The 56,034-nt window shown below is 72.4% G+C and carries 49 protein-coding genes (2 of these 49 only partly in view); 32 read left to right on the top strand and 17 right to left on the bottom strand.

Annotated features, from left to right (window positions below):
• The 8 genes from LPC08_RS16760 to LPC08_RS16725 form a co-directional block, all read left to right on the top strand.
• Nucleotides 1-919, top strand: the 3' portion of a protein-coding gene (locus tag LPC08_RS16760) for a Bug family tripartite tricarboxylate transporter substrate binding protein (RefSeq protein ID WP_230449374.1). The gene continues 80 nt to the left of window position 1, outside the view; the window shows 919 of its 999 coding nt (coding positions 81-999); its start codon lies off the left edge, out of view; the stop codon is at nucleotides 917-919.
• Nucleotides 916-2,073 (top strand): mandelate racemase/muconate lactonizing enzyme family protein, encoded by a 1,158-nt coding sequence (locus LPC08_RS16755; protein WP_230449373.1) that lies wholly within the window; start codon nucleotides 916-918, stop codon nucleotides 2,071-2,073. The genes LPC08_RS16760 and LPC08_RS16755 overlap by 4 nt, the downstream gene beginning before the upstream one ends.
• A gap of 5 nt (nucleotides 2,074-2,078) precedes the next feature.
• A complete protein-coding gene (locus tag LPC08_RS16750; RefSeq protein WP_230449372.1) occupies nucleotides 2,079-2,705 on the top strand; it encodes an acetyltransferase in 627 nt (208 codons plus the stop codon).
• A 66-nt stretch (nucleotides 2,706-2,771) separates the two neighbouring features.
• On the top strand, nucleotides 2,772-3,035 hold the full coding sequence (locus LPC08_RS16745) for a DksA/TraR family C4-type zinc finger protein (protein ID WP_230449371.1): 264 nt from the start codon (nucleotides 2,772-2,774) through the stop codon (nucleotides 3,033-3,035).
• A gap of 97 nt (nucleotides 3,036-3,132) precedes the next feature.
• Nucleotides 3,133-3,960, top strand: a complete 828-nt coding sequence (locus tag LPC08_RS16740) for a creatininase family protein (protein WP_230449370.1) — start codon at nucleotides 3,133-3,135, stop codon at nucleotides 3,958-3,960.
• A gap of 438 nt (nucleotides 3,961-4,398) precedes the next feature.
• Nucleotides 4,399-5,292, top strand: coding sequence for a YicC/YloC family endoribonuclease (locus tag LPC08_RS16735; protein ID WP_230449369.1), 894 nt, complete (start codon nucleotides 4,399-4,401; stop codon nucleotides 5,290-5,292).
• Nucleotides 5,289-6,014, top strand: coding sequence for a guanylate kinase (gene gmk, locus LPC08_RS16730; RefSeq protein ID WP_230449368.1), 726 nt, complete (start codon nucleotides 5,289-5,291; stop codon nucleotides 6,012-6,014). The genes LPC08_RS16735 and gmk overlap by 4 nt, the downstream gene beginning before the upstream one ends.
• A 94-nt stretch (nucleotides 6,015-6,108) precedes the next feature.
• Nucleotides 6,109-7,038 carry an AEC family transporter gene (locus LPC08_RS16725; RefSeq protein WP_230449367.1) on the top strand — a complete coding sequence of 310 codons (930 nt, stop codon included), beginning with the start codon at nucleotides 6,109-6,111 and terminating at the stop codon, nucleotides 7,036-7,038.
• A 63-nt stretch (nucleotides 7,039-7,101) separates the two neighbouring features.
• Here LPC08_RS16725 and LPC08_RS16720 read toward each other — a convergent pair whose 3' ends face one another.
• Nucleotides 7,102-7,377 (bottom strand): usg protein, encoded by a 276-nt coding sequence (locus tag LPC08_RS16720; RefSeq protein ID WP_230449366.1) that lies wholly within the window; start codon nucleotides 7,375-7,377, stop codon nucleotides 7,102-7,104.
• A 271-nt stretch (nucleotides 7,378-7,648) separates the two neighbouring features.
• Here LPC08_RS16720 and groES point away from each other — a divergent pair, with 271 nt between their 5' ends.
• The 3 genes from groES (at nucleotide 7,649) to LPC08_RS16705 (ending at nucleotide 9,962) form a co-directional block, all read left to right on the top strand.
• Complete coding sequence (gene groES / locus LPC08_RS16715; protein WP_230449365.1) at nucleotides 7,649-7,963, top strand: co-chaperone GroES; 315 nt, start codon at nucleotides 7,649-7,651, stop codon at nucleotides 7,961-7,963.
• A gap of 47 nt (nucleotides 7,964-8,010) precedes the next feature.
• Nucleotides 8,011-9,648 carry a chaperonin GroEL gene (gene groL, locus LPC08_RS16710; protein ID WP_230449364.1) on the top strand — a complete coding sequence of 546 codons (1,638 nt, stop codon included), beginning with the start codon at nucleotides 8,011-8,013 and terminating at the stop codon, nucleotides 9,646-9,648.
• 95 nt (nucleotides 9,649-9,743) lie between these two features.
• A complete protein-coding gene (locus LPC08_RS16705; RefSeq protein WP_230449363.1) occupies nucleotides 9,744-9,962 on the top strand; it encodes a cold-shock protein in 219 nt (72 codons plus the stop codon).
• Between the two features lie 428 nt (nucleotides 9,963-10,390).
• Here LPC08_RS16705 and LPC08_RS16700 read toward each other — a convergent pair whose 3' ends face one another.
• The 3 genes from LPC08_RS16700 to LPC08_RS16690 form a co-directional block, all read right to left on the bottom strand.
• Complete coding sequence (locus LPC08_RS16700) at nucleotides 10,391-10,894, bottom strand: hypothetical protein (protein ID WP_230449362.1); 504 nt, start codon at nucleotides 10,892-10,894, stop codon at nucleotides 10,391-10,393.
• Between the two features lie 102 nt (nucleotides 10,895-10,996).
• Complete coding sequence (locus tag LPC08_RS16695) at nucleotides 10,997-11,443, bottom strand: tellurite resistance TerB family protein (protein WP_230449361.1); 447 nt, start codon at nucleotides 11,441-11,443, stop codon at nucleotides 10,997-10,999.
• Between the two features lie 138 nt (nucleotides 11,444-11,581).
• On the bottom strand, nucleotides 11,582-14,362 hold the full coding sequence (locus tag LPC08_RS16690; protein WP_230449360.1) for an ATP-dependent DNA helicase: 2,781 nt from the start codon (nucleotides 14,360-14,362) through the stop codon (nucleotides 11,582-11,584).
• A gap of 157 nt (nucleotides 14,363-14,519) precedes the next feature.
• Here LPC08_RS16690 and LPC08_RS16685 point away from each other — a divergent pair, with 157 nt between their 5' ends.
• Nucleotides 14,520-15,179 carry a hypothetical protein gene (locus LPC08_RS16685; protein ID WP_230449359.1) on the top strand — a complete coding sequence of 220 codons (660 nt, stop codon included), beginning with the start codon at nucleotides 14,520-14,522 and terminating at the stop codon, nucleotides 15,177-15,179.
• 308 nt (nucleotides 15,180-15,487) lie between these two features.
• Entirely contained in the window at nucleotides 15,488-17,554 is a 2,067-nt protein-coding gene (locus LPC08_RS26095) for a hybrid sensor histidine kinase/response regulator (protein ID WP_255702279.1), read from the top strand.
• A 442-nt stretch (nucleotides 17,555-17,996) separates the two neighbouring features.
• On the opposite strand, the gene LPC08_RS16665 is transcribed toward LPC08_RS26095, so the two are convergent.
• Nucleotides 17,997-18,815 carry a lytic transglycosylase domain-containing protein gene (locus tag LPC08_RS16665; RefSeq protein WP_230449358.1) on the bottom strand — a complete coding sequence of 273 codons (819 nt, stop codon included), beginning with the start codon at nucleotides 18,813-18,815 and terminating at the stop codon, nucleotides 17,997-17,999.
• Nucleotides 18,816-18,936: 121 nt separating this feature from the next.
• Nucleotides 18,937-19,095, bottom strand: coding sequence for a hypothetical protein (locus LPC08_RS16660; RefSeq protein ID WP_230449357.1), 159 nt, complete (start codon nucleotides 19,093-19,095; stop codon nucleotides 18,937-18,939).
• Nucleotides 19,096-19,275: 180 nt separating this feature from the next.
• Between LPC08_RS16660 and LPC08_RS16655 the strand changes: the two genes are divergently transcribed.
• The 4 genes from LPC08_RS16655 to surE all read left to right on the top strand — a co-directional run bounded on the left by LPC08_RS16655 (nucleotide 19,276) and on the right by surE (nucleotide 24,748).
• Nucleotides 19,276-20,985 carry a lysine--tRNA ligase gene (locus LPC08_RS16655; RefSeq protein WP_230449356.1) on the top strand — a complete coding sequence of 570 codons (1,710 nt, stop codon included), beginning with the start codon at nucleotides 19,276-19,278 and terminating at the stop codon, nucleotides 20,983-20,985.
• Nucleotides 20,985-22,919 carry a lysylphosphatidylglycerol synthase domain-containing protein gene (locus LPC08_RS16650; protein WP_230449355.1) on the top strand — a complete coding sequence of 645 codons (1,935 nt, stop codon included), beginning with the start codon at nucleotides 20,985-20,987 and terminating at the stop codon, nucleotides 22,917-22,919. Before LPC08_RS16655 ends, LPC08_RS16650 begins: the two co-directional genes overlap by 1 nt.
• A gap of 252 nt (nucleotides 22,920-23,171) precedes the next feature.
• The gene (locus LPC08_RS16645) at nucleotides 23,172-23,963 is read left to right on the top strand and encodes an HpcH/HpaI aldolase family protein (RefSeq protein ID WP_230449354.1); all 792 of its coding nucleotides are present in this window, start codon (nucleotides 23,172-23,174) and stop codon (nucleotides 23,961-23,963) included.
• A complete protein-coding gene (gene surE / locus LPC08_RS16640) occupies nucleotides 23,963-24,748 on the top strand; it encodes a 5'/3'-nucleotidase SurE (protein ID WP_230449353.1) in 786 nt (261 codons plus the stop codon). The genes LPC08_RS16645 and surE overlap by 1 nt, the downstream gene beginning before the upstream one ends.
• 552 nt (nucleotides 24,749-25,300) lie before the next feature.
• Here surE and LPC08_RS16635 read toward each other — a convergent pair.
• Entirely contained in the window at nucleotides 25,301-25,723 is a 423-nt protein-coding gene (locus LPC08_RS16635; RefSeq protein WP_370643256.1) for a MarR family winged helix-turn-helix transcriptional regulator, read from the bottom strand.
• 285 nt (nucleotides 25,724-26,008) lie between these two features.
• Between LPC08_RS16635 and LPC08_RS16630 the strand changes: the two genes are divergently transcribed.
• Nucleotides 26,009-26,881 (top strand): alpha/beta fold hydrolase, encoded by an 873-nt coding sequence (locus LPC08_RS16630; protein ID WP_230449351.1) that lies wholly within the window; start codon nucleotides 26,009-26,011, stop codon nucleotides 26,879-26,881.
• A 174-nt stretch (nucleotides 26,882-27,055) separates the two neighbouring features.
• On the opposite strand, the gene LPC08_RS16625 is transcribed toward LPC08_RS16630, so the two are convergent.
• Both LPC08_RS16625 and LPC08_RS16620 read right to left on the bottom strand, forming a co-directional pair.
• Nucleotides 27,056-27,778, bottom strand: a complete 723-nt coding sequence (locus LPC08_RS16625; protein ID WP_230449350.1) for a class I SAM-dependent methyltransferase — start codon at nucleotides 27,776-27,778, stop codon at nucleotides 27,056-27,058.
• A gap of 129 nt (nucleotides 27,779-27,907) precedes the next feature.
• Nucleotides 27,908-28,909 (bottom strand): asparaginase, encoded by a 1,002-nt coding sequence (locus tag LPC08_RS16620; protein WP_230449349.1) that lies wholly within the window; start codon nucleotides 28,907-28,909, stop codon nucleotides 27,908-27,910.
• A gap of 193 nt (nucleotides 28,910-29,102) precedes the next feature.
• On the opposite strand from LPC08_RS16620, the gene LPC08_RS16615 reads away from it, so the two are divergent.
• Entirely contained in the window at nucleotides 29,103-34,514 is a 5,412-nt protein-coding gene (locus LPC08_RS16615) for a cadherin-like domain-containing protein (protein ID WP_230449348.1), read from the top strand.
• Between the two features lie 176 nt (nucleotides 34,515-34,690).
• Here LPC08_RS16615 and LPC08_RS16610 read toward each other — a convergent pair whose 3' ends face one another.
• Entirely contained in the window at nucleotides 34,691-36,061 is a 1,371-nt protein-coding gene (locus tag LPC08_RS16610; RefSeq protein ID WP_230449347.1) for a DNA recombination protein RmuC, read from the bottom strand.
• Between the two features lie 200 nt (nucleotides 36,062-36,261).
• Here LPC08_RS16610 and LPC08_RS16605 point away from each other — a divergent pair, with 200 nt between their 5' ends.
• Both LPC08_RS16605 and LPC08_RS16600 read left to right on the top strand, forming a co-directional pair.
• Nucleotides 36,262-36,528, top strand: coding sequence for a DUF3297 family protein (locus LPC08_RS16605; RefSeq protein ID WP_230449346.1), 267 nt, complete (start codon nucleotides 36,262-36,264; stop codon nucleotides 36,526-36,528).
• Between the two features lie 484 nt (nucleotides 36,529-37,012).
• Nucleotides 37,013-37,423, top strand: a complete 411-nt coding sequence (locus tag LPC08_RS16600) for an H-NS histone family protein (protein ID WP_230449345.1) — start codon at nucleotides 37,013-37,015, stop codon at nucleotides 37,421-37,423.
• A gap of 259 nt (nucleotides 37,424-37,682) precedes the next feature.
• Here LPC08_RS16600 and LPC08_RS16595 read toward each other — a convergent pair whose 3' ends face one another.
• The 3 genes from LPC08_RS16595 to LPC08_RS16585 form a co-directional block, all read right to left on the bottom strand.
• The gene (locus LPC08_RS16595; RefSeq protein WP_230449344.1) at nucleotides 37,683-38,150 is read right to left on the bottom strand and encodes an META domain-containing protein; all 468 of its coding nucleotides are present in this window, start codon (nucleotides 38,148-38,150) and stop codon (nucleotides 37,683-37,685) included.
• 402 nt (nucleotides 38,151-38,552) lie between these two features.
• Nucleotides 38,553-40,139 (bottom strand): bifunctional phosphoribosylaminoimidazolecarboxamide formyltransferase/IMP cyclohydrolase, encoded by a 1,587-nt coding sequence (purH, locus tag LPC08_RS16590; protein WP_230449343.1) that lies wholly within the window; start codon nucleotides 40,137-40,139, stop codon nucleotides 38,553-38,555.
• Nucleotides 40,140-40,267: 128 nt separating this feature from the next.
• The gene (locus LPC08_RS16585; protein ID WP_230449342.1) at nucleotides 40,268-41,014 is read right to left on the bottom strand and encodes a GntR family transcriptional regulator; all 747 of its coding nucleotides are present in this window, start codon (nucleotides 41,012-41,014) and stop codon (nucleotides 40,268-40,270) included.
• A 117-nt stretch (nucleotides 41,015-41,131) separates the two neighbouring features.
• On the opposite strand from LPC08_RS16585, the gene LPC08_RS16580 reads away from it, so the two are divergent.
• Genes LPC08_RS16580 through LPC08_RS16560 form a run of 5 tightly spaced genes read left to right on the top strand, consistent with a single transcriptional unit; the run spans nucleotide 41,132 to nucleotide 47,276 of the window.
• Nucleotides 41,132-42,097 (top strand): Bug family tripartite tricarboxylate transporter substrate binding protein, encoded by a 966-nt coding sequence (locus LPC08_RS16580; protein WP_230449341.1) that lies wholly within the window; start codon nucleotides 41,132-41,134, stop codon nucleotides 42,095-42,097.
• 20 nt (nucleotides 42,098-42,117) lie between these two features.
• Nucleotides 42,118-43,074 (top strand): 2-hydroxyacid dehydrogenase, encoded by a 957-nt coding sequence (locus tag LPC08_RS16575; RefSeq protein ID WP_230449340.1) that lies wholly within the window; start codon nucleotides 42,118-42,120, stop codon nucleotides 43,072-43,074.
• A gap of 30 nt (nucleotides 43,075-43,104) precedes the next feature.
• On the top strand, nucleotides 43,105-44,685 hold the full coding sequence (locus LPC08_RS16570) for an aldehyde dehydrogenase (NADP(+)) (protein WP_230449339.1): 1,581 nt from the start codon (nucleotides 43,105-43,107) through the stop codon (nucleotides 44,683-44,685).
• A gap of 51 nt (nucleotides 44,686-44,736) precedes the next feature.
• Nucleotides 44,737-46,536 carry an L-arabinonate dehydratase gene (gene araD, locus LPC08_RS16565; protein ID WP_230449338.1) on the top strand — a complete coding sequence of 600 codons (1,800 nt, stop codon included), beginning with the start codon at nucleotides 44,737-44,739 and terminating at the stop codon, nucleotides 46,534-46,536.
• A gap of 20 nt (nucleotides 46,537-46,556) precedes the next feature.
• Entirely contained in the window at nucleotides 46,557-47,276 is a 720-nt protein-coding gene (locus LPC08_RS16560; RefSeq protein ID WP_230449337.1) for a ribonuclease activity regulator RraA, read from the top strand.
• Between the two features lie 16 nt (nucleotides 47,277-47,292).
• On the opposite strand, the gene LPC08_RS16555 is transcribed toward LPC08_RS16560, so the two are convergent.
• Entirely contained in the window at nucleotides 47,293-47,622 is a 330-nt protein-coding gene (locus tag LPC08_RS16555) for a hypothetical protein (RefSeq protein WP_230449336.1), read from the bottom strand.
• A 191-nt stretch (nucleotides 47,623-47,813) separates the two neighbouring features.
• On the opposite strand from LPC08_RS16555, the gene LPC08_RS16550 reads away from it, so the two are divergent.
• Both LPC08_RS16550 and LPC08_RS16545 read left to right on the top strand, forming a co-directional pair.
• Complete coding sequence (locus LPC08_RS16550) at nucleotides 47,814-48,224, top strand: DUF3775 domain-containing protein (protein ID WP_230449335.1); 411 nt, start codon at nucleotides 47,814-47,816, stop codon at nucleotides 48,222-48,224.
• A gap of 119 nt (nucleotides 48,225-48,343) precedes the next feature.
• Nucleotides 48,344-49,429 carry an alpha/beta fold hydrolase gene (locus LPC08_RS16545; protein WP_230449334.1) on the top strand — a complete coding sequence of 362 codons (1,086 nt, stop codon included), beginning with the start codon at nucleotides 48,344-48,346 and terminating at the stop codon, nucleotides 49,427-49,429.
• A 55-nt stretch (nucleotides 49,430-49,484) separates the two neighbouring features.
• Here LPC08_RS16545 and LPC08_RS16540 read toward each other — a convergent pair whose 3' ends face one another.
• Both LPC08_RS16540 and LPC08_RS16535 read right to left on the bottom strand, forming a co-directional pair.
• A complete protein-coding gene (locus tag LPC08_RS16540; protein WP_230449333.1) occupies nucleotides 49,485-50,246 on the bottom strand; it encodes a DUF1194 domain-containing protein in 762 nt (253 codons plus the stop codon).
• Nucleotides 50,247-50,315: 69 nt separating this feature from the next.
• A complete protein-coding gene (locus LPC08_RS16535; RefSeq protein WP_230449332.1) occupies nucleotides 50,316-51,005 on the bottom strand; it encodes a phosphoribosyltransferase in 690 nt (229 codons plus the stop codon).
• Between the two features lie 194 nt (nucleotides 51,006-51,199).
• Between LPC08_RS16535 and LPC08_RS16530 the strand changes: the two genes are divergently transcribed.
• The 3 genes from LPC08_RS16530 to LPC08_RS16520 are packed head-to-tail and all read left to right on the top strand — an operon-like array spanning nucleotide 51,200 to nucleotide 54,748.
• Nucleotides 51,200-52,795: an ABC transporter substrate-binding protein gene (locus LPC08_RS16530; protein ID WP_230449331.1), complete on the top strand. Its 1,596-nt coding sequence runs from the start codon at nucleotides 51,200-51,202 to the stop codon at nucleotides 52,793-52,795.
• A 22-nt stretch (nucleotides 52,796-52,817) separates the two neighbouring features.
• A complete protein-coding gene (locus tag LPC08_RS16525; RefSeq protein WP_230449330.1) occupies nucleotides 52,818-53,828 on the top strand; it encodes an ABC transporter permease in 1,011 nt (336 codons plus the stop codon).
• Nucleotides 53,825-54,748 carry an ABC transporter permease gene (locus tag LPC08_RS16520; protein ID WP_230449329.1) on the top strand — a complete coding sequence of 308 codons (924 nt, stop codon included), beginning with the start codon at nucleotides 53,825-53,827 and terminating at the stop codon, nucleotides 54,746-54,748. The genes LPC08_RS16525 and LPC08_RS16520 overlap by 4 nt, the downstream gene beginning before the upstream one ends.
• Here LPC08_RS16520 and LPC08_RS16515 read toward each other — a convergent pair.
• Nucleotides 54,745-55,542: a bestrophin-like domain gene (locus LPC08_RS16515; RefSeq protein WP_230449328.1), complete on the bottom strand. Its 798-nt coding sequence runs from the start codon at nucleotides 55,540-55,542 to the stop codon at nucleotides 54,745-54,747. The two genes, LPC08_RS16520 and LPC08_RS16515, sit on opposite strands and share 4 nt — an antisense overlap.
• A 214-nt stretch (nucleotides 55,543-55,756) precedes the next feature.
• Here LPC08_RS16515 and LPC08_RS16510 point away from each other — a divergent pair, with 214 nt between their 5' ends.
• Nucleotides 55,757-56,034: the start of an ABC transporter ATP-binding protein gene (locus LPC08_RS16510; RefSeq protein ID WP_230449327.1), read on the top strand. 1,444 nt of this gene lie beyond the right edge of the window; 278 of the gene's 1,722 nt are visible here — the first part of the coding sequence; its start codon is at nucleotides 55,757-55,759; the stop codon falls past the right edge of the window.

Below are 56,034 nucleotides of genomic sequence, written 5' to 3'. Positions count from 1 at the left end.
CGCGCGGGCGCAGTCGGACTGGCCGACGCGCCCCATCCGCCTGATCGCCCCGGACGCGCCGGGCAGCGGCAACGACACCACCGCCCGGCTCCTCGCGCCCTATCTGGAGGCGGTGCTCGGCCAGCCCATCGTGGTGGAGAATCGCGGCGGGGCCGGCGGGCGGATCGGGGTGGAGGCGGCCTGGCGCGCGGCGCCGGACGGCTACACGCTGCTGATCGGCAATGCCGGGTCCAACGGCATCAACGCGGCGATCTACCGCGACCTGCCCTACGACCTCGCCAGCGCCTTCGAGCCGATCACCCAGCTCGTCGAGGGTCCCAACGTGCTGGCGGTCAACCCGCGCCTGCTGCCCGCGCGGGACGTGGCGGAGCTGGTCGGGCTGCTGAAGCGCCGGCCGGGTGGCTTCAACTACGCCTCGGGCGGCGTCGGCTCCTCGGCACACCTGTCGATGGAGCTGTTCAAGCTGCGCGCCGGGGTGGACGTGCTGCACATCCCCTATCGCGGCACCCCGGCCATGGCCCAGGGCATCATCTCCGGCGACGCGCCGATCGCCATCGCCAACCTGGTGAACCTCATGCCCTACATCCAGCGCGGCGAGATGGTGGCGCTGGCCGTCACCAGCCGCGACCGCTGGCCGGAGCTGCCCGCCGTGCCCAGCCTGCACGAGGCGGGCTTCCCGGGCTTCGAGACGCTTGCCTGGAACGGGTTGCTCGCGCCGCCCGGCACGCCCCCCTTCATCGTCGAGCGCGTCCACGACGCGGCGGTGCGCGTGGCGGCGGAGCCGCTGGTGCAGGACCGGGTGCGGCTGATCGGCGGGAAGCTCGTCGCCGGCACGCCGCGCGCCTTCGGCGAGCGCATCCACGCCGACATCGCGCAGTGGAAGGACGTCGTGTCCCGGGCCGGGATCACCGCGGAATGAGCCGGATCGAGGGGATCTCCTTCCTCGGCGTCAACGTCACGCCGCGCACCAACTGGTGCTTCCTGCTGGTGCGCGACGCGGAGGGCCGGACGGGCCTGGGCGAATGCACCCTCTCCAACCACGAGGCGCTGCTGGAGGCGGCCGTGGCCGCGCTCGCCGCCCGGGTGGCCGGGCAGGACTGGCGGGCGCGCAACCGCCTCGCCCGTGTGTTGCCGCACGCGCCCGGGGGGCTGGTGTCGCAGACGGTGCTGAGCGCCTTCGAGCAGGCGCTGTGGGACCTGGCGGGGCAGGCGGACGGGCAGCCGATCCACGCGATGCTGGGCGGGGCCTTCCGCGATCCCGTGCCGCTCTACGCGAACATCAACCGCGGCGCCTCGCCGCGCAGCCCGGAGGGCTTCCGGGCCGCCGCGCTGCGCGCCCAGGGGGCCGGCTTCGCCGCGATGAAGCTCGCGCCCTTCGACCCCTTCGTGTGGGAGGACGCCACGGGCCCGGAGGCGCGCGCCGCCTATGCCGAGGGGCTCGCCCGAATCGCGGCGGTGCGCGAGGCCATCGGGCCGGAGGTGGAGCTGATGGTGGACGCCCACTGGCGCTTCTCGGCCGGGGGTGCTGCGGCGCTGATCCGCGACGTGGCGGAGTTCCGCCTGCACTGGCTGGAATGCCCCGTGGCCGAGGCGAACCACGCGGAGATCCGCCGCCTGCGCGGCATGGCCAACGACAGGGGGATGCGGCTGGCGGGGGCGGAATCGCTCTGCGGCCTCGCCGCCTATCGCGCGCTGATCGAGGCGGGCGGCTACGACGTGCTGATGCCGGACATCAAGCATTGCGGCGGCCATGCGGAGATGCTGCGGATCGCGGCGCTCGCGCAGACGGCGGGGGTGGAGCTGGCGCCGCACAACCCGACCGGCCCCATTTGCCACGCCCATTCCCTGCATGCCTGCGCCGCCATCCCCAATGCCGGGCGGCTGGAGGTGCAGTTCGGCGAGACGGAGCGCTTCTTCACCCTGGTCGCCGGCGGCGAGTCGCTGCGCTTCCGCGACGGGGCGGGCGCGCTGCCCCCTGGCCCCGGGCTGGGCGTGGCGCTGGAGGAGGCGGAGGCCGCGGCGACGCCCTGGCAGCCCATGCCCGTGCCGTGGCTGGACCCGCGTCTCGGCTGAGGCGGATGCGCACGGTCCTGGTGGGCGCCGGCGGGCACGCGGCGGCGCTGATCGAGGCGATCCGTGCCGCGGGCCTGCTGGAGCCGGTCGGCTGCCTCGATCGCGCGGCCGGGGCCGGCGCCGCGGCGGCGGTGCTGGGCGTGCTGGTGCTGGGCGACGAATCCCGGCTGGACTCCCTGCGCGCGGAGGGGGTGGAGGCGGTGGTGGTGGCGCTGGGCCACGGCGCCGACCGCATGCGCTGGCTGCGCCGGGCGCGGGCGCTGGGCTATGCCCTGCCGGTGGTGATGCACCCCTCGGCGATCCTCTCGCCCAGCGCGGCGATCGGGGCCGGGACGGTGGTGCTGCCGCGCGCGGTGCTGGGCGCCCGGGCGGTGGTGGGAGAGGGGGCGATCCTCAACACGGGCTGCATCGTCGAGCATGACGGCATCCTGGGTGACGGCGTCCACATCGCCTGCGGTGCCATCCTCTCCGGCGGGGTGCGGGTGGGGGAGGGGACGCTGATCGGCCTCGGCGCCGTGCTGCGCCCGCTGGTGCGGGTGGGTGCCGGCGCCACGGTCGGGGCCGGCGCGGCGGTGGTGGAGGACGTGCCGGACGGCACGACGGTGGGCGGCGTGCCGGCGCGGGCGCTGTAGCGGCCGTCTGGCAACGGCCCCGGCGCGGCCCCATCTAGTTGTCCTTGCAGGCGGAGTGGGCTGGACATGGCGACCGGCTGGGCCCCGGACGGGGCCGTGCAGGATCAGATCGACGACACCGTCACCGACGGGGTGCTGCGCGCGCGCGCCCATCTGCCGACCGGCGCGGGGCGCACCCATTGCGTGGAGTGCGATGAGGAGATCCCCCCGGCGCGCCGCCAGGCGCTGCCCGGGGTGCGGACCTGCATCGGGTGCCAGGCAGCCCTGGACCGCCGCCCGGTGCAGATCGGCTTCAACCGCCGGGGCAGCAAGGACAGCCAGCTCAAGTAGCCGCCACCCGGAAGCGCGGGGGACGATCGCGCCCCGCCCCCTGGATCATCCCTCCGGACTGTGCCCCCATCCCCTCCTCAACAGCAGGGACTGGGGCATGAGCATCGAGGTGGAATGGGCGAAGCACACCGCGCCGGAGATCCGCGCCGTCGCCGCGCGGCCCGATGCGCTGGCCGTGCTGCCGATCGGCTCGCTGGAGCAGCACGGGCCCCATTTGCCCGTCATCACCGACACGGCCAGCGCTGCCGCCGCCGCGATCCGCGGGGCGCGGCTGGTGGCAGGGGAGATGCCGGTGCTGGTGCTGCCCGGCCTCTGGACGGGGATGAGCGAGCACCACCTGCCCTTCGGCGGCACGATCAGCCTGGATTTCGACGGGCTGCGCGGCGTGCTGCGCGGCATCGTCCGCTCGCTGCGCGCCATCGGCTTCGCCCGGCTGCTGGTGGTGAACGGCCATGGTGGCAACGTCGATCCGCTGGCCGTCATCGCGCGCGAGCTGGCGCACGAGTACGGCCTGCCCGTCGTGGCCTGCACCCCCTGGTTCCTGATCCGCGACGGCATCCCCGCCATCGCCGAGACCAAGGTGACGCCCGCCCATGCCTGCGAGGGCGAGACCTCTGTCATGATGGCGGTCGCCCCGGAGCTGGTGCGGGCCGACAAGCTGGAGGAGGCGGTGCGCCAGGCCCCGGCGCCGGTGCCGGCCTATCCCGGCTTCAGCCGCTTCTGGAGCTTCTCCGAACGCGCGCCTGTCACCGGCACCTGGGGCGACCCGCGTCCCTCCACCGCCGAGAAGGGCGAGCGCTTCCTGGCGCTCCAGGCCGAGGCGCTGGCCGCCGCGATGCGTGAGACGGCCCTGTGGCGCCGGCCGGACCCCGTCTGGTCCCCGGGGCGCGGGCAGGGGAACACGGCCGGCCACGCCGAGGACTGATCGCGAGGCGGGGGCATCCGGCCCCCCGGGGGGAAGGCTCCGCCTTGCCCCCCGATACCCCCCATCCGCCAGGACCCTGCGGGCCCTGGACCCGAGGGGTGCTGCCGCGGGACAGCCTGACATGGGGTCGAGGCGTCGAGGAGCCATGCTCCTCGGCGGGTACGGCCTCCGCATTCGCTGACGCCTTTGAAGCTTTTTCAGAGTCCCGCTTGTCCGCGCTCCGTCTGGGATCAGCCCGGAGGCTGACGACAGCCGCACAGCACCAAACTCCCAGCGGGGACCGGGGCCCGCTTGTGGCCCCGGCAGGGGAGGGTCCGGGACGGGGATCGACGCACGGCGTCGATGCCGCAGGCCGGCGTCCCCTCCCGGCCCACCGCCGCACCACCCATGCGCCGCCGCCGCTTGCGCCCTGCCGCCGCGCGCGTCATGGGACGACGCATGTCACTCACCTCGATGACCGGCTTCGCCCGGGTGGACGGGACGCTTCCGGACGGCTCCGCCTTCGCCTGGGAGCTGCGCAGCGTGAACGGGCGCGGGCTGGACGTACGGTTGCGCCTGCCGGGCGGGCTGGAGGCGCTGGAGACGCCGCTGAAGGAGGCGGCGCAGGGCCGGCTCGGGCGCGGCAACGTCAACGCCACCCTGACCGTGAAGCGCGAGGACCGGCCGCTGCGTCTGACCCCCGACCCGGAGGCGCTGGAGCGCGCGCTGCGCCTGGCGCTGGAGGTGGCGGCGCGCATCCCCGGCGCCCCCGCCCCGCGGGCGGAGGCGGTGCTCTCCTTGCCCGGCGTGCTGCGGACGGAGACGGCCGAGCCGGATGAGACGGCCGATGCCGCGCGCCGGCAGGCGGTGACGGCGGGCTTCGCGGCGGCGCTGGACTCGCTGGTCGCGGCGCGGCGCTCGGAGGGGGCGAAGCTGCACGCCATCCTCGCCACCCTGCTGGACGAGATCGCCGCCCTGCGCGACGCCGCCGCCGCCGAGGCCGCCCGCCAGCCGGAGGCCCAACGCCAGCGCCTGACCGCCGTGCTGGCCGAGCTGCTGGAGGGCGAGCGGCGCGTGCCGGAGGACCGGCTGGCCGCCGAGGTCGCGCTGCTCGCCAGCCGCTCCGACGTGCGGGAGGAGCTGGACCGGCTGGGCGCCCATGTCGAAGCGGCGCGTGCCCTGCTGCGCGAGGGCGTCCCGGTGGGGCGCAAGCTGGAGTTCCTCACCCAGGAATTCGGGCGGGAGGCGAACACGCTGGGGGCCAAGTCCGCCTCGCTGGCGCTGACGCGTCTCTCGCTGGACCTCAAGGCCGCGATCGAGCGGCTGCGCGAGCAGGCGGCGAACGTCGAATGAGCGATCCCGGACCCGAGGCCCCGATCCGCCGCCTGCGCCGCGGGCTGTGCCTGGCGCTGGTGGCGCCGTCGGGGGCGGGCAAGAGCTCCGTCTCCCGCGCCGTGCTGGCGCAGGAGCCGGAGATGACCCTCTCGATCAGCGTCACCACCCGGAGCCCCCGGCCCGGCGAGGTGGACGGCATGCACTACCACTTCATCGACGACATCCGCTTCGAGCAGCTGGTGCGCGACGGCGCCCTGCTGGAGAGCGCGGGCGTCTACGGCCGCCGCTACGGCAGCCCGCGCGGGCCGGTGCTGGAGGCGCTGGCCGCCGGGCGGGACGTGATGTTCGACGTGGACTGGCAGGGCCACCGCCAGTTGCGCGACCGGCTGCCGGGGGATGTGGTGGGCATCTTCCTGCTGCCGCCCAACCTCACCGAGCTGGAGCGGCGTCTCCGCGCCCGTGGCCAGGACAGCGACGCGGAAATCGGCAAGCGCCTGGCCGCGGCGCGCGAGGACCTGTCGCACTGGTTCGACTTCGGCCACGTGCTGGTCAACGAGGTCTTCGAGGAGACGGTGTCCACCGTCCGCGGCATCCTGGCCGCCGAGCGCAACCGCCGGGAACGCAATCCCTGGCTGCCACGCTTCGTCGACGCCCTGGCCGCCGAGGCGCCGCCCGGCCCCGGGCCTGGCACGCCGGTTGCCGGGCGGTCCCCGGCCGAGGGACCGCCCGCCGGGGGCTGAGGCCGGGGCGGAGGCGGAGCGACAACAGGGGGCGGCACCGGCGCGGAACGCCCCGGGCCGTCCCGCCGGGGTTCAGGAGGCGGCCGCCGCCCGCATGCTTTCCGTCTTTCAGATCATCCTGCCGGTCTTCGCCATCATCCTGCTGGGCTACGGCGCCCGGCGGACCGGCCGCATCAGCCCGGATGGCGTGCGCGGCATCAACGACTTCGTGTTCCTGCTGGCCCTGCCAGCCCTGCTGTTCGAGGGGGCGGCGACGAACGTCTCCAGCGCGGCGACGCTGGGCGTGGCGGTGGCCTATTTCGCCGCCATCCTGCCCGCCTATGCCGTCGCCCTGCTGCTGGCGCGGCGGCTGCGCCGGCTGCGGCTGGCGGATGCGGGGCTCTTCGCGCTGGATGCCACCTACAGCAATCTCGCCATGGTCGGCATCCCGATCATCCTCGCCGCCTACGGGCCGGACGGGCTGCGCAGCCTGCTGACCATCCTGGCCTTCCACTCCCTGATCATGCTGCCGGTGGCGACCCTGGTGGCGGAGATGGGGGTCACCGAACGCGTCCGCCCCTGGCCGATCCTCCGCTCCACGACCCTTGCCATGGTGACGAACCCGATCATCCTGGCGGTGGTCGCGGGGACGATCTGGGCGCAACTGCTGCCGCCTCCGCCCGAATTCCTCACCCGGTTGCTGCACATGCTGGGCGCCGCGGGTCCCCCGGCGGCACTGTTCTGCCTGGGGGCGAGCCTGACCGGCTTCGACGTGCGCCGCGACTGGCCGGACGCCCTGCTCGGCACGGTGCTGAAGCTGTTGGCCCTGCCGGTCGCGGTCTGGCTCAGCGCCCGCTTCTTCGGGCTCGACGCGCTGGGCACGGCGGTGGCGGTGACGGCGGCGGGCATGCCCACCGGTGCCAATGCCTTCATCCTGGCCCGCCGCTACGCGACGGGCATGGGACGCTCGGGGGCCACGATGCTGCTGGCCTCGGGCCTTTCCGTGCTGACGGTCAGCGGCCTGTTGCTGATCTTCCAGCGCTGAGCGGTATGGGCTTCGAGTCCCGGCCTGTCCGGAGGGTGGCCCCGCTCCGGGACTCCGGCGCCGTCAGTGCAGGCTGAACTCGCCCTGTGCGTAGCGGAACTCGGCCGGGCGCCACAGCGCGGCGGAGGCGACGCGGACGGAATGCAGGGGGCCGTCGATCTCGCGGCGCCAGAAATCGAGGAAGCGGTGCAGCTCGGGGAAGCCCGGGGCCCGGTCCACCTTCTGCCAGACGAAGGTCTGCAGCAGGCCCGGATGATCGGGCATGTGGTACAGCAATTCGGCGGTGGTCATCCGCCAGTCAGGGACGCGAACGAGGCTCTCGATCTCCCGCAGGATCATGCCTGACACCTCTCCGTTGCAGCTCCAGAACCGGGTCACCCGGGGGGAGCATGCCACGAGATTGCAGCGCACCAAGAAATAAATCGTTTGCGATCAACAGTTTAGCACTCAGCAGAAAAGAGTGCTGCCATCCCGCTTGACGGCGGAGTGTCAGGCTCCTAGATCGCTGGCACTCACCGGGGTCGAGTGCCAACAGCCTCTCGGCCAAGGCCCGGTCCCGGCGGGACCCAACATCCAGACGACCTTATTCAAGGCATCAGGAGAGGATACCATGTCGTTCCGCCCCCTGCATGACCGCGTCCTCGTTCGCCGCGTGACGGCCGACGAGAAGACCGCGGGCGGCATCATCATCCCCGACACCGCCAAGGAGAAGCCCCAGGAGGGCGAGGTCGTGGCCGTCGGCTCCGGCCTGGTCAACGACAAGGGCGAGGTCCGCCCGCTGGACGTGAAGGCGGGCGACCGCATCCTGTTCGGCAAGTGGTCCGGCACCGAGGTGAAGCTGAACGGTGAGGAGCTCCTGATCATGAAGGAGTCCGACATCATGGGCATCGTCGAGGGCACCGCGTCGGCCAAGAAGGCCGCCTGACCTCCACGCCTCCCACGCTTCCCCGACAGACACAGAGGTAGAGCACAATGGCTGCGAAGGACGTCAAGTTCGGCGCCGGCGCGCGCGAGCGCATGCTGCGCGGCGTCGACATTCTCGCCGATGCGGTGAAGGTCACGCTGGGCCCCAAGGGCCGCAACGTCGTGATCGACAAGAGCTTCGGCGCGCCGCGGATCACCAAGGACGGCGTGACCGTCGCCAAGGAGATCGAGCTGGCCGACAAGTTCGAGAACATGGGCGCCCAGATGGTGCGCGAAGTGGCCTCGAAGACCAACGACATCGCCGGTGACGGCACCACCACCGCGACCGTGCTGGCCCAGGCCATCATCCGCGAGGGCGCGAAGTCCGTGGCCGCCGGCCTCAACCCGATGGACCTCAAGCGCGGCATCGACAAGGCCGTCGCCGTGGTCATCGAGGACCTGAAGTCCAACACCAAGAAGATCTCCACCTCCGCCGAGGTCGCCCAGGTCGGCACGCTGTCCGCCAACGGCGAGTCCGAGATCGGCGAGATGATCGCCCAGGCGATGGAGAAGGTCGGCAACGAGGGCGTCATCACGGTCGAGGAGGCCAAGGGCATCCAGACCGAGCTCGACGTCGTCGAGGGCATGCAGTTCGACCGCGGCTACGTCTCCCCGTACTTCATCACGAATGCGGAGAAGATGATCGCCGAGCTCGACAACCCCTACATCCTCATCAACGAGAAGAAGCTCTCCACGCTGCAGCCGCTGCTGCCGCTGCTGGAGGCGGTGGTCCAGTCCGGCCGCCCGCTGCTGATCGTGGCCGAGGACGTCGAGGGCGAGGCCCTGGCCACCCTGGTCGTCAACAAGCTGCGTGGCGGCCTGAAGATCGCCGCCGTGAAGGCCCCGGGCTTCGGTGACCGCCGCAAGGCGATGCTCGAGGACATCGCGATCCTGACCGGCGGTCAGGTCATCAGCGAGGATCTCGGCATCAAGCTCGAGAACGTGACGCTCGACATGCTCGGTAAGGCCAAGACGGTCCGGATCGAGAAGGAGAACACCACGATCGTCGACGGCGCCGGCTCCAAGGACGACATCCTGGGCCGCGTGGAGCAGATCAAGGCGCAGATCGAGGAGACCACCTCGGACTACGACCGCGAGAAGCTGCAGGAGCGCCTGGCGAAGCTGGCCGGTGGCGTCGCCGTCATCCGCGTCGGCGGCTCGACCGAGGTCGAGGTGAAGGAGCGCAAGGACCGCGTCGACGACGCGCTGCACGCGACCCGCGCGGCCGTCGAGGAGGGCATCGTCCCCGGTGGCGGCGTGGCCCTGGCCCGCGCGTCCCTGAAGCTGACCAACGTCGCGACCGACAACGACGACCAGCGCGTCGGCGTCGAGATCGTGCGCCGCGCGATCCAGGTGCCGCTGCGCCAGATCGCCGAGAACGCCGGCCAGGACGGCGCGGTGGTCGCGGGCGACACGCTGCGCAACGACACCTACGACTACGGCTACGACGCGCAGACCGGCGAGTTCAAGGCGCTGATCGCCGCCGGCATCGTGGACCCGACCAAGGTCGTTCGCACCGCCCTGCAGGACGCCGCTTCCGTGGCCGCCCTGCTGATCACCACCGAGGCGATGATCGCCGACAAGCCCGAGAAGAAGGCCCCCGCGGGCGGTCCTCCGGGCGGCGGCATGGGTGACATGGACTTCTGATCCTTCCAGGATCAGGGTTCCGGAAGGGGGCGGCCCGGCAACGGGCCGCCCCTTTTTCGTTCGGGCCCCATTCCTTTTGGACCAGGGAGAAGGACATGCGTCGGACCGGCACGGTGGTCTGGTTCCAGCCCGCGAAGGGCTACGGCTTCATCCGCCCCGACGATGGCGGGCCGGACGTGATGGTGCACCTGTCCGCCGTCGAGGAGGCGGGCAGGCGCACCCTGAATAAGGGCGAGGAGGTGGCCTTCGAGTCCGAACAGCGGCCGAAGCAGAAGGGCCCCTCCGTGCTGCGGCTGCTGCCCGACTCGGCATAGGCAGCCCTCTCATACGGACGCGCGATGCGCTGATCCGTGCCGGCGTGGGGTGCGCCCGTGGCCCGGGGGCAAGGCTCCGCCTCGCCCCCGATACCCCCACTCCGCCAGGACCCTGCGGGCCCTGGACCCGATCGGCGCGGCCGCGGGACAGCCTGCGACGGGGTCGAGGCGCCGAGGAGCATGGCTCCTCGGCGGGTACGGCCGCAGCACTCGCGGACGCCTTCTGAAGCTTTTTCAGAGTCCCGCCTGCCAGCATGCTGTCAGGGTGCAGCCCGCTGGCTGACGGCAGCCCGTAGAACCCACTCCCAGCGGGGACCGGGGCCCGCTTGTGGCCCCGGCAGGGGAGGGTCTGGGAGGGGACGGCGTCCCCTCCCGGTCCGAAGCCGGAACACCACAACACGACCGCTCAAGTTATCCCGCCGCCGGGATCAGGCCTCGGCCGGCTCTTCCCAGACCTTCAAGGCGGCGACCTTGCGCAGGATGCCGCGCGCCCGTTCCGCCTGGTCGACGTTGGCGGGCGCGACCACGAGGATGGCGCGGGCGCTGTCGCTGGCGGCATCCGGCGCCGTGCCGGTGGCCTGGGAGGCGACCTCGCTCAGCCCCCCTGCGCCGACGCCGGCCGCGGCGGCCGCGGCCAGGGCGGGGATCGCGGCGCCGCCGGTTGCCACCACCACGCCGGCCGTGGCCAGCCCGGCGACGGCTGCGGCGGTGCCGGTACGCAGGGTGCGGAGATTGCGCTCCTCATCCTCGCGCAGCGGTTCCTGGCCGGTATCGGTCATGACCTCGCCGGCCGTGTCGGCGTGGCGGACGGAGAGCTGCGCGCGGGGGATCGCCTCGCCCTCCAGGTAGGACAGGGCACTATCTAGCGTCTCCTGGTCGGCGAAGCTGGCCAGGATGTTCGGCTGACGGGCGGGATTCGGCGAAGCACTCATGTCGGGCATCTCCCCTCGAAGGACGAGGAGGCAACGCAGGCCGGGGGAAGCCGTTTCGCCGCCCGGCCTGGATGGCCGTCGGAGGGCCCGGCCGGGGGGCCGTCAGAGGACCTGGTAGCGAGCCTTCGCCGCGCGCTCGATGGCACCGGCCACGAGACGGTCGATGTCGAGCCCGATGCGGAAGTCCTGCAGGAAGCGCAGTTCCTCCTGCGTCGCATCGCCATCCGCTGCCGCGACCTCGCAGGCGAGGAGGTAGGCGGTCTCGCGCAGTCGGGGCGGCAGGGCCTCGGCGATCATGGCGGTGGCGGCGTCCAGCCCTTCCGTCTCGTCGAGCAGGCCGAGGACGATCTCCGTCACCGTCTCGATCTCGCCGGGGTGGAAGTCGCTGAAGACGGGCAACTCCTGCACCAGCCGGGTCATGGCGCCCAGCTCCGCGTCGGACATCTGCCGGTCACAGGCGCTCATCAGCACCATGCCGCCGACCAGGGCCTCCTGCGCCGTGAAGCGCGTGGGGGTGACCGGGTTCGTGGCGTCGAGAGGCATGTCCATCCGCGTGGCTCCTGTGCCGCAAGGCATCGCAGCCCATGGCCGGTGCCGTCAATGGCAGGGCCCGGAACGAGCCATCAACGGCCCGCGAGGCGATGCGGCGGAATGAAACCGCCGGAATCGGCCAGTCACGCCGGCGCCTCACTCCGGCGCCGGCCGCTCCGCCAGGAAGCCGCGCACCTGGCGCACCGCCTCGGCCAGCCCGACCCGGCGCGGCACCACCCCCTCGGGCAGCCCGGCGAGGAGCCGCGACGGCGCACGGGCGTCGAGCAGGACGAAGACCCCGCGGTCGTCCGCGCGCCGCACCAGCCGGCCGAAGGCCTGGCGCAGCCGGTGGCGGGCCACGGCGTCGTCCCAGTGCTTGGGCCGCCCGCCGGAGAGGTGCAGCCGGCGCTCGCGGTGCAGGATGGTCGGGCGCGGCCAGGGCACGCGGTCGAAGACCAGCAGGCGCAGGGAGCGGCCGGGCACGTCCACCCCGTCGCGCAGGGCATCGGTGCCGAGCAGGCAGGAATCCTCCTCCGCCCGGAAGACGTCCACCAGCGTCGCGTTGTCCATCGCGTCGACATGCTGGGCGTAGAGGGGGATGCCCGCGGCCTCCAGCCCCGGCGCCATGCGCTGCCAGGCGTCGCGCAGCCGTCGGACGGCGGTGAACAGCCCCAGCGCCCCGCCGCCGGAGGCGCGGAAGAGCTGTTCCATCGCCGCGGCGGCCTGCCCGCCCTCGCGCCCCACATCGGTCACCACCAGGGCAAGCGTCTGGGCGGCGTAGTCGAAGGTGGAGGGCACGGCGGCGCGGATGGCGGGATGCGGCAGGTGGCTGGCGCCGGTGCGGGCCTCGGCCGCGAGCCAGGCGGTCTCCGGGTCCGGCTCGCCCGTGTCGCGCAGGGTGGCCGACGTCACCAGCATCCCGTGCGCGGGGGCGGCGACGGCCAGCGCGAAGGGCTCGGTCGGGTCCAGGTGATGGCGGTGCATGGCGGCATCCACCTCCCGCCCCTCGCGCCGGGTGATGGCGAGCCAATCCACCTGGGACGGCCGCACCCCCGGCTCGGGCGGGGTGCCCTGCACCCGGCGCAGCATGGCGCCCCAGGCGGCCAGCGGCACCACGGCGCGGCGGTCGAGGTTGCGCCTTGCGGTGTCCAGGCGGATGCGGTCGCCCACCTCCAGCTCCGCCTCCGGGTCCTCCAGCAGCGCGGTCAGCCGGTCGTGCAGGGCACGCAGCGGTGCCTCCAGCGCGGCGAGGCCGTTCTCCAGCCCGGCGGCCGCTTCCGGCAGGCCGGGATTGGCCGGGTGCAGGTCGCATTCGGCGTCGTAGAGCGGATCGGCCTCCGCCGTGCGCGCCAGCACCTGCAGGCGGATGGCGGCCAGGAAGGCCTCGCCCGCGTTGCGCGGCGCGTCGGTGTCGTGCAGCCGGTTCGGCCAGCCCGGCGCCGGCAATACCCCCGCCGCCTGGATCGCCGCATCCGCCAGCGGCGCCAGCGCCGGATGCTCGGAGAGCACCTCCTCCAGCCGCCGCCGCAGCCCGCGCGCCCGGCCGCGGCCGCCCTCGGCGCCCAGCAGCCAGCGGCGCAGCTCCGCCATCTCCGCGCCGCTGATCTCGGCCGAGAAGGCGGCGTCGGCCGCGTCGAACAGGTGGTGCCCCTCGTCGAAGACATAGCGCAGCGCCGGCCCGTCCTCGCCGCCGCCCAGTGCCGCCTGCACCATCACCAGCGCGTGGTTCGCGACCACCAGCCGTGCGGTGCCGGCACGGCGGATCGAGTGCTCGACATAGCAGCGGCGCCAGTGCGGGCAGCCGGAATGGATGCATTCGCCGCGCCGGTCGGTGAGGTTGGCGACCGCGCCGAAGGGGAACAGCTCCGCGATCCAGCCGGGGAAGTCGCCGCCCTGCATGTCGCCGTCGCGCGTGTGCAGCGCCCAGCGCGAGACCAGGGCGAGTGCGAGCAGGCGCGACGGCATCACGCCCGACACCGCCTCGTCGTAGTTCAGCAGGCAGAGGTAGTTCTCGCGCCCCTTGCGGATCACGACGTGGCGCTTGCGCTCCGCCGGATCGGGATAGAGCCGCGCCAGCTCCTGGTCGAGCTGGCGTTGCAGGTTGCGGGTGTAGGTGGAGATCCAGACCGGCGCGCCGTTGCGCTCCGCCCAGAGGCTGGCGGGCGCGACATAGCCCAGTGTCTTGCCCGTGCCGGTGCCGGCCTCGGCCAGCACCACCTGCGGCGCGCCGGGCGCCTCGCGTGGGGCGAAGGCCAGCGCGGCGGCGGAGGCGAAGTCGGCCTGGGCGGGGCGCTGCTCCGCCTCCGCGCCCAGGATCTCGGCCAGGCGGGTGCGCGCCTCGGCGGGCGAGACGGGGAAGGAGGAAGGAGGGGCGGCCGGCGCCGCGTCCTCCCAGTCCGGCAGGCGGCGCCAGACCTTCAGCGGGTCGCTGCCGGGCTTCGCCTGCTCCTGCCCCAGCGCCGCCAGCACCGATCCCGCCCAGGGCCAGTCCAGCGCCTCGCGCAGCCGCGCGGCCAGCATGGCGGCGTCGCGGTTGGCGGGCGCGTGCCGGCTGGCGGCGAGGCGGCGCAGGAGCAGCGTCGCCATCTCCGGCAGCAGGATGGCGGCGGATTCCTCGTCCGCCGGCGCGTCCAGCCCGAGCGCGAGGGCGAGCCCGCGCGGCGTGGGAGCGGCGAGCTGCGCCGGCAGGGCGAAGGCGAAGAGCTCCAGCAGGTCGAAGGCCAGCGGGAAGGGGGGCAGGCCCAGCCGCCGTGCCGTGGCCGGGGCATGCACCAGCATCGGCGGCGGCAGGTCGGCGAGGCGCCAGGCCAGTGCGTCGGCCGGGAGGGTTTCGAGTTCCCCGTCCGGGGTGAGGAGGGTGGCGCGGCGCAGTCCCGCCACCAGGGCCGGTGCCTCGGGCAGCAGGAGGCGCGGCGCGGTCGCGCGGGTGGCACTCACGGGCGGGGGTGTAGCAGAACAGGTGTTCCGAGTCTGCCGGGCCGGGCCTGCGGCACCGGCGGGGCGCCGCGCCCCGGCGTCTCCATCCGAACGAAGGGTGCATCGCAGCATCGAACCGTCCCAGGCTGCCTCCCCCCGGCATCGGACGAGGCGGTCCATGAACGTTCCCTACAGGAGCTTCATCTTCGCTCCGCTGAACAACACCCAGAAGAAGGGGATGGACCCCAACGACGCCGTCGGCGCCTTCCACCCCGGCATGCGGATGTACAAATCCTATTACGAGGGGCTCGGCGGCACCGTCGTGGACCACTACTTCAACAACGAGCGGGGCCTGGGCTTCGGCAAGGTCAGCCGCGGCATTATCGACGCGATGATCCGCGGCTCCGGCGGCCACTACTACGAGGCCATCGTCTATTTCGGCCACGGCACGGAGACGCACATGTCCTCCGTCGGCTGGGACAAGAAGACCGTGAAGGACCTGACGGACGCCATCGACACCTACGGCTCGGCGGACGTGAAGGTGATCCTCTACGCCTGTTCCTGCGGCGCCGATGGCGGGATCGCCTACACCATGGCGGACAACCTCAAGGCCTGGGCGAATACGGGGATGGAGGTCTACGGCCATGCCACCCCGGGGCATTCCTACACGAACGCCCCCGTGCGGCGCTTTCCCAACGCCAATGGCCTGGTCGGCTACCAGGTGTGCCCGCCGGGCAAGGGGCCGGCCTGGACCAAGGCGCTGCGGAACGAGAAGTCCATGTTCTGGGCCCGTTTCCCCTTCATGACGCCCGAGGAGATCGAGGCGGAGCTGGGCTGACCCGCCGCCCGCGCCTCGCGCTACCGGGCGGCGGCATCACCGCATCCCGGTTGCCGGGCGCGTTCCGCGTGTCGGCACGGGATCGGCCTCGCCATCTCCGGCAGCGGAATGGCGGCGGATTCCTCGTCCGCCGCCGGCGCATCCGGCCCGAGCGCCAGGGCCAGGCCGCACAGCCCCTTCCCGCAGCCCGTCCAGCCGTTTGGACAGGCGGCTTGCCCCAGCGGCTTGCCCTGGCGGCCGGGCCGGTTACATGGTCGCCGGGCGATTCCGCCGAGGTCACTTCCGGGCCGGAACGAGCAGGATCAGACATGGCTGCTGCCGATGATGGCGTCGCGCGCGACGCCGCGGGCGTGCCGTCGGGCGGAATGAAGACGGGCGTCCAGGAGGATGCGGAGCGGGTCCAGCTCGCCCTGGCGGCGGGTGCCATCATCGGCACCTGGTTCTGGGACCTGCCGACCGACCGCTTCACCATCGACGAGCAGTTCGCCCAGGCCTTCGGGATCGACCCCTCGCGCGGCCGCAGCGGGCTGAGCCTCGCCCAGGTCATCGAGACGGTGCATCCCGACGACACGCCGGGGCTGATCGCCGCCATCGAGGAGGTGATCGCGCGCGGCGGTGCCTATGCCCACCAGTACCGGGTCCGCCGGGCGGATGGCCGTTACTACTGGATCGAGGCCAATGGCCGTGTGGAAAAGGGAGCGGACGGAACGCCGCTGCGCTTCCCCGGCGTGCTGCTGGACCTGGAGCAGCGCCGCGCGCTGGAGGCGGAGCGCGACCGCGCCGCCCTGCTGCTGCGCAGCTTCATCGAGGCGGTGCCGGGCGTGGTCTATGCCAAGGACCGCGAGGGCCGGATGCTGATGGCCAACCGCGGCACCACCGCGCTGATCGGCAAGCCGCCCGAATTCTACCTGGGCCGGACGGATGCCGAGTTCCTCGACGACCAGGTGCAGGCCGGGGTGGTCATGGCCAACGACCGCCGGGTCATGGACACCGGCGCCACGGAACAGATCGAGGAGGAGGTGCGCCTGCCCGACGGCACCCCGGCGACCTGGCTCTCGACCAAGGCGCCGCTGCGCGACGGAGAGGGGCGGATCATCGGCCTCATCGGCACCTCCCTCGACATCACCGCGCGCAAGGAGGCGGAACGCGAGCGGCAGGCGCTGAACGCGCTGCTGGAGCAGCGCGTTGCCGCCGTCATCGCCGAGCGCGAGCGGGCCGAGGAGGCGCTGCGGCAGAGCCAGAAGATGGAGGCGGTCGGGCAGCTGACGGGGGGTATTGCGCACGACTTCAACAACCTGCTGACGGGGATCATCGGGGCGCTGGAGCTGCTGACGAACCGGCTGGCGCAGGGGCGGGTGGGGGAGGTGGAGCGCTACGTGCTGGCGGCGCAGGGGGCGGCGCGGCGGGCGGCGGCGCTGACGCACCGGCTGCTGGCGTTCTCGCGGCGGCAGACGCTGGACCCCAAGCCGACGGACGTGAACCGTCTGGTGGCGGGGATGGAGGAGCTGGTGCGTCGCACGGTGGGGCCGGCGATCGAGGTGGAGACGGTGGGGGCGGGGCGGCTGTGGCCGGTGCTGGTGGATCCGCCGCAGCTGGAGAACGCGCTGCTGAACCTGTGCATCAACGCGCGCGACGCGATGCCGCGGGGCGGGCGGCTGACGATCGAGACGGCCAACCGCTGGCTGGACGAGCGGGCGGCGCGCGACCTGTCCCTGGCCCCGGGGCAGTACGTGTCGCTGTGCGTCTCGGACACGGGGACGGGGATGAGCCGGGAGGTGAAGGCGAAGGCCTTCGACCCGTTCTTCACCACCAAGCCGCTGGGCCAGGGGACGGGGCTGGGGCTGTCGATGATCTACGGCTTCACCCGCCAGTCGGGGGGGCAGACGCGGATCTACTCGGAGCCGGGCCAGGGCACGATGGTCTGCCTCTACCTGCCGCGCCACCATGGCGGGGCGGAGGCGGCCGAAGCGGCCGCCGCCACCAGCCCGCCGCCGCGCGCCGGGGCGGGGGAGACGGTGCTGGTGGTGGACGACGAGCCCACCGTGCGGATGCTGGTGATGGAGGTGCTGGAGGAGCTGGGCTATGCCGCGATCGAGGCGGGCGACGGGGCGGCGGGGCTGAAGCTGCTGCAGTCGGAGGCGCGCATCGACCTGCTGGTCACCGATGTCGGCCTGCCCGGGGGCATGAACGGGCGGCAGATGGCCGACGCGGCGCGGGTCACCCGCCCGGGGCTGAAGGTGCTGTTCATCACCGGCTATGCCGAGAACGCCGTCGTCGGCGACGGCCACCTCGAACCCGGCATGCACGTCATGACCAAGCCCTTCGCCATGCAGGCCCTCGCACAGCGCATCCGAAGCCTCATCGCAGACGCCTGACGCCGGTGGCGGGATAACCTGACCCGTCGTGCTGTGGTGTTCCGACGGCGGACCGGGAGGGGACGCTGTCCCCTCCACGGACCCTCCCCTGCCGGGGCCACAAGCGGGCCCCGGTCCCCGCTGGGAGTTGGCTCTACAGGGCTGCCGTCAGCCTGCGGGCTGAACCCTGACGGAGCACGGACAGGCGGGACTCCGAAAAAGTTTCAGAGGGCCTCAGCGCGGGCTGCGGCCGTACCCGCCGAGGAGCCATGCTCCTCGGCGCTGTGACCCCGTGTCCGGCTGTCCCGCGGCAGCGCCCTTCGGGTCCAGGGCCCGCAGGGTCCTGGCGGAGTGGGGGTATCGGGGGCGAGGCAGAGCCTTGCCCCCGGGGAACGGGCGCACCCCACGCCGGCGCGGATCAGGGCATCGCGCCATCCGTATTGAGTGCAGGACGTCGGGGGGACTATCCCCGCCGGGCCCGCGACCGCGCCTTGAGGGCCTGGATACGCGCCTCATGCGCCTCCCAGAAGCGCTGGCTGTCCGCTTCCGTCCTCTGCCCGCGGCGCAGCCGGACCCGCTCGGCCGAGGTCAGGCGGACGGTGGCGCGCCGGCCGGGCACGGACAGGCCCGGGGCATTGGCGACCGGGACCGCGACTCCGGCGGCGAGCGGCGAGCCCAGCCCGGCGAGATGGGCCAGGGCACGCCGGCAGTACTCCACCGAGAGCGGGGTCATCCGTTCCTCGCCATGGCCCGCCCGATACTTCATCAGCGTGCGGCAGAGGTTGCCCCCGGTCAGGCTCCATGCCTGGGCGAGGTAGGCGATGCCGTAGCGGATGTTGGTCTCCGGTTCGAACAGCGCCTCCCGCGGGCCGCGGAAGCCCAGCATGGTGGCGGTGGCGGGCATGACCTGCATCAGACCCACCTCGCCATCATCCCCCACCGCCCGCGGGTCGTAGGCGCTCTCCACCGTGGCGACGGCATCGGCGATGGCGGCCGGCAGGCCCTGCGCCTCCGCCTGGCGGGTCAGGGCGGCCAGGTGCCGGGCGCGGCGCTGGGCATAGCCCTCGGTCGCGGGCGCCGTGCCTGCCGAGACAGGGGGGGCCGGAACAGGGGGCGTCGCGACGGCGGGCGACGGGGGAGGGGGCTCGGCCAGGGCCGGCCCCGCCAGCCCCTGCAGCGCCGCCCAAAGGAGGGCCGCCCAAAGGAGGGCCGCCCAGAGGAGGGCCGTCCAAAGCGGGGCCGCCGCCCGGAGCCGGCACGCCGCCGCGACCCGGCCAGCCATGCGCGGCCGTCGTGTCGCCTCTCCCCGGCCGCCGGTCGGCCGGAGCCTGCCCCCCCAATCCCTCATGCCGCCTTCATCCGCCATCCCGTTCGGCTTGGCCAGCGCGAAGCGGCGCGCGGCGCTACCGCTTCGAGAACAGGGAGAGCACGACCAGGATCAGGGCGGCCACGGCGATGGACACGATGCCCTGCACCACCGCGAAGTTCGGCGCGTCCGGGGAGAGGAACCAGGCGGTCACCCCGCCCCCCAGGGCCAGCATGATACGGATCAGAAAGGGCATGGCAGGCTCCCGGTCGGCGCGCCAAGGCAGCGGCGAGGGGAAGGATAACAGGCCCGCGCCCTCCGTCTCGCCCATCACAGCGACACGACCATGCACGGCGCCCCTGGCCGGGCAGCCCCGCGCCGCCTACACAGCCCCCGCCGTTGACCGTTCCAGCCCTGGCAGCCAGCTTCCGCACCCATGTCCGACCGCCCAGACCCCGCCCTCCGCGCCGTCCGCGCCTGGCCCTTCGAGGAGGCGGCGAAGGTCGCCGACCGGGTGGCGGCGTCCGGGAAGGGCGCGGCCCTGTTCGAGACGGGCTACGGCCCCTCCGGCCTGCCGCATATCGGCACCTTCGGCGAGGTGGCGCGCACCAGCTGGGTCCGCCGCGCCTTCGAGGCGATGACCGGCCTGCCCTCCCGCCTGCTGGCCTTCAGCGACGACATGGACGGGTTGCGCAAGGTCCCGGACAACGTGCCGAACGGGGAGATGCTGCGGGAATACCTGGGCCGGCCGCTGACCCGGATTCCCGACCCCTTCGGCACGCATGACAGCTTCGGGGCGCACAACAACGCCCGGCTGCGCGCCTTCCTCGACCGCTTCGGCTTCGACTACGAATTCGCCTCCTCCACCGACTACTACGCCGCCGGCCGCTTCGACGACGCGCTGGTCCGCATGGCGGAGGAGAACGCGGCGGTGCTGCGGGTGATCCTGCCGACCCTGGGCCCGGAGCGGCGGGCGACCTACTCCCCCTTCCTGCCGATCCATCCGAAGACCGGCGTGGTGATGCAGGTGCCGATGGAGGAGGTCCGCCCCGCCGACCGCACTTTGGTCTGGCGCGACCCGGAGACCGGGGAGCGGTTCGAGACGCTGCTCACCGGCGGGCACTGCAAGGCGCAGTGGAAGGCCGACTGGGCGCTGCGCTGGACCGCGCTGGGCGTGGATTACGAGATGTCGGGCAAGGACCTGATCGACAGCGTGAAGCTGTCCTCGCAGATCTGCCGCATCCTGGGCGCCGAGCCGCCGGTGGGCTTCACCTACGAGCTGTTCCTCGATGCCGGGGGGCAGAAGATCAGCAAGTCCAAGGGCAACGGCCTGACCATCGAGGAGTGGCTGGAGTACGGCCCGCCGGAATCCCTCTCGCTCTTCATGTACAGCTCGCCGAAGAGCGCCAAGCGGCTGCATTTCGACGTCATCCCCCGCGCCACGGACGACTATCTGGGCTTCGTCGAGAAGCTGCGCGCCGCCCCCGACCCGGCCAACCCGGCCCCCGCCAATCCCGCTTGGCACATCCATGCCGGGCGCATCCCCAACGACGCGGGCAGCCCGATCCCTTTCTCCATGCTGCTCAACCTCGCCACGGTCGCGAATGCCGAGACGCCGGAGATGCTCTGGGGCTTCCTGCGCCGCTACCAGCCCGATGCCACGCCGGAGAGCGCGCCGATGCTGGCGCGGCTGGTGGAGCACGCCCTGGCCTACTACCGGGACTTCGTGAAGCCGACGAAGCGCTTCCGCCCCGCCACCCCCGGCGAGCGCGAGGCGCTGGAGGCGCTGGCCCGGCTGCTGCGCGACAACCGCGAACGGATCGAGGCCCTGCCGGCCGCCGAGCGCGGCGCCGCCATCCAGGACCTGGTCTACGACGCCGGCCGGCGCGAGCCCTTCCTGCAGCCGGGCAAGGATGGCCGGCCGGGCGTGTCCATCGCCTGGTTCGAGGCGCTCTACCAGGTGCTGCTGGGCCAGCCGAAGGGCCCGCGCTTCGGCGGCTTCGTCGCCCTCTACGGCATCCCGGAGACCATCGCCCTGATCGAGGGGGCCCTGAACGGGGATAACCTGAACGGGGGTAACCTGGGCGGGGAGGGGTCGGCGCGGGAGGCCCCCCCGGCGGTCGGGGCGACGGGCGACGCCGCCTGATGCGCATCCCCCCGGTGGTGCGCAAGCACGGCGCGACGGCCTTCGGCCTGCTGCTCGTGATCGGCGCGATCTACGTGGTCCAGCGCGAGTTCCGCGACCTGAAGTGGGAGGACGTGACCAGCGCCCTGGCCGCCACGCCGGCCCACAACATCTGGCTCTCCGTCGCCTGGACCCTGCTCGCCTATGCGGTGCTGACCGTCTACGACCGGCTCGGCAGCGTCTATGCCGGCAAGCCGATCTCCTATTCCCGGACCGCCCTCGCCTCCTTCTGCGCCTATGTCATGGCGCACAACCTGGGCTTCGCGGCCGTCTCCGGCGCGGCGGTGCGCTATCGCTTCTACGCCGCCTGGGGGCTGACGCCGGGCGAGATCGCCAAGGTCATCGCCTTCACCAGCCTGACCTTCGGCCTGGGCGGCTTCGCCCTCGGCGGCCTCGTGCTGCTGACCCATCCGGAGGTGCTGCCCTGGGTCGGCGAGGGCAAGCCGGTGCCCGGCTGGGCGGCGCAGATCCTGGCGGTGGTCCTCTTCGCCATCGTCGCCACCTACGTCGTGCTGGCCCGCTTCGTGCCGCACTTCACCCTGTTCGGCCACAAGATCGACCTGCCCGGCCTGAAGCTCGCCATCGCCCAGGTGGTGCTGGCCAGCGTGGACGTCGCGGTGACGGCGATGATCTTCTACGTTCTGCTGCCGGTCAGCCATTCCGAGCTGACCTTCCTGATGTTCCTGGGCATCTACGTCGCCGGCTACACCGCAGGCCTCGCCGCCAGCGTGCCCGGCGGGCTGGGGGTGTTCGACGGCTTCATGCTGCTCAGCCTCAGCCCCTGGCTGGGCGCGCCGCAGGTGCTGGGCGCGATCCTGCTGTTCCGGCTGTTCTACTACATCATTCCGCTCTTCCTGGCGGGCGGCCTCTTCGTGGCCTTCGAGCTGAGCCAGCGCCGCGCCATCATGACGAAGCTGCGGGCCGAAGCGCGGGTGGCCGATGCGCTGGAGGTGCCGGCGGTGGCGGGCCTCGCCGGGCTGGCCGGGGTGGCGCTGCTCTTCCTCGGCGCCCTACCCGGCCGCGGCACGCCGCTCGCCGACTGGGCCGGGGAGTGGGTCTCCCTCTTCGGCCAGTTCGCGGCCTCCGTCGTGGGCTCGCTGCTGCTGGCCAATGCCTGGGGGCTGCTGCGGCGGCTGCGCATCTCCTGGTATGCCGGGCTGTTCCTGCTGCTGAACGGCGCCGCCATCCTGCTGGTGCGCGGCGATTCCTGGATCCTGATCGGGGCGGTGCTGGCCGTCGCCCTGCTGCTGGCCGTCCTGCGCGGCGCCTTCTACCGCGACGCCCGCCTGACGGCCGAGCCGATGACGCCAAGCCGGCTGCTCTCCCTGGCCGGCGGGGTGGTCTGCGGCCTGACGCTGGCCACCATCGCCTATGAGGGCGACGTGCCGGATGCCGCCTGGTGGGAGGTGGTCCTCCTCGCCCGCTCCCCCACGCCGCTGCGATTCGCCGTGGGGCTGGCCGCGGCCATGCTGCTCTTCGCGGCCTTCCGCCTGCTGCGGCCGGCGCGCATCGCCGCCGCACCCTATGACGAGGACACGCGGCGCCTGTTGCGGCGGCTGGGGGCCAGGACACCCGAGCCCCTGGGCGGGGAGGAGGCCTGGGGCGCGCTCTTCGCCGAAGGGGTGCGCGCCGGCTTCGCCTTCCGCCGGACCGACGAGGCCTGGCTGGCGGAGGGCGACCCGGCCGGCGAGCCGCAGGCGCGCATCTCCGCCATCTGGCGCTTCCGCGACCTGTGCGAGGCCGCCGGGGTGGAGCCGGCCTTCGTCGGCATCGGGCGCGGGATGCAGCGCGCCTACGAGGATGCCGGCCTGACCGCCGTGCCGCTGCCGGACGGGCGGACCATGGCCTGCCGTGCCGAGGGCAGCCCGCAGCGGATCATCGAACTCGTGGCCTGAAGCGCGGCCGGCGCAACCCGCCCCGTGCCCGCGGCTGGGGGGGCGGCACCGCCCGGCCTCCGCCGCCCCCGCCCCGCCCAGCCGATGCCGGAACGGCCGATGGCCCCCGCCCGGAGCCGGGCGTGCCTCGCCGGGCTTCCCTCCGGCCGGCGCCGGTCCGATGCTGGTCCCTCGGATGCGGGGCGGACTCGCCGGGCCCCCGGGGGGCGGGCTGCCGCCTTGCCCGGCAGGCCAGGAGGAACACGACCGCCCATGGACATTCCCGAGAACCGGCTCAAGACCCGCATCCGCCAGGGCCAGCCCTGCTTCGGGATGTGGGTGCAGAGCGGCAACCCGACCATGGCGGAGATCGCGGGCCTCGTCGGCCTGGACTTCATCATCATCGACCAGGAGCACGGGCCGGGTGGCGTGCAGGATGCGATGCAGATGCTGCGCGCCCTGAACGGCAGCCCCACGACGGGCATGATCCGGGTGCCGGCCGGCGATCCGGTCTATCTGAAGCGCATCGTCGATGCCGGGGCGCAGGCCCTGCTGGTCCCCATGGTGGACACGGCGGAGGAGGCGCGGGCGGTGGTGGATGCCTGCCTCTACCCGCCGATCGGCCGGCGCGGCAACGCCGCCGGCGTGGTGCGCGGTTCGCGCTTCGGACTGATCGGGGACTACGTCGCCCGGGCGCACGAGCAGATGCTGATCGTGCCGCAGATCGAGACGGTGAAGGCGGTGGAGAACGCCGAGGCCATCGCCTCCGTCCCCGGGGTGGACATGGTCTTCATCGGCCCCTCGGACCTGTCCGGCAGCGCGGGCTTCCCCGGTGAGACGGGCCATCCAGAGGTGGAGGCGCTGATCGCCCGTGCGGCGGAGGGCGTGCGCGCCGTGGGCAAGCCGCTCTCCACCGTGCCGCGCGACGGCAGGAGCTGGCAGGACCTCTTCGCCGAGGGCTATGCCGCCGTCGCCTCGGGCAGCGACATCGCCATCGTCCGCGCCGCGGCCGCAGCCCAGGGCGAGGAGTGGCACCGCTGGCGCGAAGCGCGGAGGGGCGCGTGATGGAGCCGCTTCTCGGCCGGGTGCTGCTGACCAACGATGATGGGATCCATGCCCCCGGCCTGGCGGTGCTGGAGCGGGTGGCGGCGGCCCTGGCGCGCGAGGTCTGGGTGGTGGCGCCGGAGCACGACCAGAGCGGCACCTCGCACTCCATCAGCCTGCACAGCCCGCTGCGGGTGAGCCCGCAGGGGGAGCGCCGCTTCGCCGTGCTGGGCACGCCGGGCGACTGCGCGGTGATGGGGGTGCGGGCGCTGCTGGCGGAAGGGCCGCCGGAGCTGATCCTCTCCGGCATCAACCGCGGCGCCAACCTCGGGGTGGAGACCGTCTTCTCCGGCACGGTCGGCGCGGCGATGACGGGGATGCTGCTGGGCATCCCCTCCATCGCGCTGAGCCAGGCCTTCTCCGACCCGGATGCGGTGCCGTGGGCCACGGCGGAGGCGCTGGCGCCGGACGTGATCCGCCGCCTGCTGGCGGAGAGCTGGGGCGACCGTGCCTGCCTCAGCGTGAACTTCCCGGATTGCGCGCCGGAGGAGGCAGGGCCGCTGACCCTGACCCGGCAGGGCGTGGGCCTGGTGGAGGGGATCGACGTCATCTCGCGCACCGACCCGCGGCGCATCGGCTATCACTGGTTGCAGTTCCGTCGCGGCCCGCGCCCGAACGCGGAGGACAGCGAAACCGTCGCTGTGGCCCAGGGCCGGGTTTCCGTCACGCCGCTGCGCTTCGAGCGGACGGACGAAGTGACCTATGCGTCCCTGGCGGCATCGCTGGCCGCCCCATCGGGCAGCTGAGGTGGGCATAGCAGCCGGCCCCCCGCCGGCGGCCGCACGGGCGCGCGGAGGGAAGGCGCGGCTCGTGCCCCATGGAGTTGTCTGGAGGGGACGCCGCCTCGCATGAAGCGGCCGGACTCCGTCGGGCCCCATCATGCCGACGGCGGGATGAGCTGACCTGTCGTGCTGTCGTGTTCGGGCGCGGGACCGGGAGGGGACGCCGTCCCCTCCACGGACCCTCCCCTGCCGGGGCCACAAGCGGGCCCCGGTCCCCGCTGGGAGTCTGGTGCTTCCGGGGGGCGTCAGCCTGCGGGCTGATCCCTGACGGAACGCGGACAGGCGGGACTCTGGAAAAACTTCAGAGGGCGTCCGCGAGCATGGAGGCCGTACCCGCCGAGGAGCATGGCTCCTCGGCGCTGTGACCCCGTCACAGACAGCCGCGCGGCAGCGCTGATCGGGTCCAGGGCCCGCAGGGTCCTGGCGGAGTGGGGGTACGGGGGCGAGGCAGAGCCTTGCCCCCGGGCCACGGGCGCACCCCGCGCCGGCACGGATCCACGCATCCCGCCGTCCGTGTCAGGCCAGGGCCCGCAGCTCCCGCCGCAACGCATCCGGGTCGGCCAGGCTGCTCTCCACGGCCGCATGGGTTCGGGTCCAGACCGGCACGGCCTCGACGAGCAGGCGCATCCCGTCCGGGGTCAGGCGCAGGCGCCGACTGCGCCGGTCCGCCGGGTCCACCAGGACCTGGACCAGTCCGCGCCGCTCAAGCGGCTTCAGCGCGGCGGTCAGGGTGGTGCGGTCCATTCCCAGCAGGGCGGCGACCGGGCCCATCGCCGCCGGCTCCGGCCGGTTGAGCGACATCATCAGGGAGAACTGGCCGTTGGTCAGGCCCAGCGGGCGCAGCGCCTCGTCGAAGCGCCGTGCCAGCGTCCGCGCGGCGCGCTGCGTAAACAGGCAGAGGCAATGGTCACGGACATGCAGGGTGGTTGCGAAGGGCACCGGGACCCCGGAAGCATCCTCATCCGGTGGCGGGGGTTTCGGCATGGCTTTAATTAGTTGATATCAACGATTTACGTCAACCCACATGCCGTCGCCTGAAGGCGGTGGGAGACAGCCCGCCCGCATGAGATGCCGGACGGGGCGCGCCGCCCCTGGCGGAACTGCCGGCTGGCCAACCCTGGCGGCACTGGCCATCCGGCTTGCGGGCATCCGCCCGCCGGGGCCTGGACGGCGGGGCCGGCTGCGTCACCATGGGCCGCGATAGGCGGCAGAGGGAGACGGCGCGTGCGCGCACGGGTCCGGGACACGGAGATCTGGTTCGACGTCGAGGGCATGGGGCTGGTTCCGGAAGGGCCGGCGATGGTGGAGCGCCCCGTGGCCTTCGCCATCCATGGTGGGCCGGGCGGCGACCACAGTGGCTTCAAGCCCGGCTACACCCCGCTCTCCCACCACATGCAGCTGGTCTATTTCGACCATCGCGGCCAGGGCCGCTCGGCCAGGGGGGACCCGCAGCGCTACACGCTGGACGAGAATGTCGAGGACATGGAGGCGCTGCGCCGCCACCTGGGCCTGGGGCCCATCGTCAGCCTGGGCACCAGCTACGGCGGCATGGTCGCCATGGCCCATGCGGCGCGCTACCCGGAGGCGGTCTCCCATCTGGTGCTGATCGTCACCGCCGCGCATGGCGGGTTCATCCCGCGGGCCGAGGCCTTCGTGCGGCAGCATGGCACCCCCGGGCAGCAGCGGGTCTGCGAGCGGCTCTGGGCCGGCGGCTTCGAGACGGTGGAGCAGATGCGGGACTACTACGCGGCCATGGGGCCGCTCTATTCCCGCCGCTACGATCCCGTGGCAGGCGAGGCGTCCCGCGCGCGGGCGCGCTATGCGCCGGAGCCGCTGAATCGGGCCTTCGGGCCCGGCGGGGTGCTGCGCGGCTTCGACCTGCGGCCCGAGCTGGGGAAGATCACCGCGCCGACCCTGATCCTGGCCGGCCGCCACGACTGGATCTGCCCGCCCGATTTCTCCGAGGAGATCCATCGGCTGATCCCCGGTTCGACCCTGCGGATCTTCGAGGAGAGCAGCCACTCGATCCGCGCCGACGAGCCCGAGGCCCTGATGGCGGCCATCACCGGCTTCGTCAGGGCGCCCACGCAAGGCTGAGCGCGGGCGTGGCTGACGGCGGGGAGGGCGCCGTCCCGCGGGGCCGGTCCCCACACGACCGGTCCCCGCGCGCCTCCGGCCCCGCAGCGGAGCGCAGAGCCGGGATCCGGTCCCCCGCCGCGGCGCCGATGCTCCGGCGCCAGGGCTTCGGGGCCGGCGAGGGGCCGCCGGCTATCAGGCCGCCGCCAGTTGACGCGCCTCCACCCCGTTGCGCACCTGGACCAGGGTAAAGAGCCCGGCCGGCGGGCAGGGCTCCAGCGCCTCCACCTCCGTGGTGGCCCGGTCGAGCAGCGCGTCCAGGGCGAAATCCGGGTGCCAGCCCAGCACGCGGGAGAGCGGGGCCATCGCCCGCTCCACCCACCAGCGTGGCCCGGCTTCGGCGGCGAAGTGGTTGACGAAGAGCAGCCGGCCGCCGGGGCGGACGACGCGGCTCATCTCGGCGAAGAGCTTCTTCGCGTCGGGCACGACCGAGGCGGTGAACATGGCCACCGCGATGTCGAAGGAGTCGTCGGCGAAGGCCATGGACTCCGCGTCCATCTCCAGCAGCCCGTCCACGTTGGGCAGGGCCTCGGCGGCGACGCGCTCCTGCGCCTTCTCCAGCATCTCGCGCGACAGGTCGATGCCGACCACGCGCTTGTCGCGGCGGTAGCTGGGCAGGGCCAGGCCCGTGCCCACCCCCACCTCCAGCACCCGCGCGCCCGGCAGGCGGTTCACCGCCGCCACCGCCCGCTTGCGCCCGAAGGCCGAGACGCCGCCGAACACGGTGTCGTAGACCCCCGCCCAGCGGCGGTAGGCGTCCCGCACCGCGGAGGCATCCAGGGCCGCCCGGGGGTGGTCCCCATGAACGGCGCCATTCACGGCGCCCCTGGCCGCACCCTGATCCAGCACCGACGACATCGCGTTTCCAGCGTCTCCTGCCTGCACGGATGCGCTAGACCACACCGGGACGGGGTGCAAGTTGGGAAGCGCGTTCATCACGAGGGTCTTAGTGTTTCACCGCCGGGAAGGGCCCCGGCGGCCACGGGGTCAGGCCGGCAGGACGGGGCGGACCCGGCCGACCTCCAGGCCGTTCCAGTTCTTCAGCACCGGCTCGGCCAGCGGCCGCACCACTGCCGCCTCGGCGTCGGAGAGCGGCAGCAGGCGGAGGAGGAGGGCGGCCATCAGCGCCTCCGCCCCGCGCTTGGCGCCGTCGTCGCATTTCAGCGCCACGCCCAGGCCCAGCTCCGGCAGGGCGGCGGTATAGACCCCCTCCGCGCCGACCTTCAGGAAGGCGCGCTCGCCCAGCGCCTCCATCACCACCGTGTCGAAGCGCCGCGTGCCGGCCACCAGGAAGGGGTGCTCCGCCACCGCCCGGCGGAGCTGCCGGGCCGCATCGGCACGGTCGGGATGCAGGCCCTCGCCCGTGCCGATCCGGGCGAAGCCCAGGGCCACCGCGCGCAGCGGCATGGCGTAGGTCGGGATGGAGCAGCCATCGATGCCGCGGTTGGTCTCGTCCAGCCTCGCCCCCGTCACCTCGGACAGGGTCGCGGTCACCCGCCGCTGCACCGGATGGTCGGCCAGGACGTAGCCCGGCGGCGGCGCGCCGAGGTCGCAGGCCAGGCACAGGAAGCCGGAATGCTTGCCGGAGCAGTTGTTGTGCAGGGCGGAGGGCTTCTCGCCGGCGCGGGCCAGGGCCTGGGAGGCGGAGGTGGTGCTGGGCCACTGCACGCCGCATTCCAGGCAGTCCGGCTCCAGCCCCAGCTTCGCGAGCACGCCGCGCGCCACGGCCACGTGCCGGGGCTCGCCGCCATGCGAGGCGCAGGTCAGGGCCAGCTCCTCCTGGTCCAGGCCGAAGCGGCTGGCCGCGCCGCTCTCGACCATGGGCAGGGCCTGGATGACCTTCACCGCCGAGCGGGGGAAGACCGGGCGGTCGATGTCGCCGAGCCCGAGCACCAGCCCGCCCTTCGCGTCCACCACCGCGACCGCGCCGGCATGGCGGGATTCCACCAGCCCGCCGCGCATCACCTCGACCAGAATGGGATCCTGCATGGGGGCATGTCCTCCCATGGCCGCGCCGTCCGGACCAGGGGGAGGGAACGGAAATCCGCCGGCGGCCGGCGCTGGACGGGGCGGCGACCGGCATGTCCTGGGGGCGGAAAGGGCCTTCGGCGCCGGGGAGACGGTTGCACATCGTAGCGGCGCATCATAAAGATTGCGTAACCTTTCGAGGAATCGCCACGAAATGTCGAATTCCGTTTCCGATTCTGGCGGCTACGAGGGCAGTCAGCAGACGCTGTCCCTGGGACGGAAGGGTGGTGGCACCATCACCTACAACTACGAGATGTATTCCATCCCGGATCAGCTGATCATCCGCTACGACGGCAAGGATCTGCTGAACACCGGCTTCGTCTCCGGCTCCCGCTCCGGGACGGTCACCATCCCGACCGGCACTGCCGAGGAGGTGCAGATCATCCTCGCGACCAACGACCAGGGGACGGCCTGGGTCTATACGGTCAGCGAGGGCGCCTGCGCCGACCCCGATCCCTTCATCCTGACCGCCCTGGGCGGCTGGGAGGACACGGATGGCGACGGCGACTGCGACGCGACCGGCACCATCCTGATCGCCTACAAGGGCGGGTCGAGCCTGCTGCGCGTGGAGAACGCGGTCGCGGAATACGACGCCTCCGGCCTGCGCGTCTCCTCCGGCACGGTCTACAGCGCGATCCGCACCCTGAACGGCGCGCTGTTCGAGGGCAGCTTCAACCTCGACTTCAGCACCGGCCAGGTCACCGTCGTCGACGACGCGGATGACGGCAACGAGCACAAGCTGGCGGCGCTCAACTACGGCATCGCCGGCATGACGCTGGGGCCGCGCACCATCACCGCCGACATCGGCCCGCAGCTTCCCGCCGGGCTCGGCGGCCTGGTCATCGCCCCGGGCGCCTTCCCGGACATGACCATCGGCGCCAATGGCATCGTGCTGGACCGCACCTCCCTGGTCCTGCCCGGCGCCTTCTCGGTCGGCGAGAAGTGGGGCGTGAAGTCCGCCAACCTGCAGTTCGAGTACGACGGCAGCGGCGACAAGCTGAAGGTCGAGGGCGAGTTCTCCATCGAGACGCCGTTCAAGGGCATCCCGACCGGCCGCGTCTACACGGTCAAGACCGCCGAGGGTAAGCCCTTCACCTACGGCCCCGACGGCGTCGAGGGCCGCATCGAGCTGGCGCTGAAGGATCTCGACTTCACGGAGTCGGGGGGCAACAAGGGCACCAAGTTCGGCAAGTTCGGGCTGAGCGAGGCCACCGCCTATCTCGACTTCGGCACGCTGGAGGTGGGCGGCAAGTTCAACGTCAGCCTGCCGGGCTTCGGCAAGGTGAAGAATCCCGGGGTCGAGGCCAGCTTCGGCGGCGTCTTCATCCCCGAGCTCGCCCTCAACAGCTTCGGCCTCAAGCTCAGCGGCCAGGTCCCGCTCGGGGCCTCCGGCTGGTTCGGCCAGTCGATCGGCATCTCGGGCGAGAACCTGGCGCCGAACGACACGACGGCCGCGCAGTGGAGCCTCACGGGCGAGGTCTCCTACCTGCCGGAATACAAGCTGCCGCTGATCGACAAGGAGGTCGGCATCCTCAACCTCTCCGGCACCATCACCGGTGGCGCCGACAAGTGGGGGACCTCGGCGCAGCTCAAGATGCTCAACCTCGGCAGCTTCTCCGCCGTGGTGGCCACGGGGTCCATCGAGTACGACGTGCCCAAGTCGACCCTGACCGTCGCCGGCAGCAAGTCGATCATGAACGGCTTCATCAAGACCGGCGACACCTTCAAGACCGTCTTCAACCCCGAATTCTCCCTCTCCGTCACCGGCAGCGCCACGCTGGGCTTCCCCACCAACGACCTGTGGGGGCTGAAGATCTTCAGCGGCAAGACCTTCACCTCCTCGAACTACGCCATCTCCTTCAACAACGACGGCAACTTCTCCAACGACTTCATCGCCGGCTGGACCACCGTCTCCCTCCCGACCTTCAGCCTGCCGGTCCAGTACAAGGACCAGACGATCGGCCTGCGCTTCAACTTCGACGACATCCTCACGCCGAAGATGATCGACGCCACGGACGTGGGGATGCTGTCCGGCGCCAGCTTCGCGCCCTCCTTCGCGCGCGTGGCCTTCACGCCCTTCGCGGCGGCGCCGGGCGCCGATTTCGACGTGCCCGCCGGCGCCGAGACCACCGTCTTCACCGTCACCTGGGAGACGCCCGACCCGGATGCGAAGCTGCGGCTGATCGGGCCGGACGGCACGGTCTACGAGGAGAGCGGCTTCGCCGCCGCCGGCTTCGCGGTGATCACCGAGCTGTCCAGCGACACCGGACGCGCCGTGGGCTCCGCCGGGCTGCCCGGCGGCATCTGGCGGCTGGAGGTGGTGTCGGCGCTCGACCTCGGCCTGGTCGAGTACCAGACCATCGTCGGCGAGGCCGCGCCGGTCCTGTCCCTCGGCAGCGTCGTGCAGGATGCCGCCACCGGCGCCGTGACGGTCGACTACGTCCTCGGCGACACGGATTCCGACGCCACCGTGACGCTCTACGCCACCACGGACACGCCGGGCACCGGCGGCGTGGTGATCGCCTCCGGCCTGTCGGAATCGGCGGCCGGCCGCTTCGTCTGGACGCCCGCCAACGTCGCCCCGGGCACCTATACCATCTACGGCGTCGCCGATGACGGCGGCAGCGCGCCGGTGACCGTGACCGCCCCGGGGACGGTGACGGTGGGCGGCGGCACCGACCTCTCCGTGCGCATCGATCCGCCCGCCTCGACCGTGCTCGGCCAGAACTTCACCGTGGATGTCTCCTACGGGAATATCGGCGACGGCGCCGCCCCCGGCGCCACGATCGAGATCGACCTGCCGGCCGGCGTGGCCTTCGTCGGCAGCAGCGTGGCGGCGACGGTGGCGGGCCAGAAGGTGACGATCGCCGTCGGCGACCTGGCCGTGGGGGCCTCGGGCGAGTTCGCCCTGACCCTGCGCGCGCCCGCCGCGGCGGGGCCGATCGATCTCTCCGCCTCGATCACGAGCGGCACCTACGAGCAGGACCCGATCGACAACCTCGACAGCAACACGGTGCAGGTGGTGGCCAGCAACCTGGCCGACCTCGTCGTCACCCACGGCGCGCTGCCCGCCGACATCACGCTGGGCACGGCCTTCGAGTTCACCGTCACGGTGACCAATGCGGGCCTGGCGGCGGCGCCCGGCGTGCTGCTGCGCGAGCAGTTTCCCTCCGAGGTCCGGTTCCTCGGCGCCACCGGCACCAAGGGCAGCCTCAACTCCTCCTCCGTCAGCTCGGCCTCGTTCAACTTCGGCACGCTGGAGCCCGGCGAGAACCAGTCCGTCACCTTCCGCGTCCTGCCCCAGGCCGCCGGCGACTACGTGGCCGTGGCGGAGGCGACCTTCACCGGCAGCTCGGTCGTCGAGCGCTCCGCGGCCGACAACATCGTCGTGGCCAGCGTCGCCGCGGAGCCGGCGCCGCCCGGCCCTGCCGACCTGTCGCTGGCGGCCCGCGCCAGCAGCACGGCCGTCGCGGTCGGCGACGTGGTGACCTTCACCCTGACGCTGAACAATGCCGGCCCGGGCACGGCCAGCGGCATCAAGGTGGATGCGCTCCTTCCCACGGGGCTGTCCTTCGAGTCGGCCTCCGCGCTGCAGGGCAGCTACGACGCGACCACCGGCGTATGGGACGTCGGCAACATGCGCGACGGGCTCACCCGCCAGCTGACCGTCACGGCACGGGTCGAGCAGGAGGGCTCGCTCGCCCTGCTGGCCGAGATCGCCGCCTCGGCGGAGCCGGACCCGGATTCCACCCCGGGCAGCCGCGTGCTGGGCGAGGACGACACCGCGCTGGTGGCGGTGGCCGGCGTCAATGCCGCGCCGGTGGCGACCGGCGAGGGCTACGCGGCCGTGGCCGGGACGCTGCTCACGGTCCCGGCGGCGACCGGCGTGCTGGCCAACGACAGCGACGGCAATGGCGACCGGCTGTTCGCGCGCCTCGTCACCGGGCCGCAGAACGGCACCCTGACGCTGCGCGCCGATGGCAGCTTCGACTACCGGGCCAATGCCGGCTTCGCCGGCACGGACGGGTGGACCTATGCGGTCACGGACGGCACCCTGTCGCAGGACGCCGCCGCCACCGTGGCCGTGACCTTGCCGCCGCCCACCGAGGCCGACCTGTCCCTGGTGGCCGCTGCCGACTTCGCGGCCGTGGCCGTCGGCGGCGTGGTGACCTTCACCCTGACGCTGAACAATGCCGGTCCGGGCACGGCGAGCGGCATCAAGGTGGATGCCCTCCTCCCCGCCGGGCTGTCCTTCGTCTCGGCCTCCGCGCTGCAGGGCAGCTACGATGCCGCCACCGGGGTGTGGGACGTCGGCGGCCTGGATGGCGGGACGACGCGCCAGCTGACCGTCACCGCGCGGGTGGAGCAGCAGGGCCCCTTCGCCCTGCAGGCCGACATCGCCGCCTCGGCCGAGCCGGACCCGGATTCCACCCCGGGCAACCGCGTGCCCGGCGAGGATGATACCGCGCTGGTGAGGGTGTCCGGCATCGAGGCCCCGCCGGGCGGCGGAGGCGAGCCGGGGGGTGGAGGCGAGCCGGGCGGAGGGGGCGTGCCGGGCCGGGCGGCGATGCCGTTCGCGGGCTACGGCGTGGCCGGGATCGGCTTCGATGCGGCCGGCTACCGCTCCGCCAATCCGGACGTCGCGGCCGCGGGGGCCGACCCGCTGCAGCACTACCAGACGCTGGGCTGGCGCGAGGGCCGCGACCCGTCCGCCGCCTTCGACGTGGAAACCTACCTGGCCCGCAACCCGGACGTGGCGGCGGCCGGCATCGACCCGCTGGGGCATTTCCTGACCCATGGCGCGGCGGAGGGACGCACCGCGCCGCCGGCGATCGGCAACCTGCTGCCCAACGGCTTCAGCCCGAGCTACTACCTGCTCAGCAATCCCGATGTCGGGCAGGCGGGCATGGACGCCTATGACCACTACCTGCGCTTCGGCATCGGGGAGCAACGCGATCCGAATGCCTTCTTCGACAGCCATGCCTATGCGGTGCAGCGCCCCGACGTCGCCGCGTCCGGGATGGATCCCCTGACCCACTACACGGAGTTCGGCTGGAAGGAAGGCGTCGATCCTTCGACGATCTTCGACACGCGGGCCTACCTCGACGCGAATCCCGACGTGGCCGCCGCGGGCGTCAACCCGCTGCTGCACTTCCTGCACTCCGGCATCGCGGAGGGGCGCACCAGCTACCTCGCCACGGCGGGCGGCGTGGATGGGGCCTTCTACCTCACGACCTATGCCGACGTCGCGCGCAGCAGCTTCGATCCGTTCGAGCACTACACCCGTTTCGGCGCGGCCGCGGGGCGGGACCCGAACGCCTTCTTCGACACGCTCGGCTACCAGGCGCATTATGGCGACGTCGCGGCCTCGGGCCTGAACCCGCTGCTGCATTATCTCGAATTCGGCTGGCGCGAGGGCCGCGACCCCTCGGCGCGCTTCGACACGGGCGACTACCTGTCGGCGAATGCCGACGTGGCCGCCGCGGGCGTCAATCCGCTGCTGCACTACCTGTCGCACGGCCGCTACGAGGGGCGGATGGCCGTGACCGACGGCACCTGGGACTAGGGCGCGCGCCAGGCGTCCGCCGGCAGTCCAGAGGCAAGCCCAAGCGGCCGGCCCGGAACGGCCGGCCGCGGCCCGTTCCGGGACATTCCCGGTTCACGGACCATCACCGGGGATGCCGCGGCCTTCCGCCCGAACGGCGTCCCGCCTCCAACCGAGGCCGCTCCCGGCGAGTGGGCCTAGGCGCGCGGAAGGGCGGCCGGCGGCACGCTGGCCAGGTCGTCCTGGCCCAGCTTCAGGGCCGGGCCCGCCTCGTCCTCCAGCTCCACCTCGCCGATGCGCTGGCCGATGCGCACGATCTTGTCGCGGCTGATCTCGATCTGGCGGATGTCCTTCTCCGCCTGGTCGAAGTGCCGCTTGAGGTTGTCCACCCGGTCGTCCAGCCGGGTCACGTCGTCCAGCAGGGTGCGCACCGCCGTCTGGATGCGCGCCGCCTCGCCGCGGATGCGCACGTCGCGCATCAGCGCCCGCATGGTGCCCAGCACCGCCCAGAGGGTGGAGGGCGAGACGACATAGACCCCGCGCCGCGCCGCCTCCTCCACGAGTGCTGCGTGGTCGGCGTGCAACTCGGCATAGATCGCCTCGGAGGGGACGAAGAGGAGCGCGCCCTCGGCCGTCTCGCCGGGGATGAGGTACTTCTGGGCGATGTCGGTGACGTGCTTGCGCACGTCGGAGGCGAAGGCGCGGGCGTGCAGCACGCGGGCGGCCTCGTCTCCCGCCTCCCGGCCGGCGCGCCAGGATTCCAGCGGGAACTTGCTGTCCACCACCACCGGCCCCGGCGGGTGCGGCAGGTGGATCAGGCAGTCGGCGCGGTGCCGGTTGGACAGGGTATGCTGCCAGGAGAAGCCGTCCGCCGGCAGCCGGTCCTCGACCAGCCGGCGCAGCTGCACCTCGCCGAAGGCACCGCGCGTCTGCTTGTTGGAGAGGATGCCGGCCAGCGACGTCACCTGCGCGCCCAGCGCCTCGATGTTGCCGCGCGCCGCGTCGATCACCGCCAGCCGCTCGCCGATCGCCTTGGCCGTCTCCTGGGTCGCGGCGAACTGCTCGCCGAGCTGGCGGTTCACCTTCTCCGTCTGCCCGGCCAGCGCGGCGTTCAGGCGCTCGTTCTGCGCCGCCAGCGCCGCCTGCAACCCGGTCGTACCCGCCGCCAGCCGGTCGGCCAGGGCCTTCTCCTGCTGGGCGAGGCGCTCGTTCTGCGCGGCCGCCGCCTCGCCCACGCGGCGCGCCTGCTCGGCCAGGCTGTCGGTCATGGCACGGGTGGCCCGGGCGAGCTGCTCGGCCAGGGCTCCCTCCTGCAGGCGGGCGCGCTCGGCCGCCGCCGCCTGGGCCTCGGCGAGGCGCTGGTTCTGCGCGGCGATGGCCGCCTCCACCTCGCGCCCCTGGCGGGCAAGCTGCTCGCCCATGCCGGACTGCAGCGCACCCAGGCGCTCGACCAGCGGCAGCATGGCCTCCGCGGTCAGGCCCGGGGCCGGCGGGCGGCGCAGCAGCACCACCCCGATGGCGAGCAGGCCCGGCGCCAGGGCGACGAGAAGGACCAGCCAGAGATCCAAGCGGCGACTCCTTTGGGACACCTTTCGTTCCTGTCGCCGTTATGGGCCCTCGGCACCGCGCTGCCCACCCGGAGAGGGAGCGGCGCGTTGCGGCCGGGGGGGCGCGGATTTGATGATGGCGGACGGTATGGCTATCACCCCGCCCTTGCCTGACGCGCGGCACCCGGTCCCGGGGCCCCGCCCAGCACGGAGTTCCGCAGATGACCGATACCCCGCCCGACCGCCTCGCGGCCGATCCGACCAGCCCCTATTTCGACGCGGCCCTGCTGGAGCGGGGCGTTGGGGTCCGCTTCAAGGGCGTCGAGAAGAACAACGTCGAGGAATATTGCGTCAGCGAAGGCTGGGTCCGGCTGAGCATGGGCAAGACGTTGGATCGCAAGGGACGCCCGATGACGATGAAGCTGCAGGGAAAGGTCGAGCCCTATTTCCGCGATGCGGAGTCGGGCGGGGAGCCATCCGCGGTGTGAAGCGATGCTGCTCCGGTCCGGTAGCCGGAGCGGCGATCCCTGGGGCGTTTCCTCGCGCACCCGCGAAATGCCGCGCCCATCAGTTGTGGCGCCGAATTCATCAAATACCTACCATCAGGCGTTCATGATTGATGTTCGCCGCAGTGTTTCACTATGTGACGAAATTCGCGTATCCCGATGGGCCCCAATGGGCTTGATCCTGAAACCCGCATTTTATTATGTCTGGCGAAACGAATTTCGCTTGTTGAAGGACGGGATATTTACAGGAAACTTGCCGGCAAGATTTTATCCGGTATTCTGTGCGGGATGGATTCGCCCAGGGCATAAATTCGCCATCATGACCCCTGCAGACTTGGTCCATGACGGCAGGTCATTCCGTCGCCCTGGGATGGATCGTCGCTCGTCCTGACAGGGGCCACCGCCAGGCCGTTCCTTGCAGTTCCGCGGCCTGTAAGGCGATGCCGCCGCAAGGCGGGCAATACCGATGACACATTCCATGGAGGCCGATATGGCCGAGCGAAACGACACCACCCCCGGCCGCCGCCCCGGCCCTGACCTCGATAAGCTGACCGTTCCCGAGCTCACCGCCCTGATCGCCGCAGCCGAGGCCAAGCGTACCGAGAAGATGGACGAGGCGAAGTCCGCGCTGCTGAACGAGTTCCGCGAGAAGGCCGCCGATCTGGGCCTCTCGCTGGAGGCGCTGGTCCCGGGCGGTACGCCCCGTCTCCCGGTGCCGCAAGGCCGGCGCAAGTCGCGCAGCGACGCGGGCACGACCGTGGCGGCGAAGTATCGCGGTCCGAATGGCGAGGAGTGGACCGGCCGCGGGCGCCGTCCGAAGTGGCTCTCCGCGCTGGAGGCCGAGGGCCATTCCCTGGACGAGTACCGAATCCAGTAGGCGGCTCGTTTGGCGGCGCCGGAACGCCGCGCGGAAGTGCCGAGGGGTTATCTCCTTCGGCGCTCCCCTACGGCCGGCAAGGTGCCCGCCGGGAGCGCCCCGGCGCCACCGACCGGTCGCGCCGCCAAATCCAATCGTGCCGGGGGACAGGGTTCAGGAGGCCCGGCAGATCCGGTCGGTCCTCCCGGCCCCGGCGGCCTCGTTCATCTCGCCCCGCTGCCGGGCGGGGATATGATCCCCATCCCCGGCGCCCAGGCGATCAGCGCTTCGTGGCCTCTTCCAGGACGGCCAGGGGCATCCCGGCGCCATCGGTCAGGATCAGGCGACGGCCCTCCAGCCGATAGCCGGCGGTCGCTTCCAGCACGGCGAGGAACCGGGTCTCCGTGGCGCTCGCCTGCGGATCGAGGCAGGCCATGCGCGTGCTGATCAGCGGCCCCAGCGTCAGGCTGCCCCCGCCCAGCCGATAGGAGCCGGCGATCCGGTTGCAGCCGCCGGAGCCGCTGACGCGCCCGCTGGCGGCATCGAACTGCACATAGGCCTCACGTGGGCCAGGGGCGATGGCCCGGCCATCCAGTTCCGCCAGGCGCCAGGCCGCACCTTCGAAACTCTGGCTCACGGGCGGCGGGGCGGGCTGCGCCGTGGCCGGGGTGCCGTCGCTGGCGCAGGCCACCAGGGCCAGGCCGGCGGCGAGGAGAGGGCCGAGGCCCCGGAAGATATGTCGTGGCATGAACTCGGTGCCTCCCGTGGTCGAGGTATCCGCCCCCATGGGGGCGTTGCGGGGACCGTCACCCGGCACGCAGGGCGATCCGGCCCGCCTCCAGCGGCGGCGCCACCGATCCACCCAGCTCGCTCGACGGCAGCGCCTCGCGGGTGCTGCCGAAGGCGCGCGGGGCGGCGATCGTCCCGGCCGGTCAGCGGCCACGTCTTCCCCTGGCCGTTCCCGTCCAGGGACGGCACGGCGGCCAGGCCATCGTGACCGATGCGGATGGACTTCGTCGCGGCCCGGTGCGTCACATCCAGCGTCTTCATGCGTGCCGGTGCCTGCGCACCCGCCCGTTCTGAACGTCCATCGGCCGGGACCGTTGACCCCCGGGGCCAGGGAACTTCCCTGGCCCCGGGGGCTGGCGGATCAATGCCGGAAGTGGCGCATCCCCGTCATGACCATGGCAAGGCCCGCCGCATCGGCCGCCGCGATCACCTCCGCGTCGCGCATCGAACCGCCCGGCTGGATCACCGCCGTTGCGCCGGCCGAGGCCGCCGCCTCCAGCCCGTCCGCGAAGGGGAAGAAGGCGTCGGACGCCACCACCGAACCCTGGGCCAGCGGCGTGTCCAGCCCGGCGGCCTTCGCCGCCTCGGCCGACTTCCAGGCGGCGATGCGGGCAGAGTCCACCCGGCTCATCTGCCCCGCGCCGATGCCGACGGTGGCACCGCCCTTGGCATAGACGATGGCGTTGGACTTCACGTGCTTGCAGACGCGGAAGGCGAAGAGCAGGTCGGCCAGCTCCGCCTCGGTGGGCGCGCGCCGCGTCACCACCTTGAGGTCGGCCGCCCCGATCCGGCCGGCATCGCGCGACTGCGCCAGGAAGCCGCCGGAGACGGAGCGGAAGGTCAGCCCCGGCGCGCCCGCATCCGGCAGCCCGCCGGTCAGCAGCAGGCGCAGGTTCTTCTTGCGGGCGAAGATCGCGCGCGCCTCCGCATCCGCGTCGGGGGCGATGACGACCTCGGTGAAGATGGCGGCGATCTTCTCGGCCGCCGCCGCGTCGAGGGTGCGGTTCGCCGCGACGATGCCGCCGAAGGCGGAGACGGGGTCGCAGCGCAGCGCCGCCTCCCAGGCGCCGGCCAGGTCCCCGCCCAGCGCCACGCCACAGGGGTTGGCGTGCTTGACGATGACGATGGCGGGGGCCTCGAACTCCGCCACCGCCTCGAAGGCCGCATCCGTGTCGTTCAGGTTGTTGTAGGACAGCTCCTTGCCCTGCACCTGCTCGGCGGTGGCGATGCCGCGCCGGGCGCTGCCGTCCACGTAGAAGGCGGCCGACTGGTGCGGGTTCTCGCCGTAGCGCAGCGTCTGCTTCCGCACCCCCGCGAAGGCGAGGCGGGGCGGGAAGGTCTCGCCCTGCTGCCGGGCGAACCAGGCGGCGATGGCGCTGTCATAGGCGGCGGTGCGGGCATAGGCCGCCGCCGCGAAGCCGCGGCGCTGGGCGAGGGTGGTGCCGCCGGTCGCCAGGGCATCGACCACCGCGCCGTACTGCGCGGGCGCGGTCAGCACCACGACGTGGTCGTGGTTCTTCGCCGCCGAGCGGATCATCGCCGGGCCGCCGATGTCGATGTTCTCGATGCAGTCCTCGAAGGACGCGCCCCCCTGGGAGAACTTCGCGACGGTCGCCTCGAAGGGGTAGAGGTCGACGCAGACCAGGTCGATCGGCGCGATCGCATGCTCCTCCGCCTGGGCGACATGCGCCGGCACGTCGCGGCGGAACAGGATGCCGCCATGCACCTGCGGCACCAGGGTCTTCACCCGCCCATCCAGGATCTCGGGGAAGCCCGTGTGCTCGGACACGTCCTTCACCGGCAGGCCGGCGGCGCGGATGGCCGCGGCGGTGCCGCCGGTGGACAGGATCTCCGCCCCATGGGCGACGAGGGCACGGGCGAACTCCACCAGCCCCGCCTTGTCGGAGACGGAGAGCAGCGCGCGCCGGATCGGAAGGATATCGGTCATGGCGCGGGCTTCTGCCGGGGCCGCGGGCGTGAAACAAGCGCGGGCTTCGCAGCCCGGGGGCGCGGGCGGGTTATGCGGGCGGGGCGCCGCCCGGAACAGACGCCCGGGCGATCCGGCGGCGGGGCCGCTCAGCCGGCGGGCGCGGTCTCGCGGAAGTAGCCCGGCGTGGCGTCGCGGATTTCCGCCACCCGGGCCAGGGTGCCGCCCAGATGCGCCCGCAGGGCCGCCTCGGCCGCCGCCGGGTCATGGGCGGCGAGGGCAGCGGCGATGCGGGCGTGGTCGCGCAGGATGGCCTCGCGCTTGCCGGGGGCGGGGAGGTCGAGGCGGCGGAGCCGGTCGAGATGGCCGCTGCGGGTGCGGATCAGCTCGGACAGGCTGCCCACCCCGGCGGCCTCCAGCAGCAGGGCGTGGAAGGCACCGTCGGACAGGGTGAAGGCGGCCTGGTCGTCGCGCGACAGCATCTCGCGCTGGGCGGCGATCTGGCCTTCCAGCCGGCCGACCAGCCCGGGCGGCGGGGCGCCGGCGAGGTGGCGCACGGCCTCCACCTCCACGGCGAGGCGCAGGAAATGCGCGGAGCGGACGCTGTCCAGGTCGATCCGCGCGACGCGGGTGGCCGATTGCGGCACCACCTCGACCAGATCCTCCTCCTGCAGCCGGATCAGCGCCTCCCGCACGGGGGTCTGGCTCACCCCTAGCCTGGCGGCGATCGCCGCGCGCGAAAGCTGGGTCCCGGGGGGCATGGCGAGGGACAGGATGGCCTGCCGCAGGCTGGCATAGGCGAAGGCCGCGGCGGAGGGACCGCGGGCGAAGCCGCCCTCGGCCGCCGGAAGGCCGGCGGCGGTCAGGTCGGCGCGGAGGAAGGTCGCGGAATCCATGCCGGGCAGCGTAGCACGATGGACAACTGAAATCTGATATATTAGTTAGGAGTCGCCGCGGAACTCACCGTCGGGCGGAAAAGACGGCCAGAGGCCGCCAAGCAGGAGGTCGTGTCCATGACCATCACCCGTCGTTCCACCCTCGCCGCGGGCCTCGCCGCGCCGGGGCTGCTGCTCGCCGGCCGCCGCGCCGCCGCCCAGGCAGCCTTTCCCAGCCGCTCCGTCCGCGTCGTCGTGCCCTTCACCCCGGGCGGCGCCGCCGACATCGCCGCGCGGCTGCTCTCCGAGCCGCTGTCGCAGAAATGGGGCCAGCCGGTGGTGGTGGAGAACCGCGCCGGGGCCAACGGCATCATCGGCACGGATGTGGTGGCCAAGGCCCCGGCGGACGGGCACACCCTGGCCGTCACCTCCATCGTCCATGCGGTGACCGCGCCGCTCTACCGCACGCCCTACGACACGCTGAAGGACGTGCCGGCGATCAGCCTGATCTATTCCGTGCCGCTGGTGCTGGTGACCGGGCCGGACTACCCCGCCAACAGCCTGGCGGAGCTGATCGCCATCGCGAAGCGCGACCCGGCCAAGGCCACCTGCGTCGGCACGGGCGGGCTCTACTGCGCCATGTTCAACATGATGATGGGCGCCGACATCGAGCAGATCCCCTATCGCGGCAGCTCCGCCGCGCATCCCGACCTGATGGCCGGCCGCGTCGCCTTCATCGTGGACACGCTGCCCGCGACGCTGGGCCATATCCAGACGGGCAAGCTGAAGGCGCTCGCCACCCCCAGCCCGGCGCGCCTGCCGCAGCTGCCGGACGTGCCGACCATGGGCGAGCTGGGCTTCCCGGACTTCATCGCCTCCACCTGGGGCGTGATGCTGGCCCCGGCCGGGCTGCCGGCCGCGACCGCCACCCGCATCTCCGCCGACGTGGCGGAGGTGCTGAAGCAGCCGGCGGTGAAGGACCGCTTCGCCGCCATGGGGGCGGAGGTGATCGGCAGCACGCCGGAGGAGGCGCAGCGCTTCGTGGCCGCCGAGGTCCGCAAGTGGACCGATGTCGCGGCCAGCGCCAAGATCGAGAAGCAGTGAGCGGGGAGGGGCGGCCGCGCATGGCGAAGCATCGGATCGTGGTCGCCCGCCGGGTCCCCCCGGCGGTGGCGGAGCGCGCGCGGCGGGAGTTCGACGCGGTGCTGGCCGAGGCCGACCTGGACACGGAGGGCGCCATCGCCGCCGTGGCGGCGCATGGGGCGGCGGGGCTGTTCTCCGGCCCCAGGGTGAGGCTGACCGCGGCGCACATGCCGTCGCTGCCCGACCACCTGAAGGTCATCGCCAACCCCAGCGCCGGGGTGGACCACATGGACGTGGCGGCAGCGAAGGCGCGCGGGATCGTCGTGACCAACGCGCCCGACGTGCTGACCGACTGCACCGCCGACCTCGCCTTCCTGCTGCTGCTCAACGCCTGCCGGCGCGGGCACGAGTACGAGGCGATCATGCGCGCCGGCTGGCGCAAGGGCTTCGGCATGGCCGACCTGCTGGGCGTCCGGCCGAGCGGCAAGACGCTGGGCATCGTCGGCATGGGGCGGATCGGCCAGGCCATGGCGCGGCGGGCGCGCGGCTTCGGGATGCGCGTCCTCTACCATAACCGCCGCCGCCTCGCCCCGGAGCTGGAGCAGGGGGCGGAGTACGTGGAATCCTTCCGCGACCTGCTGCCGCGCAGCGAGATCCTCTCGCTCCACCTGCCGGGCGGCGAGGCGGGCACGCTGATGGATGCCGAGGCTTTCGCCCTGCTGCCCAAGGGGGCCGTCTTCGTGAACACCGCCCGCGGCTCCCTGGTGGACGAGGACGCGCTGATCGCCGCCCTGACCTCCGGCCACCTCTTCGCCGCCGGGCTGGACGTGTTCCGCAAGGAGCCCGATTTCGACCTCCGTTTCGCGGAGCTGCCCAACGTCTTCCTGACCCCGCACGTGGCCAGCGCCACGACGGAAACGCGCGACGCCATGGGCTTCAAGGCCCTGGACAACATCGCCGCCGTGCTGGCAGGCAAGCCGCCCCTCGACCCGGTCTGAACGGCCGCACGACAAGATCAGGAGAACGCCATGTCCCTCACCGGAGAGATGCTGATCGGCGGCACCGCCGTCCGCGGCCGCGAGGGCGCGATCCATGCCGTCGATGCCGCCACCCATCAGAAGATGGACCCGCCCTATGGCGGCGGCGGCGCGGAGGAGGTCGAGCGCGCCTGTGCCCTGGCAGGGTCGGCCTTCGACACCTACCGCGAGACGACGCTCGAGGCGCGCGCCGCCTTCCTCGAGGCCATCGCGCAGAACATCCTCGACATCGGCGACGCGCTGATCGTGCGCGCCATGGCGGAGAGCGGCCTGCCGCGCGGCCGGCTGGAGGGCGAGCGCGGCCGCACCGTCGGCCAGCTCCGCCTCTTCGCCGCCGTGGTGCGCGAGGGAAGCTGGCTCGGCGCCCGCATCGACCCGGCCCTGCCGGACCGCCAGCCCCTGCCGCGCGCCGACCTGCGCCAGCGCCAGATCGCGGTCGGCCCGGTCGCGGTGTTCGGCGCGTCCAACTTCCCGCTCGCCTTCTCGGTCGGCGGCGGCGACACCGCCTCGGCCCTGGCCGCCGGCTGCCCGGTGGTGGTGAAGGCGCATTCGGCGCATCCCGGCACCTCGGAGCTGGTGGGCAAGGCCATCGCCAAGGCCGTGGCCGATTGCGGCCTGCCGGAAGGCGTCTTCTCCATGCTGTTCGGCTCCGGCGCCAAGGTCGGGCAGGCGCTGGTCGAGAACCCGCACATCAAGGCGGTGGGCTTCACCGGCTCGCGCGCCGGCGGCACGGCGCTGATGAAGACCGCCGCCGCGCGCAAGGAGCCCATCCCCGTCTATGCGGAGATGAGCAGCATCAACCCCGTCTTCCTCCTCCCCGGCGCCATGGCCAAGCGGGCGGCGGCGATCGGCAAGGGCTTCGTCGGCTCGCTCACGATGGGCGCGGGGCAGTTCTGCACCAACCCCGGCCTGGTGATGGCGGTGGAGGGGCCGGAGCTGCACGACTTCCTCGGCGCCGCGACCGAGGCGCTGACCGGCGCGCCGGCCCAGACCATGCTGACCCCGGGCATCCTGAAGGCGTACCAGGAGGGGGTGGAGAAGCTCTCCTCCAACAACCGGGTGGAGACGGTGGCCGAGGGCCAGCTTTCCACCAACGGCCTCCAGGGCCGCGCCGCGATCTTCGCGACCACCGCCGCCCACTTCGCCGCCGACCCGGCGCTGGAGGAGGAGGTGTTCGGCGCCGCCTCCCTCGTCATCCGCTGCCCGGACCTGGAGACGATGCAGGAGATGGCCGAGGGTCTGGAGGGCCAGCTCACCGCCACCATCCAGATGGAGCCGGAGGATCTGGAGCTGGCGAAGAAGCTGGTGCCGATCCTGGAACGCAAGGTCGGCCGCATCCTGGTCAACGGCTTCCCGACGGGCGTCGAGGTCAGCCACGCCATGGTGCATGGCGGGCCCTACCCCTCGACCTCGGACGGGCGCACCACCTCCGTCGGCACGCTGGCGATCCAGCGCTTCCTGCGGCCCGTCTGCTACCAGGACTTCCCGGAGGGGCTGCTGCCGGAGGCGATCCGCGACGGCAACCCGCTGAAGCTGTGGCGCCGGGTGGATGGGAAGATGGGCCAGGACTGAGCGGGACACCGCCGAGCGTCGCGTAAGGGTATTGGGGAGGAGTTGACGCGTATGACCGACACACCGGACCTGCCGCCACAGGCGCTGGAAGCCGACCCGGCGGAGCATTCCGCCCAGCCAAGGCGCAAATCCGTCGAGGAGCTGCGCTCCCGCCGCTGGTTCGGCCCGGCCGACCTGCGCAGCTTCGGGCATCGCTCGCGGGCGATGCAGATGGGCTATTCGCCCGAGGAGTGGACGGGCAAGCCGGTCATCGCGATCGTCAACACCTGGTCCGACCTGCAGCCTTGCCACTCGCACTTCAAGACGCGGGTGGAGGACGTGAAGCGCGGCATCCTGATGGCGGGCGGCTTCCCGGTGGAGCTGCCCGCGCTCTCGGTCAGCGAGAGTTTCGTCAAGCCGACGACCATGATGTACCGCAACATGCTGGCCATGGAGACGGAGGAGCTGCTGCGCTCCCACCCCGTGGACGGCGTGGTGCTGATGGGCGGCTGCGACAAGACGACGCCCGCGCTGCTGCTGGGCGCCACCAGCATGAACATCCCGGCGGTCTTCCTGCCCGCCGGGCCGATGCTGCGCGGCAACTGGCAGGGCAAGACCCTCGGCTCGGGCTCCGACAGCTGGAAGTACTGGGACGAGCTGCGCGCGGGCAAGATCACCGATCAGGACTGGCTGGGCGTGGAGGGCGGCATCGCCCGCTCCTACGGCACCTGCATGACCATGGGCACGGCCAGCACCATGACGGCGATCGCCGAGGCCGTGGGCATGGTGCTGCCGGGCGGCTCCTCCGTGCTGGCCGCCGATGCGGGGCACATCCGGCTGGCGAGCGAGAGCGGCCGGCGGATCGTGGAGATGGTCTGGGAGGACCTGACGCCGCAGAAGATCCAGACCCGCGAGGCCTTCGAGAACGCCATCGCGGTCGCCATGGCCATGGGCTGCTCGACCAACGCGATCATCCACCTGATCGCCATGGCGCGCCGCGCCGGGCAGGAGATCGGGCTGGAGGATTTCGAGCGCTACTCCCGCCGCGTGCCGGTGATCGGCAACGTCCGCCCCTCGGGCAATACCTACCTGATGGAGGACTTCTTCTACGCCGGCGGCATCCGCGCGCTGATGAGCAACATCCGCGAGCACCTGCACCTGGACTGCCTGACCGTCTCCGGCCGCACCGTCGGCGAGAACATCGAGGGCGCGAAGGTCTTCAACGACGACGTCATCCGGCCGCTGTCGAACCCGATCTACGGCCAGGGCTCGCTGGCGGTGCTGAAGGGCAACCTGGCGCCGTCGGGCTGCGTCATCAAGCCGGCGGCGATGGACCAGAAGTTCCTCAAGCATTCCGGCCCGGCCTTCGTCTTCGACGACTACCCCTCGATGAAGAAGGCCGTCGAGGATGAGAGCTATCCCTTCACGCCGGATTCCGTCCTCGTCCTGCGCAATGCGGGGCCGCAGGGGGGGCCCGGCATGCCGGAATGGGGCATGCTGCCCATGCCGAAGAAGCTGCTGAAGATGGGGCTGCGCGACATGCTGCGCCTGTCGGATGCGCGCATGTCCGGCACCTCCTACGGCGCCTGCGTGCTGCACGTGGCGCCGGAGAGCTTCGTCGGCGGGCCGCTGGCGCTGCTGAAGACGGGCGACATCGTCTCCATCGACGTCGAGGCGCGCACGATCAACATGGACGTCTCCGACGAGGAGCTGGAGCGCCGCCGCGCCGAATGGACCCCGCCGCCCGCCCGCTTCGAGCGCGGCTATGGCTGGGCCTTCAGCAAGCACATCCAGCAGGCGGACGAGGGCTGCGACTTCGACTTCCTGCGCACCGATTTCGGCGCCCCCGTGCCCGAGCCCGTCATCTACTGAGCCCTTCGGAGGAAACCCCCATGTCCACGCTCAAGCCCGAGACCCGGGACAAGCTGAAGGGCGTCAGCACCGCCACCCTCGCGACCGCGCTGTTCAAGCGCGGCCTGCGGCAGCAGTTCATCCAGGATGTGCGGCCGCTGCACCCGCTGAAGGAGAGCATGGTCGGCCCGGCCTTCACCCTGCGCTACATGCCGGCGCGCGAGGACCTGAACCAGCTCTCCGCCTTCCGCGACCGCGCCCACCCGCAGCGCAAGGCGGTGGAGGACTGCCCGCCCGGCGCGGTGATGGTGATGGACAGCCGCAAGGACGCCCGCGCCGCCTCGGCCGGCGGCATCCTGATCACCCGCCTCCAGGCGCGCGGCGTGGCGGGGGTGGTGACGGATGGCGGCTTCCGCGATTCGGCGGAGATCGCGACGCTGGACATGCCCGCCTTCCACCACCGCCCCTCGGCGCCGACCAACCTGACGCTGAACCAGGCGATCGACATCAACGTACCGATCGGCTGCGGCGATGCCCCGGTCTTCCCGGGCGACATCGTGGTGGGCGACAATGACGGCGTCATCATCATCCCCGCCCACCTCGCCGACGAGATCGCGAACGAGGCGGTGGAGATGACCGCCTACGAGGATTTCGTGACGGAGCGGGTGCGGGACGGGCACACCATCGTCGGCCTCTACCCGGCGACGGACGAGAAGAACCTCGAGATCTTCGCGGAGTGGCGCAAGGCCAACGGCCGCTGATCCCCGGCCGGTGCCGTCAGGTCCGGTAGACCGGACGGGCAGCGGCGCCGGATGGGATGCAGAGCTGGAAGGCGGGGCGAAGCGTGGCCTCCTCCTCCGGCTCTGACGCCGAGTGGGTGGGCGGCGCGGCGGGGCGGCGGGTGCCGACCTCGCGCGGCAGGTTCCGCAGGCTGCCCAGGACCAGCGGCGCCGCGGCGGCGCAGGCCGGGGTGGAGAGGACCGTCATCGGCATGGGCGGCGCGACGATCTGATCGGCGGCGAGGGCGGCGCCACCAGGGACGAGGCCGATCGGGGCGATGCCGGCCGGGGCGGCGACCGCCAGCAGAAGCGTCAGAAGTTTCCGCATCGTCGCCCCTTTCTGCGATCACCTGGCCCGCTGGCGCGCCCTGGCCCCGGAAGGCGGGGTGGGGGCGGGGCGACCCTGCCGGGAGGGCCGCTTCCGCCGGTGCGACGTCGGGATCGGCGATTCGAACGCGAAGCCGATGGCGCGGTTGCCGCGTTGGGGCGGCGGCAGGCCACCCGCATGAGAGAACGACCATGAGCGACCGCCCAGAGGATGACGACGTGGATCTCGGCATCACCGTTCCCACCGTCGTGAGCATCATCGACGCCGCCCGCGCGGTGGACGAGATGGAGGAGGACGAGAGCAACGAGGACCTCCAGGACGAGGAGAACCCGGAGGACAACGATCCGGACGCCCTGGCCGAGGCGCTGGAGGAGCAGATCAACGTCCTGAACGAGGACGAGCAGGCGGCGCTGATCGCCCTCGCCTGGGTCGGGCGAGGGGATTACGACGCCGAGGATTGGGAGGAGGCGGTGCGGCTGGCCCGGGAGCGCAACGAGGCCGGGGGCGCGGCGACCTATCTCATGGGCATGGAGATGCTGGGCGACCTGCTGTCCGAGGGGCTGGAAGCCTTCGGCATCAGTGCGGAGGAGATCGCCCGCTGATCCACGGGGCCCTGGTCGCCGCGCTGCTTGCCTCGGCGCGGGCCACGGCGGCATCGTGACCTCCCCCGGCGCGGGAGACGCCCAGGAAGGGCGCGCCACGCCGGGCAAGGGAGGAACGCATGCTCCGTTCGCGTTTGTGGCCCATGCTGGCCATGGCCGCCGCGCTTCTGGCCATGGCGACGGTGATCGGCCGGGCCGCCGACTATCCCGCCCCCCGGGAGGGGAGCTGGGTGGCGCGGGACTTCCGCTTCCACACCGGGCAGACCCTTTCCGAGGTGACGCTGCACTACCGCACCCTGGGCGATCCCGCCGGCGAGCCGGTGCTGATCCTCCACGGGACTTCCGGCTCCGGTGCCGGGATGCTGACGCAGGACTTCGCCGGGCAGCTCTTCGGCCCCGGGCAGCCGCTCGATGCCCGCCGCCACTTCATCATCCTGCCCGACGCGCTCGGCCACGGACGGTCCGCCAAGCCCTCGGACGGGATGCGGGCCCGCTTCCCGGAATACGACTACGACGACATGGTCCTGGCCCAGTACCGCCTCATCACCGAAGGGCTGGGCATCCGGCACCTCCGCCTGGTGCTCGGCAATTCCATGGGCGGGATGCAGGCATGGCTTTGGGGGGTGGCCTATCCCGAGATGATGGACGGGCTGGTGCCGATGGCCTCCCAGCCCACGGAGATGGCCGGCCGCAACTGGCTGACGCGCCGGATGATCGTGGACGGCATCCGCGCCGATCCGGCCTGGCAGGGTGGCGATTATGCCGAGCAGCCGCGTTCGGCCCGCTTCTTCAACGTCTTCTTCGCCATCGCGACCAGCGGCGGCAACTTCGCCTGGCAGGCGGCCGCGCCGACGCGGGAGAAGGCGGAGGCCATCCTGGACCAGCGCATGGCCGCCCCCTTCAACCAGGATGCCAACGACTTCCTCTACCAGTGGAACTCCTCGCGCGGGTTCAACGCATCGCCGCGGCTGGAGCGGATCGTCGCGCCGCTGCTGGCGATCAACGCGGCCGACGACGAGCGCAACCCGCCCGAGACGGGCATCATGGAGCGCGAGCTGCGCCGCCTGCCCAATGCCCGCCTGCTGCTGATCCCCGCCAGCGCCGAGACCCGCGGGCATGGCACCACCGGCTTCGCGCGCTTCTGGGCGAAGGAGCTGGGCGAGTTCCTCGACACCCTGCCCCGGCGGACCGCCTCGGCACGGTAGCCGGACCGGGGGCCGCCGCCCCGCCTCGGTTCCCCCGGAGAGCGGGGGCTTTGCCTCAGCCGAGGCGCGGCCCGTCCAGCCCGGCGATCTCGCGCACCAGCTTGCGGCGGACGGCGTTGCCGAAGGCCTCGAAATCCTCGGCGGCGATGACGAAGGCACCGGGTCCGCCGATCACGTTCTGGGCATAGTACTGGTCCAGCGGGATGGGCGGCATCCGGCCGAAGGTCGGCCGGTCGTTCAGGATGGGCAGGCCGTTGATGACGATGCCCTCGGCCACGGCGCGGTCCCGCGCCTCCTCGGCCGGCGGGCCGCTGTTGTTCACCCCGTCGCCGGAGACGTCGATCACCCGCCGCGTCGCCTCGTGCGGCACGGCGGCCAGGGCCTGGCGGGAGAATTCGATGGCCCCCGAGATGGAGGTCCAGGACAGGGACTGCCGCGGCGCCTTCTCCAGGGTCTCGGCCCAGGCCGTCGCCTCGACCTGGCTGGAGATGCGGGTCCAGGGGATGACGAGGCGCTGGTATTCGGCCCCGGCCCATTCGACATAGGCCAGGGCGATGGCCCCCAGGTCACCGGAGCGGATCGCCTGCACCACCCGGGCGTCCGTCACGGCGTTGCGGTAGCCCTCGCGCTGGAGCCGCGCCTCGTCCTCGTCCACCGAGCGGGAGACGTCCACGGCCAGCACCAGCGCCACGTCCACCGGCTCGCCCTCCGGCGTGGCATCGGCCCAGGGTGTCCGCGACTGCCCCAGGGCTGGCAGGGCAAGGGGGGAGGCCATGGCCGTGGCACCGCCCGCCAGCAGAAGGGACCTTCGACGCATCGGCACGCTCCCCCTTTCCTGAGGGAGCAAGTGCAGCAGGAAGCGTGTCCCGGTCGCAACGCAAAGCTGTCACGGGCTCATCACGTTTCCCGGCAACAGCACGCGCGGCAGGGTCGCCGGGTCCGGGACCCAGCCGCCGGCGGCGCGGCGCAGCAGCGGCGTCGCGAAGCCGGCGGCCACGGGGATCTGGGCCGGCCAGGAGGCGCACCAGCGGTCGCCCTGGGCCATCGCCACCGCCAGCCCCACCGGCGCGACGCCCGCGGCGGCGAGCAGCGAGAGCCCGGCCAGGGCGGAGCTGCCCGTGCTGATCACGTCGTCCACCAGCAGCACGCGCCGCGCCTCCAGCCGGTGCCGCATCCGCGGGTCGAGCCAGAGCCGCCGCTCGCCCGGCGCGGTGGAGGAGGAGATCGGCACGGAGAGCGAATCCTCGTACCACCGCTTGCGCGAATAGCCGGCCGCGACCCAGTTCCGGTGGCCCAGCGCCTCGGCCACCAGGGGCGCGACCACGTGGCCCAGCGTGGGCAGGCCGCAGACCACCTCCGCCCCGAGGCCCCGTGCCGCCTCCGCCATCCAGCCGGCGACGCGCCGCACCACGGGGAAGGAGGCCTGGTAGGCGATGAAGCCGCAGACGGCGACGGCGCCGTAGTCGCGCAGCGGCATGATCAGCCGAGCGCCGTCCGGCAGGGGCGCCGGGAAGCGGTCCGCATAGGGTGGGCCGGGGTCCTCCGCCGCCGTCGCGAAATCCTGCCAGAACTCCATCGCCGCCTGCTTCCCTCGCTGCCGCCCGGACACGGGGCGGGGCCGTGCCACGCCGCCCCGCGGCGGTCCAGTCGGCGTTCCGGGATCGCCCCTTCCCAAGGAGCCGGAACGATCGTCCTCCCCCGTTTCCGCCGGGCCCGGTTCCGCTCTAGGCTCGGCCGCTCGACCACCCTTCCCCCGGAGGAACGACCCCGATGACCACCCGACGCGCGCTCCTCGCCGGCTCCGCCGGGGCCGTCTTCGCCATGGCCCACGGCCGCTGGGCGGAGGCCCAGTCGCCCGCCGGCGTGATCGTCATGGCCCGGCAGATCGACGACCTCATCACCCTCGATCCGGGCGAGTGCTTCGAGTATTCGGGCTCCGAGGTCTGCGGCAACGTCTACCAGAAGCTGGTCACCACGCCGAACAGCAACCCCTCCGAGCTGGTGGGCGAGCTGGCGGAGAAGTGGGAGGCCTCGGCCGACAACAAGACCTTCACCTTCCAGATGAAGGAAGGCCCGCGCTTCGCCTCCGGCAACCCGGTGACGGCGGAGGACGCCGCCTGGTCCTTCCAGCGCGCGGTGATCCTGAACAAGAGCCCCGCCTTCATCATCAACCAGTTCGGCTACACCAAGGACAACGTGGCGCAGATGATCCGCGCCACCGGCCCGCGCACCCTGGTGATGCAGACGGCCGAGCCGACCTCGATGAACTTCCTGCTCTACTGCCTCTCGGCCGTGGTCGGCAGCGTGGTGGAGAAGGCGGCGGTGCTGCCCAAGGCGCAGGGCGACGACCTGGGCAATGCCTGGCTGAAGCAGAACTCCGCCGGCTCCGGCCCCTACCAGCTCCGCGTCTGGCGGGCGAGCGACAGCGTGACGGTGGAGGCGAACCCCAACTCCACGGTCAAGGCGGCGACCCGGCGCGTGATCATGCGCCACGTCGCCGACCCCTCGGCGCAGCTGCTCGCGCTGCAGAAGGGCGACGTGGAGATCGCGCGCAACCTCTCCCCCGACCAGATCAAGCAGATCGCCGCCGAGGGCCGCTACGGCGTGCGGCCGCAGCGCAAGGCCAGTCTGCTGTTCCTGGCGCTGAACCAGAAGAACCCCAACCTCGCCAAGGCGGAGGTGAAGCAGGCGATCAAGCTCGCCATCGACTACGAGGGCATCGCCAACAACATCACCCCCAACACCTGGGTGGTGCACCAGGCCTTCCTGCCGGAGGGCATCCCGGGCGCGCTGACGGAGAAGCCCTTCTCCCGCCGCGTGGACGAGGCGAAGAAGCTGATGGCCGCGGCCGGCCTCGCCAACGGCTTCGAGATGAACTTCGACTACGCCTCCGCCCCGCCGGTCAACGACATCGCCCAGGCGGTGCAGGCCAACCTGGCCGATATCGGCATCCGCCTGCGCATGCTGCCGGGCGAGAGCCGGGCGGTCATCACCAAGACCCGCGCGCGGCAGCACGACATGGCCGTCTCCCGCTGGGGCAGCGACTACTTCGACCCGCATTCGAACGCGGAGAACTTCTCGATCAACACCAACAACGCCGACGACGCGCGCCAGCGCACCACGGCCTGGCGGTCGAGCTGGCTGATCCCGGAGCTGAGCGAGCGGACCATGCAGGCGATGCGCGAGCCCGATCCGGAGAAGCGCGCGGCGATGTACATCGACCTCCAGCGCGACCACCAGAAGATCAGCCCCTTCGTCATCATGCTCCAGGAGATCGAGGTCTGGGTCAGCCGCCCCGGCGTCACCGGGCTCGACACGGGGCCGATGAACGACCGCAACCGCTGGCAGGGGCTGACCAAGTCGTAGCCGCGGCCCCCGGAGGCGCCCGGTGCGGCGGCTGAAGTCGCTGGCGGCCACCGCCGCCAGCATCCCCATCACCCTGTTCGGGCTGGTGCTGGTCACCTTCCTGATCGGGCGGGTGATGCCGATCGACCCGGTGATCGCCATCGTCGGCGACCGCGCGCCGCAGGACGTGGTGGAGCGCGTGCGGATGGAGCTGGGGCTGGACCAGCCGCTCTACGTGCAGTTCGTGCGCTACGTGGGCGACCTGCTGCAGGGCAATCTCGGCCGCTCCGTGATGACCTCCAACACGGTGGGCGAGGACATCGCCCGCTTCTTCCCCGCGACCTTCGAGCTGGCGACGGTGGCGATCCTCCTCGCCATCCTGATCGGCGTCCCGCTGGGCGTGCTGGCGGCCACGCGCCAGGGCACGGCGACGGACCAGGCGGTGCGGCTGTTCTGCCTCGCCGGGCATTCGGTGCCGATCTTCGTTCTCGGCCTCGTCAGCCTGCTGGTCTTCTACGCCTGGCTCGGCTGGCTGCCGGGGCCGGGGCGGCAGGGCGTGGCCTACCAGGACCTGATCGACACCCGCACCGGGCTGCTCACCGTCGACGCGGCGCTGGCGGGGGAATGGGACGTCTTCCGGGACGCGCTGCGCCACCTCGCCCAGCCGGCGGGCATCCTGGCCTTCTTCTCGCTCGCCTACATCGCCCGCATGACCCGCGCCTTCATGCTGGCGGAGCTGCGCAGCGAGTACGTCATCACCGCCCGCGCCAAGGGCCTCTCCCCCCTGCGCATCGTCTGGGGCCACGCCTTCCGCAACGTCGCCGTGCCGCTGGTGACGGTGCTGTTCCTCACCTATGCCGGGCTGCTGGAGGGCGCGGTGCTGACCGAGACCATCTTCGCCTGGCCCGGGCTGGGGCAGTACCTGACCGTCTCCCTGCTCAACGCGGACATGAACGCCGTCCTCGGCGCGACCCTGGTGGTGGGGCTGATCTACGTGGCGCTGAACCTGCTGGCCGACCTGCTGTACCGGCTGCTGGACCCGAGGGTGGCATGAGCGCCGCGACCGAGGCCGGCCCCCCCGCCTTCTCCCGCGCCTGGCTGCTCTCGCCCGCGCCGACCTCGCGCCGGCAGGCGGCCTGGGGGCAGCGCTACCAGGCCTGGCTCGCCTTCCGCCGCAACCCGCTGGCCATGGTGGGGCTGATCGTCGTCGTGCTGCTGCTGGCCATGGCGCTCTTCGCGCCGCTGCTGGCCACCCACGACCCGGGGGTGCAGGCGCTGGGCAACCGGCTCCAGCCGCCCTCCGCCGCGCACTGGATGGGCACGGACGAGCTGGGGCGCGACGTCTGGTCCCGCCTCGTCTACGGCGCGCGGATCACGCTGGGCATGGTGGTGGCGGTGGTGCTGCTGGTCGCGCCCTTCGGCCTCGCCATCGGCTGCATCGCCGGCTACGCGGGCGGGTTCTGGGACCGCATCCTGATGCGCGTCACCGACGTCTTCCTGGCCTTCCCCCGGCTGATCCTGGCGCTGGCCTTCGTCGCCGCCCTGCGCCCCGGGGTGGAGAGCGCGGTGATCGCCATCGCGCTCACCGCCTGGCCGCCCTATGCCCGCCTCGCGCGCGCCGAGACGCTGACCCTCCGCCGCACCGACTACATCGCCGCGGTGAAGCTCGCCGGGGCCTCGCCGGCGCGCATCGTCTGGCGGCACGTGGCGCCGATGTGCCTGCCCTCGCTGGTGGTGCGCGTCACGCTGGACATGTCCTCCATCATCCTCACCGCCGCCGGGCTGGGCTTCCTGGGCCTGGGCGCGCAGCCGCCGCTGCCGGAATGGGGGACGATGATCGCCACCGCCCGGCGCTTCGTGCTGGAGCAGTGGTGGGTGCCCCTGATCCCCGGCATCGCCATCTTCGTGGCCTCCCTCGCCTTCAACCTGCTGGGCGACGGGCTGCGCGACGTGCTGGACCCGAAGCAGCGCTAGGAAGGCCGCCCGATCTGCCGCAGCGTCTCCTGCAGCGGTGTATCGGGGATCTTCATCGCCCCGCTCAGCGGCGTCTCCAGTTCCAGGATCAGGAACAGCGCCACCGAGACGGACAGCGTCCCCAGGCCGATGACCACGTGCACCAGCGCGTTGGAGGGGGTGCTCAACCCGATGATCGCGAAGACGATGACCAGCCAGAAGGCCAGCACGGTCAGGAAGGGCCAGGTGACGGTGGCACTCCCCGCCTCCACCAGCACCAGGCGCTGCTGCAGCACTGCCGTCATGCGGGCCTGCAGGAGGGAGAGGGTACGCTGCTGCCCGGGCGTGGCGGGCTGGAACCGCGCGATCTCCTCGTCCAGGGCCAGCAGCTGGCTCCCGAGGTCCTGGTCCTCGGGGCTACGGGCGCCGGCCGGGCCCCCGTCCGGGGCCGGCCGGTTGTTCTCCGGCCAGATCTGGGTCAGGGCCCCGGTGACGAAGCCGTGCAGCCGCCTCCGCTCCGGCGCGGCCTCCGGCCCGTACTCCCGCAGCCGCTGGTCCAGGTCGATCAGGTCCAGGCTGTAGGCCCGCAGCGCCCGGTCCTGCCCGTCATACACCGCCTTGGCCGAGGAGATCAGCAGCCCCAGCACCAGGGCGGCGAAGGTGATGAGGATGGACATGACCAGACGGATCGCGTCCATCGTCTCCTGCCGGCGGTGGTGCGGCGGCATGCGCTGCTGCACCAGCCAGCCCAGGCTGCTGGCCACGACCAGAAGCAGCGGCAGCAGGACGGGGATCAGGAGGCTGGACGTGGGCATGCTGGCCGCATCTCCCCGCGGATGGGCGATGTTCCGGGATCGGGACGACCTTCCGCTTGGCACGGTGGCGGCGGGCTGTCCATGGCACCGCCGCCGGTGGCGTGGCAGGCCCCGGCGATCCGCGCTTGACCCCTGGCCGGGCCTGCGCTCTGCAAGGGGCAGCGGGCCGGGCCTCCGCCGCCGGACCCGCGCCAGGATTCCGGATCTTCCGCGCATGCTCCGCCGCTTCTTCGCCTACTACGCGCCCTGGAAGGGGCTGTTCCTCCTCGATTTCGGCTGCGCCGTGCTCTCCGGCCTGCTGGAGCTGGGCTTCCCCATGGCGGTGCGCGCCTTCGTGGACCGGCTGCTGCCGGGGCAGGACTGGGGGCTGATCCTCCTCGCCGCGGCGGGGCTGCTGGTGGTCTACCTGCTCAACACCGTGCTGCTGGCCGTGGTGAACTACTGGGGCCACATGCTGGGGATCAACATCGAGACGGAGATGCGACGGAGGGC

Origin of the sequence: Roseomonas sp. OT10 (assembly GCF_020991085.1) — a bacterium.
In the GTDB taxonomy this organism is placed as follows: Bacteria; Pseudomonadota; Alphaproteobacteria; order Acetobacterales; family Acetobacteraceae; genus Roseomonas; species Roseomonas cutis.
Note: the sequence above shows the minus strand (reverse complement) of the source record. Positions and strands in the feature narration are given on the sequence as shown.

Coding starts and splice junctions, on each gene's coding strand:
- LPC08_RS16755 (WP_230449373.1), top strand. CDS start 916: ATGAGCCGGATCGAGGGGATCTCCTTCCTCGGCGTCAACGTCACGCCG.
- LPC08_RS16750 (WP_230449372.1), top strand. CDS start 2,079: ATGCGCACGGTCCTGGTGGGCGCCGGCGGGCACGCGGCGGCGCTGATC.
- LPC08_RS16745 (WP_230449371.1), top strand. CDS start 2,772: ATGGCGACCGGCTGGGCCCCGGACGGGGCCGTGCAGGATCAGATCGAC.
- LPC08_RS16740 (WP_230449370.1), top strand. CDS start 3,133: ATGAGCATCGAGGTGGAATGGGCGAAGCACACCGCGCCGGAGATCCGC.
- LPC08_RS16735 (WP_230449369.1), top strand. CDS start 4,399: ATGTCACTCACCTCGATGACCGGCTTCGCCCGGGTGGACGGGACGCTT.
- gmk (WP_230449368.1), top strand. CDS start 5,289: ATGAGCGATCCCGGACCCGAGGCCCCGATCCGCCGCCTGCGCCGCGGG.
- LPC08_RS16725 (WP_230449367.1), top strand. CDS start 6,109: ATGCTTTCCGTCTTTCAGATCATCCTGCCGGTCTTCGCCATCATCCTG.
- LPC08_RS16720 (WP_230449366.1), bottom strand. CDS start 7,377: ATGATCCTGCGGGAGATCGAGAGCCTCGTTCGCGTCCCTGACTGGCGG.
- groES (WP_230449365.1), top strand. CDS start 7,649: ATGTCGTTCCGCCCCCTGCATGACCGCGTCCTCGTTCGCCGCGTGACG.
- groL (WP_230449364.1), top strand. CDS start 8,011: ATGGCTGCGAAGGACGTCAAGTTCGGCGCCGGCGCGCGCGAGCGCATG.
- LPC08_RS16705 (WP_230449363.1), top strand. CDS start 9,744: ATGCGTCGGACCGGCACGGTGGTCTGGTTCCAGCCCGCGAAGGGCTAC.
- LPC08_RS16700 (WP_230449362.1), bottom strand. CDS start 10,894: ATGAGTGCTTCGCCGAATCCCGCCCGTCAGCCGAACATCCTGGCCAGC.
- LPC08_RS16695 (WP_230449361.1), bottom strand. CDS start 11,443: ATGGACATGCCTCTCGACGCCACGAACCCGGTCACCCCCACGCGCTTC.
- LPC08_RS16685 (WP_230449359.1), top strand. CDS start 14,520: ATGAACGTTCCCTACAGGAGCTTCATCTTCGCTCCGCTGAACAACACC.
- LPC08_RS26095 (WP_255702279.1), top strand. CDS start 15,488: ATGGCTGCTGCCGATGATGGCGTCGCGCGCGACGCCGCGGGCGTGCCG.
- LPC08_RS16665 (WP_230449358.1), bottom strand. CDS start 18,815: ATGGCTGGCCGGGTCGCGGCGGCGTGCCGGCTCCGGGCGGCGGCCCCG.
- LPC08_RS16660 (WP_230449357.1), bottom strand. CDS start 19,095: ATGCCCTTTCTGATCCGTATCATGCTGGCCCTGGGGGGCGGGGTGACC.
- LPC08_RS16655 (WP_230449356.1), top strand. CDS start 19,276: ATGTCCGACCGCCCAGACCCCGCCCTCCGCGCCGTCCGCGCCTGGCCC.
- LPC08_RS16650 (WP_230449355.1), top strand. CDS start 20,985: ATGCGCATCCCCCCGGTGGTGCGCAAGCACGGCGCGACGGCCTTCGGC.
- LPC08_RS16645 (WP_230449354.1), top strand. CDS start 23,172: ATGGACATTCCCGAGAACCGGCTCAAGACCCGCATCCGCCAGGGCCAG.
- surE (WP_230449353.1), top strand. CDS start 23,963: ATGGAGCCGCTTCTCGGCCGGGTGCTGCTGACCAACGATGATGGGATC.
- LPC08_RS16625 (WP_230449350.1), bottom strand. CDS start 27,778: ATGTCGTCGGTGCTGGATCAGGGTGCGGCCAGGGGCGCCGTGAATGGC.
- LPC08_RS16620 (WP_230449349.1), bottom strand. CDS start 28,909: ATGCAGGATCCCATTCTGGTCGAGGTGATGCGCGGCGGGCTGGTGGAA.
- LPC08_RS16615 (WP_230449348.1), top strand. CDS start 29,103: ATGTCGAATTCCGTTTCCGATTCTGGCGGCTACGAGGGCAGTCAGCAG.
- LPC08_RS16605 (WP_230449346.1), top strand. CDS start 36,262: ATGACCGATACCCCGCCCGACCGCCTCGCGGCCGATCCGACCAGCCCC.
- LPC08_RS16600 (WP_230449345.1), top strand. CDS start 37,013: ATGACACATTCCATGGAGGCCGATATGGCCGAGCGAAACGACACCACC.
- LPC08_RS16595 (WP_230449344.1), bottom strand. CDS start 38,150: ATGCCACGACATATCTTCCGGGGCCTCGGCCCTCTCCTCGCCGCCGGC.
- purH (WP_230449343.1), bottom strand. CDS start 40,139: ATGACCGATATCCTTCCGATCCGGCGCGCGCTGCTCTCCGTCTCCGAC.
- LPC08_RS16585 (WP_230449342.1), bottom strand. CDS start 41,014: ATGGATTCCGCGACCTTCCTCCGCGCCGACCTGACCGCCGCCGGCCTT.
- LPC08_RS16580 (WP_230449341.1), top strand. CDS start 41,132: ATGACCATCACCCGTCGTTCCACCCTCGCCGCGGGCCTCGCCGCGCCG.
- LPC08_RS16575 (WP_230449340.1), top strand. CDS start 42,118: ATGGCGAAGCATCGGATCGTGGTCGCCCGCCGGGTCCCCCCGGCGGTG.
- LPC08_RS16570 (WP_230449339.1), top strand. CDS start 43,105: ATGTCCCTCACCGGAGAGATGCTGATCGGCGGCACCGCCGTCCGCGGC.
- araD (WP_230449338.1), top strand. CDS start 44,737: ATGACCGACACACCGGACCTGCCGCCACAGGCGCTGGAAGCCGACCCG.
- LPC08_RS16560 (WP_230449337.1), top strand. CDS start 46,557: ATGTCCACGCTCAAGCCCGAGACCCGGGACAAGCTGAAGGGCGTCAGC.
- LPC08_RS16555 (WP_230449336.1), bottom strand. CDS start 47,622: ATGCGGAAACTTCTGACGCTTCTGCTGGCGGTCGCCGCCCCGGCCGGC.
- LPC08_RS16550 (WP_230449335.1), top strand. CDS start 47,814: ATGAGCGACCGCCCAGAGGATGACGACGTGGATCTCGGCATCACCGTT.
- LPC08_RS16545 (WP_230449334.1), top strand. CDS start 48,344: ATGCTCCGTTCGCGTTTGTGGCCCATGCTGGCCATGGCCGCCGCGCTT.
- LPC08_RS16540 (WP_230449333.1), bottom strand. CDS start 50,246: ATGCGTCGAAGGTCCCTTCTGCTGGCGGGCGGTGCCACGGCCATGGCC.
- LPC08_RS16535 (WP_230449332.1), bottom strand. CDS start 51,005: ATGGAGTTCTGGCAGGATTTCGCGACGGCGGCGGAGGACCCCGGCCCA.
- LPC08_RS16530 (WP_230449331.1), top strand. CDS start 51,200: ATGACCACCCGACGCGCGCTCCTCGCCGGCTCCGCCGGGGCCGTCTTC.
- LPC08_RS16520 (WP_230449329.1), top strand. CDS start 53,825: ATGAGCGCCGCGACCGAGGCCGGCCCCCCCGCCTTCTCCCGCGCCTGG.
- LPC08_RS16515 (WP_230449328.1), bottom strand. CDS start 55,542: ATGCCCACGTCCAGCCTCCTGATCCCCGTCCTGCTGCCGCTGCTTCTG.